The 57,671-nt window shown below is 55.7% G+C and carries 48 protein-coding genes, 5 tRNA genes and 2 pseudogenes (1 of these 55 running past the window's edge); 30 read left to right on the forward strand and 25 right to left on the reverse strand.

Annotation, left to right across the window (positions count from 1 at the left end; all coding sequences use genetic code 11):
- Positions 1–46 precede the first annotated feature (46 nt).
- A tRNA-Asp gene (locus VV869_RS22225) sits at positions 47–123 on the forward strand.
- A gap of 688 nt (positions 124–811) precedes the next feature.
- Here VV869_RS22225 and VV869_RS22230 read toward each other — a convergent pair.
- The 3 genes from VV869_RS22230 to VV869_RS22240 form a co-directional block, all read right to left on the reverse strand.
- Positions 812–1,441 carry a nicotinamidase gene (locus tag VV869_RS22230; protein WP_337737135.1) on the reverse strand — a complete coding sequence of 210 codons (630 nt, stop codon included), beginning with the start codon at positions 1,439–1,441 and terminating at the stop codon, positions 812–814.
- A gap of 11 nt (positions 1,442–1,452) precedes the next feature.
- Entirely contained in the window at positions 1,453–2,802 is a 1,350-nt protein-coding gene (pssA, locus tag VV869_RS22235; RefSeq protein WP_337737136.1) for a CDP-diacylglycerol--serine O-phosphatidyltransferase, read from the reverse strand.
- A 77-nt stretch (positions 2,803–2,879) separates the two neighbouring features.
- Positions 2,880–3,353: a GNAT family N-acetyltransferase gene (locus VV869_RS22240; protein ID WP_337737137.1), complete on the reverse strand. Its 474-nt coding sequence runs from the start codon at positions 3,351–3,353 to the stop codon at positions 2,880–2,882.
- Between the two features lie 75 nt (positions 3,354–3,428).
- Here VV869_RS22240 and murB point away from each other — a divergent pair, with 75 nt between their 5' ends.
- The 16 genes from murB to rpoC all read left to right on the forward strand — a co-directional run bounded on the left by murB (position 3,429) and on the right by rpoC (position 20,100).
- Positions 3,429–4,469: a UDP-N-acetylmuramate dehydrogenase gene (gene murB / locus VV869_RS22245; protein WP_337737138.1), complete on the forward strand. Its 1,041-nt coding sequence runs from the start codon at positions 3,429–3,431 to the stop codon at positions 4,467–4,469.
- Positions 4,466–5,428: a bifunctional biotin--[acetyl-CoA-carboxylase] ligase/biotin operon repressor BirA gene (gene birA, locus VV869_RS22250; RefSeq protein WP_337737139.1), complete on the forward strand. Its 963-nt coding sequence runs from the start codon at positions 4,466–4,468 to the stop codon at positions 5,426–5,428. The genes murB and birA overlap by 4 nt, the downstream gene beginning before the upstream one ends.
- A complete protein-coding gene (locus VV869_RS22255) occupies positions 5,428–6,159 on the forward strand; it encodes a type III pantothenate kinase (protein WP_337737140.1) in 732 nt (243 codons plus the stop codon). Before birA ends, VV869_RS22255 begins: the two co-directional genes overlap by 1 nt.
- Positions 6,160–6,255: 96 nt before the next feature.
- Positions 6,256–6,331: transfer RNA gene (locus VV869_RS22260), tRNA-Thr, on the forward strand.
- Between the two features lie 36 nt (positions 6,332–6,367).
- Positions 6,368–6,452, forward strand: a tRNA-Tyr gene (locus VV869_RS22265).
- A gap of 38 nt (positions 6,453–6,490) precedes the next feature.
- Positions 6,491–6,565, forward strand: a tRNA-Gly gene (locus tag VV869_RS22270).
- A gap of 12 nt (positions 6,566–6,577) precedes the next feature.
- Positions 6,578–6,653: transfer RNA gene (locus VV869_RS22275), tRNA-Thr, on the forward strand.
- 102 nt (positions 6,654–6,755) lie between these two features.
- Positions 6,756–7,940: an elongation factor Tu gene (gene tuf, locus VV869_RS22280; RefSeq protein ID WP_337737141.1), complete on the forward strand. Its 1,185-nt coding sequence runs from the start codon at positions 6,756–6,758 to the stop codon at positions 7,938–7,940.
- Positions 7,941–8,156: 216 nt separating this feature from the next.
- A complete protein-coding gene (gene secE / locus VV869_RS22285; RefSeq protein ID WP_255388827.1) occupies positions 8,157–8,534 on the forward strand; it encodes a preprotein translocase subunit SecE in 378 nt (125 codons plus the stop codon).
- 11 nt (positions 8,535–8,545) lie between these two features.
- On the forward strand, positions 8,546–9,091 hold the full coding sequence (gene nusG / locus VV869_RS22290) for a transcription termination/antitermination protein NusG (protein WP_261601197.1): 546 nt from the start codon (positions 8,546–8,548) through the stop codon (positions 9,089–9,091).
- A gap of 121 nt (positions 9,092–9,212) precedes the next feature.
- The gene (gene rplK / locus VV869_RS22295; protein ID WP_047885295.1) at positions 9,213–9,641 is read left to right on the forward strand and encodes a 50S ribosomal protein L11; all 429 of its coding nucleotides are present in this window, start codon (positions 9,213–9,215) and stop codon (positions 9,639–9,641) included.
- A 4-nt stretch (positions 9,642–9,645) separates the two neighbouring features.
- Positions 9,646–10,350 carry a 50S ribosomal protein L1 gene (gene rplA / locus VV869_RS22300; RefSeq protein WP_337737142.1) on the forward strand — a complete coding sequence of 235 codons (705 nt, stop codon included), beginning with the start codon at positions 9,646–9,648 and terminating at the stop codon, positions 10,348–10,350.
- 258 nt (positions 10,351–10,608) lie between these two features.
- Positions 10,609–11,103 carry a 50S ribosomal protein L10 gene (gene rplJ, locus VV869_RS22305; RefSeq protein ID WP_337737143.1) on the forward strand — a complete coding sequence of 165 codons (495 nt, stop codon included), beginning with the start codon at positions 10,609–10,611 and terminating at the stop codon, positions 11,101–11,103.
- A gap of 61 nt (positions 11,104–11,164) precedes the next feature.
- Positions 11,165–11,533, forward strand: coding sequence for a 50S ribosomal protein L7/L12 (rplL, locus tag VV869_RS22310; RefSeq protein ID WP_337737144.1), 369 nt, complete (start codon positions 11,165–11,167; stop codon positions 11,531–11,533).
- 223 nt (positions 11,534–11,756) lie between these two features.
- The gene (gene rpoB, locus VV869_RS22315; RefSeq protein WP_337737145.1) at positions 11,757–15,782 is read left to right on the forward strand and encodes a DNA-directed RNA polymerase subunit beta; all 4,026 of its coding nucleotides are present in this window, start codon (positions 11,757–11,759) and stop codon (positions 15,780–15,782) included.
- A 100-nt stretch (positions 15,783–15,882) separates the two neighbouring features.
- Positions 15,883–20,100, forward strand: a complete 4,218-nt coding sequence (gene rpoC / locus VV869_RS22320; RefSeq protein ID WP_337737146.1) for a DNA-directed RNA polymerase subunit beta' — start codon at positions 15,883–15,885, stop codon at positions 20,098–20,100.
- Between the two features lie 265 nt (positions 20,101–20,365).
- Here rpoC and rsd read toward each other — a convergent pair whose 3' ends face one another.
- The gene (gene rsd, locus VV869_RS22325; RefSeq protein WP_337737147.1) at positions 20,366–20,848 is read right to left on the reverse strand and encodes a sigma D regulator; all 483 of its coding nucleotides are present in this window, start codon (positions 20,846–20,848) and stop codon (positions 20,366–20,368) included.
- A 149-nt stretch (positions 20,849–20,997) separates the two neighbouring features.
- On the opposite strand from rsd, the gene nudC reads away from it, so the two are divergent.
- The 4 genes from nudC to hemE all read left to right on the forward strand — a co-directional run bounded on the left by nudC (position 20,998) and on the right by hemE (position 24,596).
- Positions 20,998–21,756, forward strand: a complete 759-nt coding sequence (nudC, locus tag VV869_RS22330; protein WP_337737148.1) for an NAD(+) diphosphatase — start codon at positions 20,998–21,000, stop codon at positions 21,754–21,756.
- Positions 21,757–21,895: 139 nt separating this feature from the next.
- A complete protein-coding gene (locus VV869_RS22335; RefSeq protein ID WP_337737149.1) occupies positions 21,896–22,384 on the forward strand; it encodes a hypothetical protein in 489 nt (162 codons plus the stop codon).
- Positions 22,384–23,151 carry a hypothetical protein gene (locus tag VV869_RS22340; protein WP_337737150.1) on the forward strand — a complete coding sequence of 256 codons (768 nt, stop codon included), beginning with the start codon at positions 22,384–22,386 and terminating at the stop codon, positions 23,149–23,151. Before VV869_RS22335 ends, VV869_RS22340 begins: the two co-directional genes overlap by 1 nt.
- Before the next feature lie 377 nt (positions 23,152–23,528).
- Positions 23,529–24,596 (forward strand): uroporphyrinogen decarboxylase, encoded by a 1,068-nt coding sequence (hemE, locus tag VV869_RS22345; protein ID WP_337737151.1) that lies wholly within the window; start codon positions 23,529–23,531, stop codon positions 24,594–24,596.
- A gap of 117 nt (positions 24,597–24,713) precedes the next feature.
- Here the strand turns inward: hemE and VV869_RS22350 are convergent, their stop codons facing one another.
- Positions 24,714–25,310 carry a uracil-DNA glycosylase family protein gene (locus VV869_RS22350; RefSeq protein ID WP_337737152.1) on the reverse strand — a complete coding sequence of 199 codons (597 nt, stop codon included), beginning with the start codon at positions 25,308–25,310 and terminating at the stop codon, positions 24,714–24,716.
- A gap of 29 nt (positions 25,311–25,339) precedes the next feature.
- A complete protein-coding gene (locus tag VV869_RS22355; protein WP_337737153.1) occupies positions 25,340–26,251 on the reverse strand; it encodes a D-2-hydroxyacid dehydrogenase in 912 nt (303 codons plus the stop codon).
- 69 nt (positions 26,252–26,320) lie between these two features.
- Between VV869_RS22355 and VV869_RS22360 the strand changes: the two genes are divergently transcribed.
- Positions 26,321–26,908, forward strand: a complete 588-nt coding sequence (locus VV869_RS22360; protein WP_337737154.1) for a YjaG family protein — start codon at positions 26,321–26,323, stop codon at positions 26,906–26,908.
- A gap of 489 nt (positions 26,909–27,397) precedes the next feature.
- Positions 27,398–28,714 (forward strand): branched-chain amino acid transport system II carrier protein, encoded by a 1,317-nt coding sequence (brnQ, locus tag VV869_RS22365; protein ID WP_337737155.1) that lies wholly within the window; start codon positions 27,398–27,400, stop codon positions 28,712–28,714.
- A 133-nt stretch (positions 28,715–28,847) separates the two neighbouring features.
- On the opposite strand, the gene VV869_RS22370 is transcribed toward brnQ, so the two are convergent.
- Complete coding sequence (locus VV869_RS22370; RefSeq protein ID WP_337737156.1) at positions 28,848–29,906, reverse strand: hemolysin family protein; 1,059 nt, start codon at positions 29,904–29,906, stop codon at positions 28,848–28,850.
- Positions 29,907–30,133: 227 nt separating this feature from the next.
- On the opposite strand from VV869_RS22370, the gene hupA reads away from it, so the two are divergent.
- Together hupA and VV869_RS22380 are read left to right on the forward strand one after the other, a co-directional pair.
- Positions 30,134–30,406 carry a nucleoid-associated protein HU-alpha gene (gene hupA / locus VV869_RS22375; protein WP_261601180.1) on the forward strand — a complete coding sequence of 91 codons (273 nt, stop codon included), beginning with the start codon at positions 30,134–30,136 and terminating at the stop codon, positions 30,404–30,406.
- A 41-nt stretch (positions 30,407–30,447) separates the two neighbouring features.
- On the forward strand, positions 30,448–31,146 hold the full coding sequence (locus VV869_RS22380) for a DUF1481 domain-containing protein (RefSeq protein WP_337737157.1): 699 nt from the start codon (positions 30,448–30,450) through the stop codon (positions 31,144–31,146).
- A gap of 80 nt (positions 31,147–31,226) precedes the next feature.
- Here VV869_RS22380 and purD read toward each other — a convergent pair whose 3' ends face one another.
- Positions 31,227–32,510: a phosphoribosylamine--glycine ligase gene (gene purD, locus VV869_RS22385; RefSeq protein ID WP_337737158.1), complete on the reverse strand. Its 1,284-nt coding sequence runs from the start codon at positions 32,508–32,510 to the stop codon at positions 31,227–31,229.
- A 213-nt stretch (positions 32,511–32,723) separates the two neighbouring features.
- Positions 32,724–34,331 (reverse strand): bifunctional phosphoribosylaminoimidazolecarboxamide formyltransferase/IMP cyclohydrolase, encoded by a 1,608-nt coding sequence (purH, locus tag VV869_RS22390; RefSeq protein ID WP_337737159.1) that lies wholly within the window; start codon positions 34,329–34,331, stop codon positions 32,724–32,726.
- A gap of 234 nt (positions 34,332–34,565) precedes the next feature.
- Between purH and zntR the strand changes: the two genes are divergently transcribed.
- On the forward strand, positions 34,566–34,982 hold the full coding sequence (gene zntR, locus VV869_RS22395) for a Zn(2+)-responsive transcriptional regulator (RefSeq protein WP_337737160.1): 417 nt from the start codon (positions 34,566–34,568) through the stop codon (positions 34,980–34,982).
- Positions 34,983–35,016: 34 nt separating this feature from the next.
- Here zntR and adhP read toward each other — a convergent pair whose 3' ends face one another.
- Positions 35,017–36,030, reverse strand: a complete 1,014-nt coding sequence (gene adhP, locus VV869_RS22400) for an alcohol dehydrogenase AdhP (protein ID WP_337737161.1) — start codon at positions 36,028–36,030, stop codon at positions 35,017–35,019.
- Positions 36,031–36,319: 289 nt separating this feature from the next.
- Here adhP and ppnP point away from each other — a divergent pair, with 289 nt between their 5' ends.
- A complete protein-coding gene (gene ppnP / locus VV869_RS22405; protein ID WP_261601174.1) occupies positions 36,320–36,601 on the forward strand; it encodes a pyrimidine/purine nucleoside phosphorylase in 282 nt (93 codons plus the stop codon).
- A gap of 206 nt (positions 36,602–36,807) precedes the next feature.
- On the opposite strand, the gene fis is transcribed toward ppnP, so the two are convergent.
- The 11 genes from fis to VV869_RS22460 form a co-directional block, all read right to left on the reverse strand.
- On the reverse strand, positions 36,808–37,104 hold the full coding sequence (gene fis, locus VV869_RS22410) for a DNA-binding transcriptional regulator Fis (protein ID WP_005372656.1): 297 nt from the start codon (positions 37,102–37,104) through the stop codon (positions 36,808–36,810).
- A gap of 22 nt (positions 37,105–37,126) precedes the next feature.
- Complete coding sequence (dusB, locus tag VV869_RS22415) at positions 37,127–38,092, reverse strand: tRNA dihydrouridine synthase DusB (RefSeq protein ID WP_337737167.1); 966 nt, start codon at positions 38,090–38,092, stop codon at positions 37,127–37,129.
- Between the two features lie 163 nt (positions 38,093–38,255).
- The gene (gene prmA / locus VV869_RS22420; RefSeq protein ID WP_337737168.1) at positions 38,256–39,140 is read right to left on the reverse strand and encodes a 50S ribosomal protein L11 methyltransferase; all 885 of its coding nucleotides are present in this window, start codon (positions 39,138–39,140) and stop codon (positions 38,256–38,258) included.
- 152 nt (positions 39,141–39,292) lie between these two features.
- On the reverse strand, positions 39,293–40,753 hold the full coding sequence (gene panF, locus VV869_RS22425; RefSeq protein ID WP_337737169.1) for a sodium/pantothenate symporter: 1,461 nt from the start codon (positions 40,751–40,753) through the stop codon (positions 39,293–39,295).
- Positions 40,746–41,027, reverse strand: coding sequence for a YhdT family protein (locus VV869_RS22430; protein ID WP_337737170.1), 282 nt, complete (start codon positions 41,025–41,027; stop codon positions 40,746–40,748). Before VV869_RS22430 ends, panF begins: the two co-directional genes overlap by 8 nt.
- Positions 41,028–41,214: 187 nt before the next feature.
- Positions 41,215–42,558, reverse strand: a complete 1,344-nt coding sequence (accC, locus tag VV869_RS22435; protein ID WP_337737171.1) for an acetyl-CoA carboxylase biotin carboxylase subunit — start codon at positions 42,556–42,558, stop codon at positions 41,215–41,217.
- Between the two features lie 12 nt (positions 42,559–42,570).
- Entirely contained in the window at positions 42,571–43,035 is a 465-nt protein-coding gene (gene accB, locus VV869_RS22440; RefSeq protein ID WP_337737172.1) for an acetyl-CoA carboxylase biotin carboxyl carrier protein, read from the reverse strand.
- Between the two features lie 66 nt (positions 43,036–43,101).
- The gene (gene aroQ / locus VV869_RS22445) at positions 43,102–43,563 is read right to left on the reverse strand and encodes a type II 3-dehydroquinate dehydratase (RefSeq protein ID WP_337737173.1); all 462 of its coding nucleotides are present in this window, start codon (positions 43,561–43,563) and stop codon (positions 43,102–43,104) included.
- A 369-nt stretch (positions 43,564–43,932) separates the two neighbouring features.
- A complete protein-coding gene (gene acs / locus VV869_RS22450) occupies positions 43,933–45,882 on the reverse strand; it encodes an acetate--CoA ligase (RefSeq protein WP_337737174.1) in 1,950 nt (649 codons plus the stop codon).
- Positions 45,883–46,080: 198 nt separating this feature from the next.
- Complete coding sequence (locus VV869_RS22455) at positions 46,081–46,704, reverse strand: 3'-5' exonuclease (protein WP_337737175.1); 624 nt, start codon at positions 46,702–46,704, stop codon at positions 46,081–46,083.
- Between the two features lie 46 nt (positions 46,705–46,750).
- Positions 46,751–48,565, reverse strand: a complete 1,815-nt coding sequence (locus VV869_RS22460) for a DUF294 nucleotidyltransferase-like domain-containing protein (RefSeq protein ID WP_337737176.1) — start codon at positions 48,563–48,565, stop codon at positions 46,751–46,753.
- 313 nt (positions 48,566–48,878) lie between these two features.
- On the opposite strand from VV869_RS22460, the gene VV869_RS22465 reads away from it, so the two are divergent.
- From VV869_RS22465 to VV869_RS22470, 3 genes and pseudogenes are all read left to right on the forward strand, one after another.
- On the forward strand, positions 48,879–50,045 hold the full coding sequence (locus tag VV869_RS22465; protein WP_337737178.1) for a 3-phenylpropionate MFS transporter: 1,167 nt from the start codon (positions 48,879–48,881) through the stop codon (positions 50,043–50,045).
- 235 nt (positions 50,046–50,280) lie between these two features.
- Positions 50,281–50,914, forward strand: a pseudogene (locus tag VV869_RS24450) (hybrid sensor histidine kinase/response regulator); the annotation flags it as partial.
- 71 nt (positions 50,915–50,985) lie between these two features.
- A pseudogene (locus VV869_RS22470) lies at positions 50,986–53,760 on the forward strand (hybrid sensor histidine kinase/response regulator); the annotation flags it as partial.
- Between the two features lie 61 nt (positions 53,761–53,821).
- Here VV869_RS22470 and VV869_RS22475 read toward each other — a convergent pair.
- The 4 genes from VV869_RS22475 to VV869_RS22490 form a co-directional block, all read right to left on the reverse strand.
- Positions 53,822–55,525, reverse strand: coding sequence for a sodium:solute symporter family protein (locus VV869_RS22475; RefSeq protein ID WP_337737180.1), 1,704 nt, complete (start codon positions 55,523–55,525; stop codon positions 53,822–53,824).
- Positions 55,526–55,534: 9 nt separating this feature from the next.
- On the reverse strand, positions 55,535–55,801 hold the full coding sequence (locus VV869_RS22480) for a DUF4212 domain-containing protein (protein WP_261601153.1): 267 nt from the start codon (positions 55,799–55,801) through the stop codon (positions 55,535–55,537).
- A gap of 217 nt (positions 55,802–56,018) precedes the next feature.
- Complete coding sequence (locus VV869_RS22485; RefSeq protein WP_337737181.1) at positions 56,019–56,654, reverse strand: response regulator transcription factor; 636 nt, start codon at positions 56,652–56,654, stop codon at positions 56,019–56,021.
- A gap of 233 nt (positions 56,655–56,887) precedes the next feature.
- Positions 56,888–57,671: the 3' end of a protein-disulfide reductase DsbD gene (locus tag VV869_RS22490; RefSeq protein WP_443147360.1), read on the reverse strand. 1,106 nt of this gene lie beyond the right edge of the window; only the last 784 of its 1,890 coding nucleotides appear in the window; its start codon lies off the right edge, out of view; the stop codon is at positions 56,888–56,890.

Consider the following 57,671-nt stretch of genomic DNA (forward strand, 5'->3'; position numbering starts at 1 on the left):
AACTTGATTGAAGCATCAACAATAAGACTTCGATTAGGTACCGTGTGGAGCGGTAGTTCAGTTGGTTAGAATACCGGCCTGTCACGCCGGGGGTCGCGGGTTCGAGTCCCGTCCGCTCCGCCACTTTTACTAAGCCCGAGTCGAATGATTCGGGCTTTTTTACATTTTACGCTCCCGAAAGTGCTACGCACTTTTTCGCGAGCCGGAATGCCGGACCATCGATTCCCGTCCGCTCCGCCACTTATACTAAGCCCAAGCAGAAATGCTTGGGCTTTTTTACGTTTAAAGATAATGTTCGCCCTGCGGTCGAATGAGTCCCGCCGGAGTGCCGGCCCAGCCGCTCTGCCATTCTTTAATATGTCCTGTTGGAAACAGCAGGGCTTATTGCTATTTGGTTCTTGTGCCCGAGAACTCCACTGCCTTTTGGTTTCAGGACTGGCTGTCAGCTACTGCGCCACGACACCACTTACCCTAAGCTGCCACACGACCGTTTTGCCACTTATTAAGGCCTTAGGCTGCGTGTGCTGGTTCCTTCTATATATAGAGGAGCCTTAAGACTTATATGGTGTGGTTGGTCATACGCTATGAATGCAGGCGGGCCTGCCTGGGCAGCTTAGAAGATAGGGTATATTGCTGAGGATTTATTCGCTTGGGTAGATCACGGGAAGGGCTTTAGCGCGGGTGAATGTGTTGTCGAGTGAGTAAGACAGGCTAAATGCTCAGGTCCGGTATGTTGTGTTCGACTCGGGAAGCCTAGATATAAAAAAAGCAGCCTGAAGAGGCTGCCTTTGATGTGATAGATGATGCTTGTTTACAGATTCGCGCGCAGGGCTTCCTGATTGGGCACCACTGTGATCCCGGCAGCTTGCATTTCGGCGCAGGCCTTATCTGTTGTGTCGGGGTCAATGCCACGGCAAGCCGCGAGGTTCACGATTACTCTAAATTGCTGACAGGCTTGTAGCTGTAAAGCCGTTGTTTTGACACAGTAGTCTGTTGCTAAGCCACCAATAATTACGGTTGATACTTGTTTGGCGATCAGCCATTCGATCAGCCCAGTACTGAGTTTTTCCTGAAGATCATGATAGCAGGCACCGTAAGGGTGGAGATCCGGCTCGATCCCTTTCCAGATAACATGATCATAATCAGTGACAGCCGGCAGTCCCGGGATCGTTTTAAATCCGTCGGTACCGGGAACCGCGTGCGCAACCCAAGTCAGATCTGCATTCGGCAGCGATAAAGGCTTGAGCATCTGGTCATGACTATCAACGACCCAAACGGCATTGGCCGGGTGGGCATCCTTGGTGAGAACTCGCAAGGCCGCAAACTCGGCCTGAGCATTCAGTGCCGCGGCGATTTGATCGCCTTCAGGGACCGGGAGCTCCGCCGGACAGAGCGGACTGAATGTCCGCTGCGGATCGACGTCTATTGCGGCGATAGTCATGATCTTCTTCCTTAAAGGATCTGATTCAAAATATGATCGGCCTTGATGCGGCGGATCCGTTTGATCAGCTTCTTCACAGGAAGCGGATACGAATCCACTTTGTCGATGAATTTATAACTGCCTACCAATTGAGTATGGCGCAAAATACAGTCTAATTCTTTCTGCTTCTCGTCTGCGAGAAGCTGGTTTTTGTCCCGGATCAGGATGGCATTCTCTAGATCCAGTTTCCATGCGCGTGGGTTGAGGTTGCTGCCGGTGATCAGCATGTATTGGCGATCGACCCAGACCCCTTTCAGGTGGAAACTGTTGTCGTCATGCTTCCATAAATGGATAGCCAGCTGACGTCGGGCAATTGCGGCTTCGTTGTGCTTAGCAAAGTTACGCAGGTTGATTTCGTACAGATAAGGCAGCCCCGCAATGGTCCTAAACGGTTCGCTCGGCGGGATGTAGAAATCATTAGCCGTTTTATCACCAACAATAATGGTGACCTTCACGCCGCGTCGCAATGCCCGTTTCACTTCACGGCTGATCATGCGTGGGAAGTTGAAATATGGGGTACAGATGGTCAGTTCTTTCTCGGCGCTGGCGATCAGAGTGCAAATATGCTGGTTTAACTTGTTTCTTCGCTTGCCGAGACCGATGAGGGGCGTCAGGCCGACCTGATTGTCGCCGATCTGCTCTGGCGTAAAACTATAGCTGGCGCGTTGCAGTTGCCCGCGCAGCGTTCGGATTGCGCCTTTCAGTGATTTGGTATCCGGACGGACCGCCTGGCTCAAGCAGTTTACGGCATCGCTTTCAGCCAGGGTTTCAGTGATGAATGACGCCATGCTGTCGGCCAGCTGCGCGTTTCGGATCACATGATAGCGGTCATAGCGGTAGCGATTATGCTGCGCTAAATAGACGTCATTAAGGCTGGCGCCGCTGTAAATCACCTTGTCATCAATGACGAATCCTTTCAGGTGAAGCACACCGAACACTTCGCGGTTTCGAACCGGCACACCTAATATTTCAATCTGGTGCGCGTATTTCTCGGCAAACTCTCGATACAGGGCAGCATTGCCATCGGATTTTTCAGCGCCGATCAATCCTCTTTGTGCGCGGTGCCAGTCTACCAGGACCTTGATATCCAGGTCGGGGTTAGCCTGCTTCGCCTCATAGAGTGCGGTGAGTACGCCTCGTCCGGCTTCATCATCCTGAAGGTAAAGCGCGACGAGATAAATGCGCTGTGTGGCATGGGTAATTTCGTGGTGAAGACGCTCCCGGAACGAGCCCGCATCGAGCAGTGTTTCTAAATCTTCCGGGTTGTGTGCAATACACGGTAATTGATCAATGCGCTGCCTGTGAGCAATAGCTGAATCCATTATCGCCTCGTTTACGCGATCTATTTAAGATAAATCTGTTAGTTTAGAGCGGAATTATATCAGAAAATTCCCCGATCCTATCCATGACGTTCAAGGCTTGCGTCGTGGGGCATGGAATTTATGTAGTGGGGATCAAATTGCATGGCAATGAGATCTTTCCCGCTTTGCCGGTAGCGTCTGATCCGACTGGATAGGGCTTCGGGCAAATCGTGATCGGCGATCAGACGAAATCCGGCATCGCTATAGAGCCCCTCCAGATAACGGAAAGCAAAGCAGTAGCAGGGCAAGTGATGGAGCTGCTTCCGTGCCGCGGCCAATAGCGCCAGTCCCAGACCCTGACCGCGGTGCGCTGGGTGAACCAGCATGCCGGTCAGGAGTTGCTCGTGTTCAAATTGCTTGAACCTGACACAGCAGATCAAACCGTTGGTATCTTCTCCAACCCAGATGGTTTCGTCCTTCTTTGCTTTTCCAGCCGGATAATAGGTTTTATAGAGCCGATTAATCAGGGGAAAACGGAGGGGTTCTATGGGGTGGAATCTAAGGTTATTCATGGGAAAACACTGCGTCGTTGGTATGAATCGGTTAGAATGCGCGTCCAAGTATAAAAGGTATGGTTCGGTATTGGCATGAAAGTTTTGCAAGAAAGATCACTGGCATCTTTTCACACCTTTGGGATTGAGACCCAGGCGCAACAGATTCTGGTGGCAGAATCGACGGCGGATCTGGTGGCGATTTGGCAGGATGAGCAATACCGAACCATGCCCAAGCTGATTGTCGGCCAGGGGAGTAATTTACTGTTCTGTGAAGACTACGCCGGGGTGGTTGTACTAAACCGCATTGTAGGAATCACAGTGACGGAAACGCCATCAGCCTATCATCTGCATGTCGGGGCTGGGGAAGACTGGCACCAGCTGGTGTGCGAGACCATTGCTCGCAATATGCCTGGGCTGGAGAATCTGGCATTGATCCCGGGGTGTGTGGGTTCGTCACCAATTCAGAATATCGGCGCCTATGGGGTAGAGCTCAAAGATATCTGCCAGTATGTCGATATTGTTGAGCTGGCCACCGGTAAGGAAAGCCGCTTAACCGCGGAAGCCTGTCAGTTTGGCTACCGCGACTCTGTTTTCAAACATCAGCTGAAAGAGACCCATGCGATCACTGCGGTCGGCTTTGTGCTCTCGAAAGACTGGCAACCGAATATCAGCTACGGTCCGCTGGCGAAGTTTGATGCCAGTACCGTCAGCGCCAAAGAGATTTTCGAGGAAGTGTGCCGTGTCCGCCGGGAAAAGCTGCCTGATCCTGCTGTGCTGGGGAATGCCGGTAGCTTCTTTAAGAACCCGGTGGTCAGCCGGGAGCTGCGGGATAAGTTACTGACGCAATACCCGACGATGCCCAGTTATGAGATGAGCGATGGTTCATGCAAGCTGGCTGCAGGCTGGTTGATCGATCAGTGCGGCTTGAAAGGGCATCAGATCGGCGGGGCTAAAGTTCATGAGCAGCAAGCCTTGGTGCTGGTGAATGCCGGCGGGGCGTGTGCGGGTGATGTGTTGGCGCTGGCTGCGGAGGTGGTCAGTGTCGTGCAGCAAACCTTTGGCGTGAGGTTAGTCCATGAAGTTCGGTTTATGGCGGCGGCACAAGAGACCGATTTACAGGAGATTCTGCGATGAAAGAGCATGGCACGCGTTTGGCTTTAGTCGCTCAGTTGGCTGATGGCCAATTCCACTCCGGTGAGGCGCTGGGGCAGGAACTGGGGATCTCCCGGGCCGCAATCAGTAAACACATCAAAGTATTGCAGAGCTGGGGGCTTGATATTTTCCGGGTGCAGGGAAAAGGATACAGCCTGGTATCAAAATTGGACTTGCTCAATTGCGATAAGATCCTGGCTCAGGTAAAGTGCCCGAGCCTGGATCTCATCCCCGTGATTGATTCGACCAACCAATATATGCTGGACAGAGTCGGTCAGTTACCCCAGGGCGCTATCTGCCTGGCGGAATATCAGGAGGCCGGTCGCGGTCGCCGCGGCCGTCGGTGGTTATCGCCATTCGGCAGTAATCTGTACCTGTCGATGTACTGGCGGTTAGATGCCGGCATGGCGGCGGCGATGGGGTTGAGCCTCGTAGTTGGCGTGGCTATTGCCGAAGCGCTGCAGTCGCTGGGGGCGGATGAAGTCAAGGTCAAATGGCCCAATGATCTGTATTACCGGGATCAGAAACTGGCGGGTATCTTGATTGAGATGACCGGTCAGACGGGTGAGGCCGCGCACCTGGTGATCGGGATGGGGTTAAATGTGGCCATGCGTGAGCAGGAAGGTACGGCAATCGGCCAGGCCTGGACCACGCTGGAGAAAGCCTGTCCGGCGTTGCCGGAGCGTAATTTGCTGGCTGCCACTTTGATTCAGCGTTTGCACCAGACTCTGGAGCAGTATGAGCAGGTCGGACTGGATGGCTTTGTCGAACGCTGGAATCGTTTGGATAATTTTTTGAATCGCCCTGTCAAATTGTTGATCGGTGAACGCGTGGTAGAAGGAATTGCCCGTGGGATCAATAGTCAGGGCGCGCTATTACTGGAAACCGATCAGGGGATCACGCCTTATATCGGTGGAGAAATCAGCCTCAGAGGTTGTTAATGCAATTACTAATCGAAGCGGGTAACACCTACGTTAAAGTTGCCCAGTTATTTGATAACGGTGACTTTGAGTTATTGGGGCGTTACCCGAGCCGTAAGCTGGAGATGGTGTTAGAGCCACTGTTAGATAAGGGAATTAACAGGATCGTCTTTGCCAGCGTCGGGCCGGTTGAGGTGGATAACTCGATCCAGCGCATCGCGCAGCTGGCGAATATTCCGGTGATGCAGGTTAAGACCCTGCGCAAAGACTTCGGTGTTAAAAATGCCTATGCCGAATATCAGTACCTCGGAGTTGATCGCTGGCTAACGCTGGTGGCTATCCATCAGGAATTCAAAGTGCCGACGGTGATTATCGATATCGGCACTGCGTTGACCTTTGATGTGTTGTCGGAAGACGGCAAGCACTTGGGCGGCTGGATCGCCCCGGGTTACCAGCTGATGATGAAATCGGTATTGGAAAATACCACCAAGGTGTTCTCGGACCATGAGCATGGTGACGAGCTCATTTTTGCCGACAATACCGCCGACGGACTGAAAAACGGCTGTCGGGCAGCCTTGGTCGGGCTGATCGAGTATGGTCTCGGGCAGGCGCGCGAGAAACTGAAAGCCGAGCCGGAAGTGATCCTGTGCGGGGGCGGCGTCCGTCACCTGCCGGTTTCCTGGGCGAAAGCTTACCGTCGCCGCTCGGATCTGGTGCTGGAAGGCCTGGCGTTGTATGCTAAATGTCGCTAACGGCTAAAATTTCACCGCTTGCGATAAAAACTAAAAAAAATCGCCTTGAAGGTATTGCAAGGGTTGCCATCATTCTCTAGAATGCGCAGCACTTACGCCGACTTAGCTCAGTAGGTAGAGCAACTGACTTGTAATCAGTAGGTCACCAGTTCGATTCCGGTAGTCGGCACCACTTTCTCCTAAATGAGTGAAAGTGCAGTAAAAATCTGGAGGGGTTCCCGAGTGGCCAAAGGGAGCAGACTGTAAATCTGCCGGCACTGCCTTCGATGGTTCGAATCCGTCCCCCTCCACCATTTTCAAATGATTGATAGCTTGACGAGTTACGAGTTTAGCGGGCATCGTATAATGGCTATTACCTCAGCCTTCCAAGCTGATGATGCGGGTTCGATTCCCGCTGCCCGCTCCACACTTCTTGTGTGCTGATATAGCTCAGTCGGTAGAGCGCACCCTTGGTAAGGGTGAGGTCGGCGGTTCAAATCCGCCTATCAGCACCACTCTCCTCAAGTCGCTTCAATTCTTTTGATATATACTCTACAAACCCATGATTGGTTGTGTGGTCGTAATGCCACCAAATACCGTGCCTAGAGGGACTATCCATGTCTAAAGAAAAATTTGAACGTACTAAACCGCACGTTAACGTTGGTACTATCGGCCACGTTGACCACGGTAAAACTACTCTGACTGCTGCTATCTGTACTGTACTGGCTAAAGTATACGGCGGTGCTGCGCGTGACTTCGCATCTATCGATAACGCGCCTGAAGAGCGTGAGCGTGGTATCACAATCTCTACTTCTCACGTAGAGTACGATACTCCTACTCGCCACTACGCACACGTAGACTGCCCAGGACACGCCGACTACGTTAAGAACATGATCACCGGTGCTGCTCAGATGGACGGTGGTATTCTGGTTGTTGCTGCTACTGATGGCCCAATGCCACAGACTCGTGAGCACATCCTGCTAGGCCGTCAGGTTGGTATCCCTTACATCATCGTGTTCATGAACAAATGTGACATGGTTGATGACGAAGAGCTGCTGGAGCTGGTTGAGATGGAAGTTCGTGAACTTCTGTCTGAGTACGACTTCCCAGGCGATGACTGCCCAGTAATCATGGGTTCTGCTCTGGGCGCGCTGAATGGCGAAGCTCAGTGGGAAGAGAAAATCGTTGAGCTGGCTGAAGCACTGGATTCTTACATCCCAGAGCCAGAGCGTGCAATCGACAAGCCGTTCATCCTGCCAATCGAAGACGTATTCTCAATCCAAGGCCGTGGTACTGTTGTAACTGGTCGTGTTGAGCAAGGTATCGTTCGCGTAGGTGACGAAGTAGCAATCGTTGGTATCAAAGAGACGATCACGACTACTTGTACTGGCGTTGAGATGTTCCGTAAGCTTCTGGACGAAGGCCGTGCTGGTGAGAACGTTGGTGTTCTTCTGCGTGGTACTAAGCGTGACGAAGTTGAGCGTGGTCAGGTTCTGGCTAAACCAGGTTCAATCACTCCGCACACTACTTTCACTTCAGAAATTTACGTTCTGTCGAAAGACGAAGGTGGCCGTCACACGCCGTTCTTCAAAGGCTACCGTCCACAGTTCTACTTCCGTACTACTGACGTGACCGGTACCATCGAACTGCCAGAAGGCGTAGAGATGGTAATGCCAGGCGACAACGTATCCATGACTGTAACTCTGATCGCGCCAATCGCGATGGACGAAGGTCTGCGCTTCGCAATCCGTGAAGGTGGCCGTACCGTTGGTGCTGGTGTTGTAGCTAAGATCGTTGAATAATATTTGACGACTAGGTACCAAAAAGGGCATCATTTGATGCCCTTTTTCTGCGTTTGAACAATTTCTTGCTTGTTTTTTGGTCTAAATCGCAGAAAAGCAGTTCATTGATATGAAGTTTTCTGATTGTAATTAAAGCTTTAGTGCTTTCCTTCATTTATGGCCTCGCACTTGCGGGGTTATTTTCGTCTATATTGAGACTAGTTACAGGTTGGTTGTATGAAAGCGAATGCCGAAAACCAAAGCAGCTCCAGCAGTATGGATGGCCTGAAATGGGTCGTCGTATTTGCTTTGCTAGCTGCCGCTGTGGTTGGTAATTACCTGTACAGTGATGTTTCCGTAGTGATCCGCGCTGCTGCGGTAGTTGTCCTTGTGGCGGCTGCTGGTGGTATTGCTGCACTTACGGCAAAAGGTAAAACCGCGATTACGTTCGCCCGTGAATCGCGCATGGAAGTCCGCAAGGTAGTATGGCCTACTCGTCAGGAAGCTACGCAGACAACCTTTATCGTTTTAGCTGTCACTGTCATTATGGCGTTAGCCTTGTGGGGTATTGACGGCATCATGGTCCGTCTAGTCCGCCTAGTTACCGGTGTGTGAGGTAAGAGTTCATGAGCGAAGCTCCAAAAAAACGATGGTATGTCGTGCAGGCTTTTTCAGGTTTTGAAGGCCGAGTTGCACAATCACTCCGTGAGCATATCAAAATGCATGGCATGGAAGACTACTTTGATGAGGTGCTGGTACCGACAGAGGAAGTGGTTGAGATGCGTGCTGGCCAGCGCCGCAAAAGTGAACGTAAGTTCTTCCCGGGCTATGTACTGGTCCAGATGGTGATGAACGACGAAACTTGGCACCTGGTGCGTAGCATCCCTCGTGTAATGGGGTTTATCGGCGGTACTTCCGACCGTCCGGCTCCTATCTCTGATAAAGAAGCGGATGCTATTCTGAACCGTCTGCAGCAGGCGAGCGAATCGCCGGTGCATAAAACGGTCTTTGAACCAGGTGAAGTTGTCCGTGTTACTGACGGTCCGTTTGCCGACTTTAATGGCGTGGTTGAAGAAGTTGACTACGATAAGAGCCGCGTGAAAGTGTCGGTTTCTATCTTCGGCCGTGCCACACCTGTCGAACTCGAGTTTGGCCAGGTTGAGAAAGTTTGATCAATAAGTAATCAGATCGGCTTGTCAGGGGCGTGAAATTTGACTATAATTTCGCGCCCTTTCGTTAGACGGGGAGTCTATTTCAAGATAGACGTTTGAACCCAAATTTAGGTAAATAGCAATGGCTAAAAAAGTAGAAGCTTACATCAAGCTGCAAGTTGCAGCTGGTATGGCAAACCCAAGTCCACCAGTTGGTCCAGCTCTGGGTCAGCACGGTGTGAACATCATGGAATTCTGTAAAGCGTTTAACGCTAAGACCGACTCTCTAGAGAAAGGTCTGCCGACTCCAGTTGTTATCACAGTATACAGCGACCGTTCATTCACGTTCATCACTAAGACGCCACCGGCTGCAGTTCTGCTGAAGAAAGCTGCTGGTATCAAGTCTGGTTCTGGCCGTCCGAACACTGAGAAAGTTGGTACTGTAACTGACGCTCAGATCCAAGAGATCGCAGAAACAAAAGCTGCGGACATGACTGGTGCTGACATCGAAGCTCTGAAGCGTTCGATTGCTGGTACTGCACGTTCAATGGGTCTGGTAGTAGAGGGTTAAGACAATGGCAAAACTAACTAAGCGCATGCGCGTAATCCGTGAGAAAGTAGATGCTTCTCGCGAGTACGACATCAACGAAGCTGTTGCTCTGCTGAAAGAACTGGCTACTGCTAAATTCACTGAAAGCGTTGACGTTGCTGTTAACCTAGGCATCGATGCACGTAAATCTGACCAGAACGTTCGTGGCGCAACTGTACTGCCACACGGTACTGGCCGTGACATCCGCGTAGCGGTATTCACTCAGGGTGCAAACGCTGAAGCAGCTAAAGAAGCTGGTGCTGACCTGGTTGGCATGGAAGATCTGGCTGAGCAGGTTAAGAAAGGCGAAATGAACTTCGACGTAGTTATCGCATCTCCAGATGCAATGCGCGTTGTTGGTCAGCTGGGTACGATCCTGGGTCCACGTGGCCTGATGCCAAACCCGAAAGTTGGTACTGTAACGCCTAACGTTGCTGAAGCGGTTAAGAACGCGAAAGCTGGTCAGGTTCGTTACCGTAACGACAAGAACGGCATCATCCACACCACTATCGGTAAAGTGGATTTCGACGCTGCGCAACTGAAAGAGAACCTAGAGTCTCTGCTGGTTGCACTGAAGAAAGCGAAGCCTTCTTCAGCGAAAGGTACTTTCATCAAGAAAGTAAGCATCTCTACCACTATGGGTGCAGGTGTAGCGCTAGACCAGAACTCTCTGGACGCTAACGCACAGTAATTTGCAGAAGCGCGTAATTCGTGTATAATTCGCGCTTCCGAATTCATGGCTGAGGCTGTTGTGTAAATAACGGCCTCCGTCAAAGACCGTAGGCGTCGTGACTGAAAGGTTCGACTTAATAATACCTACGTAGACGGTGCCAGAACATGATTGATGTAAGTCTTTCTTGGATCTGCGCCGTATTAACTCTCCTGTCATCGTGGCAGTGAGTGGTGTACTGTTCGGGGTTAACCCGGCTAAAATCCAGGAGCAAATCCAATGGCATTGAACCTTCAAGACAAAAAAGCAATTGTTGCTGAAGTCAACGAAGCTGCCAATGGTGCCCTGTCTGCAGTTGTTGCTGACTCACGCGGCGTTGCTGTGGGTGCGATGACTTCTCTGCGTAAACAAGCTCGTGAAAACGGCGTTTACCTGAAAGTTGTTCGTAACACCCTGGCACGTCGTGCTGTAGAAGGTACTGACTTTGAGTGTCTGAAAGACACTTTCGTTGGTCCTTCTCTGATCGGTTTCTCTACTGAGCACCCAGGTGCTGCAGCGCGTCTGTTTAAAGACTTCGCGAAAGAGAACAAAGATTTTGAGATCAAAGCAGCTGCATTCGAAGGCGCTGTTGCTGACGTTGAAGTACTAGCGACTCTACCAACATACGACGAAGCGATTGCACGCCTGATGATGTGCATGAAAGAAGCGTCTGCTGGCAAGCTGGTCCGTACTATCGCAGCTATTCGCGATCAGAAAGAAGAAGCTGCGGCTTAATTGCCCTTGCTATCATCTGGTTGCTATTTAAACTAATTGTTGACTTTAAAAGAGAATTGTTATGTCTATCACTAACGAGCAAATCCTAGACGCAGTTGCAGAAATGTCTGTAATGCAAGTTGTTGAGCTGATCGAAGCTATGGAAGAGAAATTCGGTGTTACTGCTGCAGCTGCAGTTGTAGCAGGCGGCGCAGCAGCTGGTGAAGCTGCTGAAGAGCAAACTGAATTCGACGTAATCCTGACTTCTGCTGGCGGTAACAAAGTTGCTGTTATCAAAGCAGTACGTGGCGCAACTGGCCTGGGCCTGAAAGAAGCGAAAGCACTGGTTGACGGCGCTCCAGCTCCTCTGAAAGAAGCTATTTCTAAAGAAGAAGCTGAAGCTCTGAAAGCTCAACTAGAAGAAGCTGGTGCTTCTGTTGAAGTTAAGTAATAATTACTTAATTTCTTAGCCTGGAAAGGCTAACGGCTGGTGGCTAAATAGCCACCGGCCTTTTTGCGCTGTAGGGTAGTGGTGTTTTTCACATTGTTTTGCGACCACGGCCTGTGCAAAAAACAGTATTCAAAAGAGTGCTGAACCTACAATAAACAGTGTTATTAGTCACTGCCTCATAGTCGAGGTAGTTTGGATCACTTATCAGCGATCTGAGGAACCTATGGTTTACTCTTATACCGAGAAAAAGCGTATCCGTAAGGATTTTGGTAAGCGTCCACAAGTATTGGATGTACCTTACTTGCTGTCGATCCAGCTTGAGTCTTTTGACAAGTTCATCGAGCAGGATCCGGAAGGGCATTACGGTCTAGAAGCTGCCTTTCGTTCTGTTTTCCCAATTCAGAGCTATAACGGCAATTCCGAGCTGCAATACGTTAGCTATCGTCTCGGTGAGCCGGTCTTCGATGTTAAAGAATGTCAGATTCGTGGCGTCACTTACTCTGCGCCGCTGCGCGTGAAGCTGCGTCTGGTGATGTACGATAAAGACGCACCTGCTGGCACAGTTAAAGACATCAAAGAACAAGAAGTTTACATGGGCGAAATTCCGCTCATGACAGATAACGGTACATTCGTTATTAACGGTACCGAGAGGGTTATCGTATCCCAGCTGCACCGTAGCCCGGGTGTCTTCTTCGACAGCGATAAGGGTAAAACCCACTCCTCAGGTAAAGTGCTCTACAATGCACGCGTCATCCCTTACCGTGGCTCATGGTTGGATTTCGAATTTGATCCTAAGGATAACGTATTCGTACGTATCGACCGTCGTCGTAAGCTACCAGCATCAATCATTCTGCGTGCACTAGGTTACACCACCGAGCAGATCCTGGACATGTTCTTCGAAAAAGTGAAGTTCGAAGTTCAGGGTAAATCTCTGGTGATGGAACTGATCCCAGAGCGTTTGCGTGGTGAAACTGCCAGCTTTGACATCGAAGCCAACGGCACCGTTTACGTGGAAAAAGGCCGCCGTATTACGGCTCGCCATATTCGCCAGCTGGGCAAAGACGGCATCGATCACATCGAAGTGCCGGTTGAATATATCGTTGGCAAAATCGCTTCTCGTGACTACGTGAACGAAGAGACAGGCGAGCTGATCGCTGCTGCGAACCAGGAACTGAGCCTGGAGACGCTGGCACTGCTGTCACAAGCTGGTCACAAGTCACTGGAAGTGCTGTTTACCAATGACCTGGACTTCGGTCCATACATGTCAGAAACCCTGCGTGTCGACAGCACCACTGACCGTCTGAGCGCACTGGTTGAGATCTACCGCATGATGCGTCCGGGCGAGCCACCGACACGCGAAGCGGCAGAGCAGCTGTTTGAAAGCCTGTTCTTCAGCGAAGATCGTTACGATCTGTCTGCGGTTGGCCGGATGAAGTTCAACAGCTCACTGAACCGTGAAGAAGGCACGGGTGCCGGTACACTGGATCACGACGATATTATCGAAGTGATGCGTAAGCTGATCGACATCCGTAACGGTAAAGGTGAAGTCGATGATATCGACCACCTGGGCAACCGTCGTATCCGCTCTGTGGGCGAGATGGCGGAAAACCAATTCCGTGTTGGCCTGGTCCGTGTTGAGCGTGCGGTGAAAGAGCGTCTGAGCCTGGGCGATCTGGATGCTGTCATGCCTCAGGATCTGATCAATGCCAAGCCGATTTCTGCGGCAGTGAAAGAGTTCTTCGGCTCTTCTCAGCTGTCTCAGTTTATGGATCAGAACAACCCACTGTCAGAAGTGACTCACAAACGTCGTATCTCGGCGCTTGGTCCAGGTGGTCTGACACGTGAGCGTGCTGGCTTTGAGGTTCGAGACGTTCACGCAACCCACTACGGTCGCCTGTGTCCTATCGAAACGCCTGAAGGTCCGAACATCGGTCTGATCAACTCACTGTCTGCGTTTGCACAGTGTAATGCTTACGGTTTCCTGGAAACCCCATACCGTAAAGTGATCGACGGCAAGGTAACTGAAGAAATTGATTACCTGTCTGCCATCGAGGAAGGTCACTACGTTATCGCACAGGCCAACGCCGTGCTGAACGAAGACGGCTCTTTCGCTGACGAACTGATCACGGCTCGCCAGAAAGGTGAATCAGGTCTGCACCCACGTGACCATGTCCAGTACATGGACGTTGCAACCAACCAGGTTGTATCGGTGGCGGCATCTCTGATCCCATTCCTGGAACACGATGATGCGAACCGTGCCCTGATGGGTGCGAACATGCAACGTCAGGCCGTACCAACGCTACGCGCTGACAAGCCGCTGGTCGGTACCGGCATCGAGCGTAACGTAGCGGTTGACTCCGGTGTAACTGCCGTAGCCAAACGTGGCGGTATGGTTCAGTCCGTAGATGCTTCTCGTATCGTTATTAAAGTTAACGAAGACGAGCTGGTACCAGGCGAAGCCGGTATCGACATCTACAACCTGACCAAGTACACCCGTTCGAACCAGAACACCTGTATCAACCAGCGTCCAACTGTGATGCCGGGTGAGCCGGTTGCTCGTGGCGACGTCCTGGCTGACGGCCCGTCAACGGACCTGGGTGAGCTGGCACTGGGCCAGAACATGCGCATCGCGTTCATGCCTTGGAACGGTTACAACTTCGAAGACTCCATCTTGGTTTCTGAGCGCGTGGTCCAGGAAGATCGCCTGACCACAATCCACATTCAAGAGCTGTCTTGTGTGGCGCGTGATACCAAGCTGGGTGCGGAAGAAATCACTGCCGATATCCCGAACGTGGGTGAAGCAGCGCTATCGAAGCTGGATGAGTCAGGTATCGTTTACATCGGTGCTGAAGTCAAAGGCGGCGACATCCTGGTTGGTAAGGTGACACCAAAAGGTGAAACTCAGCTGACGCCGGAAGAGAAGCTACTGCGTGCGATCTTCGGTGAGAAAGCGTCTGATGTAAAAGACTCTTCTCTGCGTGTGCCGAACTCTGTCTCTGGTACGATTATCGACGTTCAAGTCTTTACCCGCGATGGCGTGGAGAAAGACAAGCGTGCGCTTGAAATCGAAGAGATGCAGCTCAAAGAAGCGAAGAAAGACATCACCGAGGAATTCCAAATCCTTGAGGGTGGCCTTCTGGCACGTGTTCGCACCCTGCTGCTGGCAGCCGGTTACAGCGAAGACAAACTGCTGTCGATGGATCGCGAGAAACTGTTCGCACAGACGCTGGACGACGAAGACCAGCAGAACCAGCTGGAGCAGCTGGCCGAGCAGTACGACGAGCTGAAAGCCGAATTCGATAAGAAGTTCGAAACCAAGCGTCGCAAGATCACCCAAGGTGATGATCTGGCGCCGGGCGTTCTGAAGATCGTTAAGGTTTATCTGGCCGTGAAACGTCGCATTCAGCCGGGTGATAAGATGGCCGGTCGTCACGGTAACAAGGGTGTAATCTCGAAGATCAACCCTGTTGAAGACATGCCGTACGACGAGAAGGGCCAGACGGTTGATATCGTTCTGAACCCACTGGGTGTACCGTCTCGTATGAACATCGGTCAGATCCTGGAGACCCACCTGGGTCTGGCAGCGAAAGGTATCGGTGACAAGATCAACGAGATGCTGAAGCAGCAGCAAGAACTACACAAGTTCCGTGAGTTCCTGCAGAAAGTTTACGATCTGGGTGATACACGCCAGAACGTCGATATTGCTGCCCTGTCAGACGATGAAGTTCGCACTCTGGTTGAGAACCTGCGTGGCGGTCTGCCGATCGCGACACCAGTCTTTGATGGTGCGCCTGAGTCCTCGATCAAAGAGCTGCTGAAGCTGGGTGATCTGCCTGAGTCTGGTCAGCTGACGTTGTTTGATGGCCGTACTGGTGACAAGTTTGAGCGTCCGGTAACCGTAGGTTACATGTACATGCTGAAACTGAACCACTTGGTTGATGACAAGATGCACGCCCGTTCTACCGGTTCTTACAGCTTGGTTACTCAGCAGCCGCTGGGTGGTAAAGCACAGTTCGGTGGTCAGCGTTTCGGTGAGATGGAAGTGTGGGCGCTGGAAGCATACGGCGCAGCATACACCCTGCAGGAAATGCTAACTGTTAAGTCGGATGACGTGAACGGCCGTACGAAGATGTATAAGAACATCGTCGATGGCGACCATCGTATGGAACCAGGTATGCCGGAATCGTTCAACGTATTGTTGAAAGAGATCCGCTCGTTGGGTATCAACATCGAGCTGGAAGACGAATAAGCCTAGGTTGGTTACCTATACTTATTAGTTAAACCGGTATAAATATGAAGGCGCCAGCCAACTGGCGCCTTTATGGGTCAACTCCTCACAGGAGCCGAATGTGAAAGACTTACTTAAGTTTCTGAAAGCACAACACAAGACTGAAGAATTTGATGCGATCAAAATCGGTCTTGCGTCACCAGACATGATTCGTTCATGGTCGTTTGGTGAAGTGAAAAAGCCAGAAACCATCAACTACCGTACCTTTAAGCCTGAGCGTGACGGTCTTTTCTGTGCACGTATCTTTGGCCCGGTAAAAGACTACGAGTGTCTTTGTGGTAAATACAAACGCCTGAAGCACCGTGGTGTGATCTGTGAAAAATGTGGTGTAGAAGTTACGCAGACCAAAGTACGCCGTGAGCGTATGGGTCACATCGAGCTGGCTTCTCCGGTTGCCCACATCTGGTTCCTGAAGTCACTGCCGTCCCGTATCGGCCTGCTGATGGACATGCCACTGCGTGATATCGAACGTGTACTGTACTTCGAATCTTACGTCGTGATTGAACCAGGCATGACCAACCTTGAGCGTAGCCAGCTGCTGAGCGAAGAGCAGTACCTGGACGCGCTGGAAGAGTGGGGCGACGAATTCGACGCGAAAATGGGCGCCGAAGCGGTGAAAGCATTGCTGGGCAACATGGACCTGAATGCTGAAATCGAACTGATGCGTGAAGAGCTGGAAGAAACCAACTCTGAAACCAAGCGTAAGAAACTGACCAAGCGTGTGAAGCTGGTCGAAGCATTCCTGCAGTCAGGTAACAACCCTGAGTGGATGATCCTGTCTGTTCTGCCAGTTCTGCCGCCGGATCTACGTCCGCTGGTTCCGCTGGATGGTGGTCGTTTCGCAACGTCAGATCTGAACGATCTGTACCGTCGCGTGATCAACCGTAACAACCGTCTGAAGCGCCTGCTGGATCTGGCTGCTCCTGATATTATCGTACGTAACGAAAAGCGTATGCTTCAGGAGTCTGTTGATGCATTGCTGGATAACGGTCGTCGTGGCCGCGCGATCACAGGTTCGAACAAGCGTCCTCTGAAATCTTTGGCTGACATGATCAAAGGTAAGCAAGGTCGTTTCCGTCAGAACCTGCTGGGTAAGCGTGTTGACTACTCTGGCCGTTCTGTAATCACCGTAGGTCCATACCTGCGTCTGCATCAGTGTGGTCTTCCGAAGAAGATGGCACTGGAGCTGTTTAAGCCATTCATCTACGGCAAGCTGGAAACGCGTGGCCTGGCCACAACCATCAAAGCTGCCAAGAAAATGGTCGAGCGCGAAGAAGCGATTGTTTGGGATATCCTGGACGAAGTGATTCGCGAACACCCGGTGATGCTGAACCGTGCACCAACCCTGCACCGTTTGGGTATCCAGGCATTTGAACCTGTGCTGATCGAAGGTAAAGCGATCCAGCTGCACCCACTGGTGTGTGCGGCCTATAACGCCGACTTCGATGGTGACCAGATGGCGGTACACGTTCCGCTGACCCTGGAAGCACAGCTTGAAGCGCGTGCGCTGATGATGTCGACCAACAACATCCTGTCGCCAGCGTCTGGTGATCCAATCATCGTACCTTCTCAGGACGTTGTACTGGGTCTGTACTACATGACGCGTGAGAAAATCAACGCGAAGGGTGAAGGTATGTACCTGGCGGGTTCGGCAGAAGCTGAAAAAGCCTACCGTACCGGCAACGCTGAACTGCACTCCCGTGTGAAAGTGCGTATCACTGAGCACGTGAAAGACGAGCAGGGTAACCTGGTTGCTAACACTCAGCTGGTTGATACCACGGTTGGTCGTGCGATGCTGTGGCAAATCGTACCGAAAGGTCTGCCGTACAGCCTGGTCAATACCGAAGCGCTGGGTAAGAAGCAAATCTCTAAGTTGCTGAACACCTGTTACCGTGAACTGGGCATGAAAGAGACCGTTATCTTTGCGGACCAAATCATGTACACCGGTTTCGCGTACGCAGCTCTGTCTGGTGTGTCTGTTGGTATCGACGACATGGTTGTACCAGAAGCGAAATACACCAAGATCGCAGAAGCCGAAGCTGAAGTTGCCGAGATCCAAGAGCAGTTCCAGTCTGGTCTGGTGACCGCTGGTGAGCGTTACAACAAAGTGATCGATATCTGGGCCACTGCCAACGAGCAGGTTGCCAAGGCGATGATGGATAACCTGTCTTTCGACACAGTTATCAACCGCGATGGCGAAGAAGAGCAACAGAAATCGTTCAACAGCGTATACATGATGGCCGACTCGGGTGCGCGTGGTTCTGCCGCTCAGATCCGTCAGCTGGCTGGTATGCGTGGTCTGATGGCCAAGCCGGATGGCTCGATCATCGAAACGCCAATCACCGCGAACTTCCGTGAAGGTCTGAACGTACTGCAGTACTTCATCTCAACCCACGGTGCTCGTAAGGGTCTGGCGGATACCGCACTGAAGACTGCGAACTCCGGTTACCTGACTCGTCGTCTGGTAGACGTTGCGCAAGACGTGGTGATCACGTCTGATGACTGTGGTACCCACGAAGGTATCAACATGATGGCGCTGATCGAAGGTGGTGATGTTAAAGAGCCACTGCGTGAGCGTGTACTGGGTCGTGTGGCTGCTGAAGACATACTGAAGCCAGGAACGGAAGAAGTTCTTGCGCCACGTAACACACTGCTGGATGAGAAGTGGTGTGACATCCTGGAAGAAAACTCTGTTGACCAGGTGAAAGTACGTTCTGTTGTTAGCTGTGAAAATGACTTCGGTTGTTGTCGTAACTGTTACGGCCGCGACCTGGCCCGTGGTCACCTGGTGAACCAAGGTGAAGCGGTCGGTGTTGTTGCTGCACAGTCTATCGGTGAACCGGGTACTCAGCTGACGATGCGTACGTTCCACATCGGTGGTGCGGCATCTGCAGCTGCGGCTGAAAACAGCATTCAGGTGAAGAACAACGGTTCTCTGAAACTGCAAAATGCCAAGTTCGTTGTGAACAACGAAGGTAAGCTGGTGATCACCTCTCGTGCGTCTGAAATGACCATCATTGATGAGTTCGGCCGTACGAAAGAGAACTACAAGCTGCCATACGGTTCTCACCTGACTAAAGGTGACGGCGAGCATGTGAATGCCGGTGAAGTGGTTGCCAACTGGGACCCACACACCATGCCAATCATCACTGAAGTGGCAGGTCGTGTTCAGTTCGTTGACCTGATCGACGGTGTGACTGTTTCTCGTCAGACGGATGAGCTGACTGGTCTGTCGATGATCACGGTACTGGATGCTGCAGAGCGTACCGGTGCGGGTAAAGACATGCGTCCGACCATCAAGCTGCTTGACGAGAACGGCAATGGCGTGATGATCGCAGGTACCGAAATGCCTGCACAGTACTTCCTGCCGGGTAAAGCAATTATCCAGCTGGAAGACGGTGCAGAAGTTGGTATCGGTGATACGCTGGCACGTATTCCTCAGGCATCTGGCGGTACAAGAGATATCACCGGTGGTCTGCCACGCGTTGCCGACCTGTTCGAAGCGCGTAAGCCGAAAGAGCCTGCAATCCTGGCTGAAATTACCGGTACGGTATCGTTCGGTAAAGAGACCAAAGGTAAGCGTCGTCTGATCATCACCCCTGCTGAAGGGAACATCTACGAAGAGATGGTACCGAAGTGGCGCCAGCTGAACGTATTCGAAGGTGAGAAGGTCGAGAAAGGTGATGTGATCGCCGATGGTCCAGAGGCACCGCACGATATCCTGCGTCTGCGTGGCGTGAACGCCGTTGCTGACTATATCGTGAACGAGGTTCAGGAAGTTTACCGTCTTCAGGGCGTTAAGATTAACGATAAGCACATTGAGACTATCGTTCGTCAGATGCTGCGTAAGGTTACGATCGTGACTTCTGGTGATTCTGAGTTCCTGCCAGGTGAGCAGCTGGAATACTCTCGCGTGACCATTGCGAACCGTAAGCTGGAAGCTGAAGGTAAACTACCAGCAACTTACGAGCGTGATCTGCTGGGTATCACCAAAGCGTCTCTGGCGACTGAGTCGTTCATCTCTGCGGCGTCGTTCCAGGAAACGACTCGCGTACTGACCGAAGCTGCGGTTTCTGGTAAGCGTGATGAACTGCGTGGTCTGAAAGAGAACGTTATCGTGGGTCGTCTGATCCCTGCCGGTACCGGTTTCGCGTACCATCAGCAGCGTCAGCGCCAACGTGATGCAGAGCTTGAGCCAGTCGCACCTCAGGTTGATGCGGAGCAAGCTTCGCAAGATCTGGCTGCACTGCTGAATGCCGGTCTGAACGACGAGCATTAATCTCTCGTTTATCGCATTGATTGAACATTGATTAAAAAGGGTACCTTCGGGTACCCTTTTTTATTGTCGGTACCCCAGAGGGGCGTTCATCGAAGATGGGGGTCAGCGAAACAGGATAGGGATGGCAGAGGTTTCGTATTGACGTGATTCAGAGAAGGGGCACGTTACGGCGGGATATGCTGATGGCTCGACTGGATTTTTGGCGTCAGACCACCCAGCCCGATATGCGTATCAGGCTGGTGGAGGACAGGTTTTGCTGGGGCGATCAGGCGCCGGGCGGGCAGGCCAGACTTTCGCTAATCAGCTCAATTAACTCGTCTTCCAGTTCAAACCGTGACTCGATCAGCTCACCTGTCACAGACAGATCGGTGTCAAAATCCGGCAGCTCGTCTTCTTCTGCGATGTCGCAGTAGCGGTCGGCAAAATTGAGCAGTGGATCTGTGGTGTGCGTGATTTGCGAGTAGAGTTTTGAAATTTCTTCGGTGGGTGAATAACCGGTGGCATTCCAGCGAGCCATGACCATATCATAAATTTTGAAATGACCTTCGGAGATGTAATCGACCAATTGCTGGCTGAACAGTTGTAGCTGCGCTGCGGTGGGGAGTTGGCGTTGATTTTTCTCGAAGGGGGGAAGCCCGGCAAGCTTGCAATAATCAATCAGGAGTTGTTGCCTGGACATCAGCCAGTGATCAATGACATCGCTGGTGCCGCCCCACTGTTTTTGAACTTGCTCGAATTTACTTAGCATGACCATGCCCTCATGATCGGCCAGTATCAATACTGACAAAACTACAATTGAATCACTTTAAAAAGAGACCCTTGTCTGACGGATCGCATCCGTTGATAAGTTTAGATTGCCAGTAAAAATCAAACCCTGCAAGGATGGATGTAACATTGATGTTAAATACTCAAGATGTCGCGTATTGGTGTGTCGTGAAAGATCGCCAGTTATATTTAGAAAATCAAACACTTCCTCTGTTAACACCTGAACAGTTAGGATTTTCGAGTGATCAGGCCCGCTTGATTGGTCATTATCACGAAAAGCCGGTGTATTGGCTGGAAGTGACGGAAAGCGATTGCGAAGCAAATTTCTACTCCCAGAGGGAATTACTGCATCTCGACGGGGAATTATTTAATCTCGCCGGCAAGGCGACACAGCTGTCGCATATGCTCAGCAGCCAGGCATTTTGTGCGACCTGTGGGGAGCGCTGCCACCTGGCAGTCCACGAGCTGGCGATGGCTTGTCCGGCTTGCCGGACTCATCACTATCCGCGTTTGTCTCCCTGCGTGATTGTCGCGGTCCGAAAAGATGATCAGATTTTGCTGGCGCAGCATCCGCGCCATAAAACCGGTATGTACACAGTGATCGCCGGATTTGTTGAAGCCGGTGAAACCCTGGAGCAGTGCGTTGCACGCGAGGTGAAAGAAGAAACCGGTATTGACGTGACCAATATTCGTTATGTCGCCAGCCAGCCCTGGGCGTTTCCGTCCAACCTGATGATGGGATTTCTGGCCGACTATGCCGGTGGCGAACTCAAACCCGACTATACCGAGCTCAGTGATGCGATTTGGGCCAGGGCGGATAACATGCCCCCTGTGGCGCCTCCCGGCACTATTGCCCGGACGTTGATCGAGGCGACTCTGGAACTCATGTGATGTTAAAACGGTCAATTTCATAACACCTCGAGGTTGCTTCCTATTCTCACTATTAAGCGTGCTTAGCGGTAGATGTGCCCGGCAGAATCATATACAACAGCGACCATAATTTTGTTCGGTGATACGAATTGAGGAAGCTATGAAATACCGTCACATTGCTCTGATTTTATGCTCTATGTCGCTGGTGGGCGGCGCCAACGCTGCCGGGCTCAAGGTAAAAGCCAAGCAACTGGTGTCCCAGGATGTGATTGAAAGCGAGGTCGCCCGGGTCCAGCAAGAGTGCGGGAATGCCGAGCTGAAAGCCAGCATCGACTGGCAAGCCTGGTCCGGGTATGACTACCAGGAAGCGCGCGTGGATCCGGTCAACGTGGCGGGCTGGGTTGGCGGTCAGGTCAACAACATCTATGACGATATGGTGGAGCTGTGTACCAAGATTGATCATGCCGAGCTGTATAAAGCAGAATTCAGCAAACTGAAGAAACTGAATTTCACCGGTCAAAGCAAAATCACCGAGCGTGATACCAGCTTTAGCCTGTCTCCGGATGGGACTGAGTTGAATATCAAACTCAATGGAAACGGGACCTACAATAGTAAGTTTGCGAAGCTACTGCAGGATGCATGGGGCTGATGGGACGCATGACACCTGGTATCCGGGCCGCGGCTATCAGCTTGACGCTTGTGGCGGCCACCGCTCAGGCAGAGCCGCAGGTCTACTCGCTCGATGAGCTCCAGCAACTGGCTCGGCAGCAGGCCTGGACCGAGGTGATCACGCATTTGCAGGATGTTAGTCCGGCAGAGCGGGGAGTGACCTGGCAGGCACTGGTTGATCAGGCCGGGGTGGCATTTCTGAAATCGCTGACGGCCACGGTGAGCCTTGAAGATGTTGTCGGGGTCGGCAAAGGCTTGACGCTGCAGTATCCGCAGTTGGTGAATAATGGCGAGTTTACCGCGATTTACCTGGCGCAGGCTGAGCAATATTACGCGCCGTGTTATCGCTACGGGAATGCGGCCTGTACCCATGAATATGCTCAAACCTTGACGCATTTCTCGGCACCGGCGGATATGCTGTTCCAGCAGGGGCAACGGGCGCTGAAGCAGGTTTCATCGACCGCATCGGTCCCGTTCTTCGCGCCAGCCGTGCAGCGAAATGCCGCTTACTGTCAAGAGGCGGATGTGGCGAAAGGCGTGCTGGAGACCTTGGCGTTGCCCAAACACCAGCACTATCAGGCGGCGTTGGCGGTCGCGACCCAACACTGCCGGGATCATAAACTGACGGGGGCTGATGGATACCTGAAGCATTCCTCCGAAGTGCAGGAAGCCCTGTGTCCCTCTTACCTGGCTCAGGGGTATGTCTCCGGGATCACGAAAAAAGTCTGCGAGCTGATTGCGGGCTAACGCGCGCAAGGCGGTCGACGCCGTTAGGTCAGGACAAAGGAGGCGTGAGCCTCCTTCCTTGATCCTGGGGCTGCGGCATTTTGCCGGCAGGGTGCTTTGCCGAGTGTGGCCATCCTCGGGCCTGTGCCATCATTGGCCCGTTTTGGGCATAAAAAAACCCTCCGTAGGGAGGGGTAAGGTGCAGTTATCGTGCTCTTTGACGAGCAATATCATTGTTATTGTTGCTAGCGCGCAGATTTTGTACCACGGTGACGTGTCGGGCCGCAAACCCGGTGGCCGGATTGTTGTGATAAACATGATCTGCTTAACAATCGGGCTCTTTTGTTGCCGACCCGGAGTGTTACAATACGCCGCAGAATTTACCCAGGGAGTCCCGAATGAGCGAATTAAAGAATGACCGCTACCTACGTGCGCTGCTGAAGCAGCCGGTCGATTGCACACCGGTATGGATGATGCGCCAGGCAGGCCGTTATCTGCCAGAATACCGTGCAACCCGGAGTGTGGCCGGCGACTTTATGTCCCTCTGTAAAAATGCCGAGCTGGCCAGTGAAGTCACGCTACAACCGCTGCGCCGTTTTCCGCTGGATGCTGCCATTCTGTTTTCAGATATCCTGACCATTCCGGATGCCATGGGCCTGGGGCTGTACTTCGAAGCCGGTGAAGGACCGAAATTTGAGCGTCCGATCACCTGCAAGGCGGATGTCGACAAGATTGGCCTGCCGGATCCGGAAGGCGAGCTGCAGTATGTGATGAATGCTGTGCGCCAGATCCGCAAAGATCTGCAAGGCGAAGTACCGTTGATTGGTTTCTCGGGAAGCCCATGGACGCTGGCGACTTACATGGTCGAAGGTGGCAGCTCGAAAGCGTTCACCAAGATCAAGAAGATGATGTACGCCGAGCCGACGACGCTGCATGCCCTGCTGGATAAGCTGGCTGATAGCGTCACCGAGTACCTGAATGCCCAGATCAAGGCTGGTGCCCAGTCGGTCATGGTATTCGATACCTGGGGTGGCGTGCTGACCCCGCGTGATTACAACGAGTTTTCCCTGCGCTACATGCACAAGATTGTCGATGGTCTGATCCGTGAAAACGACGGTCGCCGTGTCCCGGTCACCCTGTTTACCAAGAACGGCGGTATGTGGCTGGAGCAGATCGCAGCGACGGGTTGTGATGCGGTGGGCCTGGACTGGACCATCAATATCGCGGATGCCAAGCGTCGTGTCGGCGACAAAGTGGCGCTGCAGGGCAACATGGATCCATCCATGCTGTACGCCCAGCCAGAGCGCATTCGTCAGGAAGTGGCGACGATCCTGGAAGGTTTCGGCCATGGCGGTACCGGCCATGTGTTCAACCTGGGCCACGGGATCCACCTGGACGTGCCGCCGGAAAATGCCGGGGTCTTTGTTGAGGCGGTCCACGAGTTGTCCAAGCCGTACCACAAATAACATATCGACACTTCACTGCTGGCCTTCATCGCAGCAGGACTGAGTCATCGTGCTCTGATTGACAGAGAAGATTGAAAAGCCCACGCCGTCGCCGGTGTGGGCTTTTTCTTTTCGGGATTATCCCTCGGCAATCCCCAGATGCTGGTGGACGTATTCGCGGATATAGGGCACCACTTCGGCTTCAAACCACGGGTTTTTCTTCAGCCACAGCGTGTTGCGCGGCGAGGGGTGGGGCATCGGGATATAACGCGGCGCCCATTGACGCCAGGATCTGACGGTCTCGGTCAGGGTTTTGGGCTTGTCCGGGAGGTAGCGCTGCTGGGCATACTGGCCGACCAGCAGGGTCATCCCGATTGCCGGCAGCAGCGGCCACACCTGCGGGTGCCACTGCGGCGCGCATTCCGGCCGCGGCGGCAGGTCACCGGATTTTCCCTTGCCCGGATAGCACAGCCCCATCGGCATGATGGCGATTTGCCGGGGATCGTAGAAGGTCTCCCGATCCAGGGCCAGCCAGGTGCGCAGCCGATCACCGCTCGGATCGTTCCAGGGGATCCCGGTGGCATGGACGCGGGTTCCCGGCGCCTGGCCGACAATCATCAGCCTGGCGCTGCTCGCGGCCTGGATCACCGGGCGTGGGCCGAGCGGGAGATGATCCTTGCAGATCTCGCAGCGGCGTATTTGATCCAGCAGGTTATCAAGTTGTTGCGATGCCATGGGGACTCCCTGGTTTGCTCCGGTGGAGGTTAGTAGCCGTGCTCAAAGCTGATCAGATTGCGCAGCGGCTGCTGTTGGGTATAGCGCAGATAGTTGTCCCGGAATGTCTCGAACACCTGCTCGGGGAAGCTTTCGGCGGCAATATGCGGGGTGATGGTGATCTGTGGGTGCTGCCAGAACGGATGTTGTGGTGCCAGCGGCTCCAGGTTGAATACATCCAGAAAAGCATGGGCGACCTGCCCGGCCTCAATTGCGGCCAGTAAGCCGGTTTCGCAGAGGCTATTGCCACGTCCAACGTTAAATACGAGCGTATCACGACAATGGCTCAGGCTGTCACGGTTGAGCAGCAGATCGGTCTGCGGCGTTGCCGGCAGGGTAGAGACCAGGACATCGGCCAGCGCCAGCGCGTCGGTCAGTTGCGTGAGCGGGTAGATCCGGTCAAAGTGCGTCGGTTCGGCACGTCCGCTGCGGTTGACGCCAATCACGCTCATCCCCATGGCTTTCGCGACCCCGGCCAGGTGGGTGCCGATCGAGCCGGTCCCGAGGACGACCAGCGTGCGCGCAGCCAGCGACGTGTAGGGCAGGGGATGCCACTGGCCGCGGCGTTGTTGCCGGCGGTACTGGCTCAGGTGGCGGGTATAGTCCAGGGTATAGCCCAGCACATATTCGGCGATTAGCGGTCCGAAATAGTCGCGGATATTGGTGAGCTGATAGTCCTGGCGCAGGCCGGGTTGCATCAGGGCGTCGATCCCGGCAAAGGTCGACTGCATCCAACACAGCGCAGGTAAATCAGCGAGTGCTGAAGCTGCCAGCGGCGGGTCAGCCAGGACAATCTCGGCCTCATCCGGGACGTCGGTGAAACGGAGCCCGGGCAGCGCTGCCACGCTGAGGAGTTGGTGATAGCGGGGCTGCTGTTTCGAGAGGATTAGTACCTTGTGCATTCCTTTTTCCTTTTTCCGACGCGGCGAATCAAGTAATATCCCAACCAAATCACTACCGCAGATGACTCCATGCTAAAGAATCCTGTTCAGCTTCGTCTAGAAAAATTAGAGCCCTGGCAACACATTACCTTTATGGTTTCCCTGTGCGAGCGGATGTATCCGAATTATGCGTTTTTCTGCCGGGAAACTGAGTTTGCCGATGCTCAGAAATACCGCCTGATCCTCGATAGCATCTGGGAGATCCTGACGGTGAAGTCGGCCAAGATCGACTTTGAAAAGCAGCTGGAGAAACTCGAAGAACTGGTCCCGAGTGCCGAAGACTACGATCTGTATGCGGTGAACCCTGCCATTGATGCCTGTATGGCGCTGGCGGATCTGCTTCATGCGCTGCTGGATCGCGATCTGATGCTGGAGACCCTGGAGAAGTTGAGCTCCCTTTCGGCGGAGACCGTGGCGGATCTGGAATTTGCCCAAACCGGAGAAGCGGTGACAAATGACAACCAGAAAGGCAATGAAGCCGTGTGTGCCGAGTGGGACATGCAGTGGGCGATTTTCCGGGCCCTGAAAGAGGCGGAGAAGCGGGACATTGAGCTGATCAAAGGCCTGCGCAAAGAATTGCGGGAAGATGCGATCAGCAATCTGGGCATTTCGCTGTAAAGACAACACTGTAGTCATTAGTTGACACTTCTGGAAAAAAAGAGCCGCCTAGCTCTTTTTTTATGGCCGGGGCATGAAGGTGTAGCTGAGTATCTTAGTAAATTACTCTGGTATTTTGATTTTAGCCCAGTCAAATTGACCAGGATGCTAGTAATTCGCTGAAGGAATTCACTTATTTCTCGCCATGGCTTGTCAGGGCATCGGCCGGGCGTTTATAACTTTAGGGGTCATCGGGAAGGCTTACCTTCCTGTTTTTTTTACCGTCAGCCGGGATCGGGTATGTCATCAACTGCCTTTACAACTTGCTTGTTGAACCGCAGCCAGCGCGCTGTGGCGGCAAACCTGCTCCTCCTGCTCTCTCTGGAACTTATCCGGGGCTGACAGGCCGTACCATTTTTCTGTCAGCCTGAGCTGTGCTGGCAGAGTCGCTCCTTCATCTTGACGTTCCCTTGCTAGTACCTTTCAGGCTGACTCCGACAGAGGAAGACTATGTTAAGTGCACGCAACATCGCCGCTTTAGGCTTTATGACTTTTGCCATGTACCTGGGTGCAGGCAACCTGATTTTCCCCCCGTTTCTGGGCTACCAGGCCGGAGATCATCTGATCGAAGGCATGATGGGGTTTCTGCTGACCGGGGTCGGCCTGCCGGCGCTTGCCCTGGTGGTGGTCGCGCTGGTCGGTGGTTCGGATAACCTGACCACGGTGTTACCGCGTCCGCTGGCCACCAGCTTCTGGGTGATGGTGTTTATTGTTATTGGTCCGGCGTTTGTGATCCCGCGGGCCATTACGGTCGCCTACCAGTTCAGCTTCGCACCTTTTGTCGGGGAATCCGCCCTGATCCCGTTCTCGCTGATCTTCTGTCTGGCGACGGTGATGTTCGCCCTGTACCCCGGCAAGCTGGTGGATACCCTGGGGAAATGGCTGACGCCAGTGCTGCTGTTGATCCTGGTGGTGATGGCGGGTGTGGCCTGGTGGTCTCCGGCAGGCGCTCTGAGCGCGGCAACCGGACCATATGTCTCCGGTGCCCTGGCGGAAGGCCTGACCCAGGGCTACATGACCATGGACGCGTTGGGCTCGATTGGCTTTGGCTGGATTATCTTCCGGGCGATCCAGAGTATGGGGGTCAGCTGCCCGAAAGCCACGGCCAAATACACCCTGATTGCCGCGCTGATGTATGCTGTCGCCATGGCGTTAGTCTATATTTCCCTGGCCTACATCGGGGCCACCAGTGTTCATGACGGCCAGGCGTACAGCAACGGTGGTGAAATCCTGACGGCCTTTACCACGGCGCGGTTCGGCCTGTTCGGCACTCTGCTGCTGGGCGTGGTGATGGTGCTGGCGTGTCTGACCACAGCGATTGGGGTCACGACGGCGGGCAGTGAGTTTTACAGCCGGACCTTCACCCCAGTGTCGTATCGGGGATGTGTCTGGGTCACTATGGGAGCCTCGGCGCTGGTGGCCAATATTGGGTTGGATCAGTTGCTGGCGATCACCTTGCCGGCTGTGGTTGCGCTGCACCCGGTCGCCATTGCCCTGCTGATGATTGCGCCGCTGCGCCGCTTCCTGTCGCCGGTTAGTGTGGTCGGCACCGTAGCGACGGCGCTGGTCTTTGGCGGACTGGATGCGCTGCATATTCTGGGCAGCATGCCGTCAGAGATGCATGGGGTGCTGAGCCGTGAATTGCCTTTGTATGGCTATTATGCCGGTTGGGTGGTTCCGACGGCTCTGGTTCTGGGGGCTGCCATGGTGGTGAAATCGTTGACAAGCAAAAGGTGGGTGCCTGCGGTTGAGCGGCCGCGGGGCTGAGTCGCCGTCCGAGCAGCCATGAGATCAACGCATCAGATCAAAAAGGGGCCAAATGGCCCCTTTGTTGTGATTTGGGTGGTTGTGATTTGGGTGGTTGCGGATATGGATTGTGATGGATGTCGGCGAGAGCGGATTAGGCCTCGTCGTCCCTGCTTTCAATCACGCCATGGAGTTTCTTCCAGCGTTCCCAGCGCTGGAACGCCAGTTGCTGCATGTCAGTGTTCTTATCGGCCTCATCGACAATCTCCTCGCCGACCAAGTGTTCAAAGATATCCTCCATGGTCACCAAGCCCTGGACTGTGCCGTATTCATCGACGATCAATACCAGTTGCGCGCGCTCTTTCATCAGTTGCTCGAACGCTTTAGGCACACTGACGGTATTGAGCACCACCGGCAGCGGGCGCATCAGGGTACCGAGCTCATTGTTGCCGCGACCGGCCTGGCTTTCGGCGAACAGCTCCAGGCGGTGGACAAAGCCGAGGATATTATCTGTTTGCTCGCTGTAGACCAATGGCCGCGAAAACGGGCTGTCCTTGTGCTGGGAGAGAAATTCGTTGATCGGTTGCTCGGCTGCAACCCGGAACAGCACCGGACGCGGTGTCATGATTTTGGTGATATTCACTTCACGGAACTGGAGCAGGTTGGCCAGGATCTTCGACTCGCCTTCGGCCAGCTCACCGGATTCCTTGGCCAGCATCGCCATCGCAGACAGCTCGTCACGCAGCTTCGGTGGCTGGTGGCCATGCGACAGGCGACGGGTGATTTGCTCGGAGACCCAGACAAACGGGGTCAGTGCCCAGACCATCCAGCGCAGGACACTGGCAGACGCCGGAGCCAGCTGGCGCCAGTAGGTGGCCCCGATGGTTTTTGGGATGATTTCGGAAAACAGCAGGATACCAATCGTTAATACGCCGGAGAACACGCCGAGCCACTGACTGCCGAACACCACGGCGGCTTGCGCACCGGCCGTTGCTGCCCCGATGGTATGGGCGATGGTATTGAGCGTGAGGATCGAGGCCAGTGGGCGATCGATATTATCTTTCAGGGCTGCCAGACGGGCGGCCGACGGGTGGCCTTGCTGACGCAGGGTCCCGATGTAGCTCGGCGAAATGCTGAGCAAAACGGCTTCAAGAACCGAACAAATGAACGAAACACCAATCGCAATCGCGACGTAAATCGTTAGGAGTATCATGCTTACCTTATGAACAAACAACAAAGTGACGGTTATATTAATCGGTGCGACGGGGAATAAATACAACTATTTCCGCCGGCCAGTACGTAACATTTTGTGAACTTGCGCTCAGTTTATGGTTAAAGAGCCCGCACCTAGCCACATCATAGCTGACAAACCTTTGCCACACGGGCTTCTTTTGAATTAGAGTTGATGCGTCTTAAGAAAAACCTTAGAAGGGAAACCTAATGAACAAGACCCAACTGATTGACCTGATCGCTGAAAAAGCAGATCTTTCTAAAGCTCAAGCGAAAATCGCCCTGGAATCGACTCTGGACGGTATTGCTGACGCGCTGAAGGAAGGTGACCAGGTTCAACTAATTGGCTTTGGTACATTTAAAGTAAACCACCGTGCTGCGCGCACTGGCCGTAACCCACAAACGGGTCAGGAAATCCAAATCGCTGCAGCGAACGTTCCTGCATTTGTCGCAGGTAAAGCACTGAAAGACTCAGTGAAATAATCTATACTCCGCCAGATAACGCATCTGGCGGAGTTTTTGTTATGAAACGTCTCATTCCTTTAGTTTTCCTCTCCCTCCTGGCTGGATGTGAAACCACTGCCGTTTCCGATACCGTTATCTCTCCGCTTTCGAAACATGCGACCGGCTATCAGCAAGGCTCCACGACGGCATTGTACTGGTATACCTCGCAACAAAACCAACCGGTAAACCTGGCCGGAGTCGTGACGGCGGAACATGGCGAGCGCTATGAGTCTGAATATCGCTGGCGGGACGGCAAACTGCGTGAAATCAAGCGTCAGGGCACCCGGCTGGGCGATGAGCATCTTCTGGTGCCGTTTACCCTGCACCTGCGCTACGATGCCGAGGGACAAGCGGTCTATCAGCGTTTTACCCAAGATGGCAGCGTGTTGCCGTTGTCTGATGTCGAGCTGTATGCCCCGATCCGTCAGGTAGATGCGGCACTGCGGGTGATCGCGCAGCAGCGCAAAGCCGGATTGAGCTTAGTGCAGGGCTACTGGCAGCAGCAGCATATGATCCTGTGCGGCGAGCAGCGGGCCAAGTCGCTGACGTTTAATACGGTTGCGGCGCAGGCGGCGGCCTCCGGGCATGAACGCGCCACTGGCTATATGGCCCTGACCGGTAAAGTCCGGCGCGACAGCATCGAAGCCAGCCAGGTACTGTTGCTGGCCGATAACAGCCAGCAGTGTCTGGTGCCGCCGGTGTTGTTGGATACCCAATAGTCCCGGAGTGGTCTGACGATCAAAAAACGCGCTGAAATCAGCGCGTTTTTTATGGGGTTCATCCACGAAGGACGGCGGGATTACTGCTCGCGGGCGATCGCACGATAGCCGATATCCTCACGGAAGAACATGCCGTCCCAGCTGATTTGCTGCGCCAGTGCATAGGCACGCTGCTGCGCAGCAGACACACTGTCGGCCATCGCCGTGGCACACAGCACCCGGCCACCGTTGGTCACCACGTTGCCGTCCTGCATGCAGGTGCCTGCATGGAAGACTTTCTCTCCTTCGGTGTTTTGCGTTGGCAGGCCGGAAATCACATCGCCTTTATTGTAGCTGGCCGGGTAGCCGCCAGCTGCCAGCACGATGCCGATTGAAGCGCGCGGATCCCACTTCGACTCCATGGTATCGAGCTTGCCGTCAATCGCAGCCAGGCATAGCTCAACCAGATCCGACTGCATGCGCAGCATGATCGGCTGGGTTTCCGGGTCGCCGAAACGGCAGTTGTATTCGATGACTTTCGGGGTGCCGTCGGCCATGATCATCAGGCCGGCATACAGGAAGCCGGTGTACGGCGCGCCTTCGGCAGCCATACCGCGCACGGTCGGGTAGATTACCTCGTCCATCACGCGCTGGTGGATCTCCGGCGTCACCACCGGGGCCGGGGAGTAGGCGCCCATGCCGCCGGTATTCGGCCCGGTGTCGCCGTTGCCGACCCGCTTGTGGTCTTGGCTGGTGGCCATCGGCAGTACATTTTCACCATCGACCATGACGATAAAGCTCGCCTCTTCGCCGTCGAGGAACTCTTCAATCACCACCCGGTGACCGGCTTCGCCGAAGGCGTTGCCGGCCAGCATGTCGCGCACGGCGTCTTCAGCTTCTTCCAGCGTCATTGCCACAATCACGCCTTTGCCGGCAGCCAGGCCGTCGGCTTTGACCACAATTGGCGCGCCTTTCTTGCGCAGGTACGCCAGCGCAGGCTCAACTTCGGTAAAGTTCTGGTACTCCGCCGTCGGGATCTGGTGACGAGCCAGGAAGTCTTTGGTGAAGGCTTTAGAGCCTTCGAGTTGGGCTGCGGCTTCGGTCGGACCGAAAATCGGCAGCTCAGCGGCACGGAAGGCATCGACCACTCCGATCACCAGCGGCGCTTCCGGGCCGACAATGGTCAGGTCAATCTGGTGCTCCCGGGCAAACTGAACCAGGCCCTGAATGTCTTCCACGCCGATCGCGACGTTTTCCAGCTTCGGCTCCAGCGCGGTCCCGGCATTGCCCGGCGCGACATAGACAGTTTCAACCTGAGGGTTTTGCGCGGCTTTCCAGCCCAGGGCGTGCTCGCGGCCGCCATTACCGATGATCAGAACTTTCATGTTTTCATCCTTATCGCGTCGCCATTTTTCTGATTTCGGTGTCAAGCGTACTCATTTATCGGCATAAACTCCGTGCGCTTTCCTTGAACTCAAAAAAATGGCTTTGCGCTAAATGCTTAAAAGTTGCTAAAGCTAATGCTCACAACAACGTGTGAGCTTAAATTAAATAACACCCAGGCCCCGATGAACGGGGCCTGGGTGTGAATATGGGTTTTAGTGACGGAAGTGGCGCATGCCGGTGAAGACCATCGCCATACCGTGTTCGTTGGCAGCGGCGATGACTTCTTCATCGCGCATCGAGCCACCTGGCTGAATCACGCAGGTGATCCCGGCTTCGGCGGCGGCGTCGATGCCGTCACGGAACGGGAAGAAGGCATCGGAAGCCATCACGCTACCGGCCACTTCCAGGTTCTCGTCCGCGGCTTTGATCCCAGCAATCTTCGCCGAGTAGACGCGGCTCATCTGGCCGGCGCCAACGCCGATGGTCATGTTGCCTTTGGCGTAGACAATCGCGTTGGATTTGACATATTTCGCCACTTTCCAGCAGAACAGGGCGTCACGCAGCTCTTCCTCGCTTGGCTGGCGCTGGGAAACCACTTTCAGGTCGTCCAGACCGACCATGCCCTGATCGCGGTCCTGAACTAGCAGACCGCCGTTGACACGCTTCACATCGAAGCCGGTGGTTTTGGTCGACCACTCACCGCACTCCAGCAGGCGAACGTTTTTCTTCGCCGCCACGACGGCGATGGCTTCTGCGGATACGCTCGGGGCGATGATGACTTCCACAAACTGACGCTCAACAATGGCTGTGGCAGTCGCGGCATCCAGCTCGCGGTTGAAGGCGATGATGCCGCCGAAAGCTGATGTCGGATCGGTTTTGTAAGCGCGATCATAGGCTTCCAGGATATCGCTACCTAGCGCGACACCACACGGGTTGGCGTGTTTGACGATCACACAGGCGGGCTGGTCAAACTCTTTGACACACTCCAGTGCTGCGTCGGTATCGGCAATGTTGTTGTAAGACAGGGCTTTCCCCTGGATCTGACGGGCCGTGGCGACCGAGGCTTCTTCCGGCTGCTTCTCGACGTAGAAGGCGGCGGCCTGGTGGCTGTTCTCGCCGTAGCGCATGTCCTGCTTCTTCTCGAACTGCTGGTTGAAAGTACGCGGGAATTTGCTTTTATTTTCAGGAGAAGGAGCATCGCCCTCTTCGTTCTCGCCGTAAGACGGCACCATGGTGCCGAAATAGTTGGCAATCATCCCGTCGTAGGCCGCCGTGTGTTCAAACGCAGCAATGGCCAGGTCGAAACGGGTGGCCTGGGTCAGTGAGCCGTCGTGGCTTTCCAGCTCAGACAGAATGCGGTCATAGTCGTGGGCGTTGACCACAATGGTCACGTCTTTGTGGTTTTTCGCCGCCGAACGTACCATGGTCGGGCCGCCGATATCGATGTTTTCGACCGCATCTGCCAGGGTACAGTTCGGATTGGCAACGGTCTGGGCAAACGGGTAGAGGTTCACCACTACCATGTCAATCGGGTCAATGCCGTGCTCAGCCATGATCGCATCATCCTGGCCGCGGCGACCCAGCACGCCACCGTGTACTTTCGGGTGCAGAGTTTTCACCCGGCCGTCCATCATTTCAGGAAAGCCGGTATAGTCAGAAACTTCAGTGACTTTGATGCCTTGTTCGGCCAGCAGGCGGGCGGTGCCACCGGTCGACAGGATATCTACACCACGGTTGGCAAGAGCTTGTGCGAATTCAACAATTCCAGTTTTGTCTGATACGCTGATCAGCGCACGGCGAATAGGACGAGCGTTTTCCATTGTGACCATCTCTTTTGTACACGGGGAATATTTGCCAAAAGCCGGCTCGTATCAGCCGGGTTTTGGCAAATACCCTCAGTCAGGTAGAATCGACCCATAGGCGGTATCTCCGGGCAGGGATCCCCTGTGTCGATGGCGCCTATCTTACATCATTTCGCCTGTTGCGCAAACGTTTGCTTTTTGCGGCAGGCAGGATGACTTTCTCAAGGTGCCTCTGGAAAGGAAAAGTCGGCTATGTACATGATTGGGCAACTGGCCAAGCTGTGTGAGGTCAGCAGTGATACTTTGCGGTTCTATGAAAAGAATGGTTTGATAACCCCGGCGGGGCGCAGCGATTCTGGCTATCGTTTGTATAACGAAGCCAGCCTGAAACAGATCAGTTTTATCCTGAAAGCCAAAGAGTTGGGCCTGAGCCTGGACGAGATCCGGGAGTTGCTGGAAATTCGCCTGGAAGCGACCGAGCATAGCTGCGCTGAGGTCAAGGCGATCACCTCAGCCAAGCTGACGCTGATCGACAGCAAAATTGCCGAGCTGACCCGGATTCGCACGGCGCTGAAGAAAATCAATGATGCCTGCTGTGGCCATGATGACGATAATGCCAGCCATTGCTCGATCCTTGAAGCCCTGGCGGCGGAGGATAAAGCCTCGTGAATCCGGCAGGCCTTGCGCCTGCCGGACCGGGCGTTTAGGCAAATTCCATCACAATCCGACCGTTAACCTCCCCTTTTTCCATCTCGGCAAAAATCGCGTTAATGTCTTCTAGCGGTTTGACCTGGGTAATGGCCTTCACCTTGCCCTCGGCGGCAAATTGCAGACACTCCTGCAGATCTTTTCGGGTGCCGACGATGGAGCCGATGATTTTCACCCCGTTCAGCACAGTATCAAAAATCGGGATCGGCATTTCATCCGGTGGCAGGCCAACCAGCACACAGGTACCGCCGCGGCGGATCGACTTGTAGGCCTCTTCGAAGGCAGGCTTCGACACCGCGGTACAGACCACCCCGTGCACGCCGCCGACCAGATGTTGTACCGCCGCTGAGGGCGATTCCTGCATGAAGTCGATGGTATGGGTGGCGCCAAGCTCTCTGGCCAGCGCCAGCTTTTCTGCACCGGTATCGATGGCAATCACATTCATGCCCATGGCCGCCGCATACTGGATGGCCAGGTGGCCCAGCCCGCCGGCACCGACAATTGCCACCCACTGGCCCGGTTTCACCCCAGTGACTTTGAGGGATTTGTAGGTCGTGACCCCGGCGCAGAACAGGGGCGCGGCATCGACATAGCTCAGGCCGTCGGGGATCTTGATGGCGTAATCACCATGCGCCAGGCAATACTCCGCGTAGCCGCCATCAACCGAGTAGCCTGCATTGTGCTGATCCAGGCACAGGGTTTCCTGGCCGTCGAGGCAATAATCGCAGTGGCCGCAGGCGCTGTAGAGCCATGGCACACCGACCCGATCGCCGACGGACAGGTGATGAATTTCGCTGCCGACGGCAACAACTTCGCCCACGCCTTCATGGCCAGGGACCAGCGGCATTTTCGGCTTCACCGGCCAGTCGCCGCGACAGGCGTGCAGATCGGTGTGGCACACGCCGCAGGCATGGATTTTCACGAGTACATCGCGGACTTTGACCACCGGAACCGGGATATCCTTGATCACCAACGGCCCTTTGAACTCACTGACGACAGCAGCTTTCATAATCTCTCCTGAACTAGGTTATTGAATGGGTGTAAGTGATAATTATTATCACTTATTTGTGGCGTTTTGTGTGACCAGGCTCATATTGGTGGGGGGTGTCGAATGTCTGTTGCCGGGGTTGTTTCTGAACGTGCGATCCAGAGCGGACATCGAAGCCAATGGTGACAGGCCCAGAAAGCGTTGCGGCGTATCACTTCCGAATCGTGTCGGTATTTTTTGCTAGGGGCGGACCCGTAAATGTGATAGCGTCGAGAAATGAAGATGTTACGGAACTTAGATAAGGAAAATCATGTTGAACGTGAATGAATATTTTGAAGGCAAGGTCAAATCCATCGGGTTTGAGAGCGGTGGCGAGCGTGCCAGTGTCGGCGTCATGCTGCCGGGCGAATATACGTTTGCGACTGCTGCGCCGGAGCGGATGACTGTGGTCAAAGGGGCCATGACCGTGAAGTTGCCGGGTCATATTGACTGGGAAACTTACTATGCCGGTGATGATTTTGAAGTCCCGGGCGATGCGTCTTTCCATGTCAAAGTCGAGAAAGAAACCGCCTACCTGTGTGACTACCGTTAATTCAAACGGTAAGCGTCTGTGGTGATGCCAAAAGGGTGGGGCAACCCTCTGCCATGTTTCATGTAATCAACAGCACACGCAGTCAACAGCATCAGTGAAGCTGTTCGCTGACGGGGTGAGCCCGGAGCCGGGCCAGAAATGCAAAAGGCAGAAACCGAAGTTTCTGCCTTTATTTATTCTTTGAAAGCTTCCGGGGAAGCCGGCAATCAGTTCATGCCGTATTTTTTCAGCTTCTTACGAAGAGTGCCGCGGTTGATGCCCATCATGGTTGCTGCGCGCGTCTGGTTACCGCGGGTGTACTGCATGATGGTGTCCAGTAGTGGCTGTTCAACTTCAGCCAGAACCAGCTCGTACAGATCATCGACTTCCTGACCGTTTAACTGAGCCAGGTAGTTCTTGAGTGACGCCTTGACAGAGTCACGGAGTGGCTTCTGTGTGATTTGGTCTTGTGAAGTTACAGTCGTCACTGTTAGTGCTTCTGAAGTCAGATTTTGTTCGAACATATTCTGTCAGCTCTTCTCGTATTTATGCAACGTTTTCGAAGTAGCCTTGCAGCGCATCGATTTGCTGTTGGGCATCCTCGATAGCGTTGAAGGTCTGGCGAAAGTCTCCTGCCGGAGCATGTTCTTTCAAGTACCAAGACACGTGTTTACGTGCGATGCGCAACCCGAGATACTCGCCGTAGAAACGGTGAAGTTCCTGAACATGGCCCAGCATGGTATTGCCGACTTCATCAATCGATGGGGCCGGCAAATGTTCGCCAGTTGTTAAGTAGTGATGGATTTCCTGGAAAATCCACGGACGCCCTTGAGCCGGGCGGCCAATCATCAAAGCGTCGGCACCGGTGTAATCCAGTACGAAGCGTGCCTTCTCCGGTGAGTCGATATCACCGTTCGCAATCACCGGGATCGAAATCGCTTCTTTCACCGCTCTGATGTAATCGTATTCTGCCTCGCCTTTGTACATACAGGCTTTGGTCCGGCCGTGCAGGGCCAGAGCCTGAATGCCGCATTGCTCAGCCATTTGGGCAATCTCGACACAGTTTCGGTTGTCCGGATCCCAACCCGTCCGGGTTTTCAGCGTTACCGGAACATCGACCGCGTTCACCACACTGCGCAGGATCTCTTCGACCAGCGCCGGGTATTGCAGCAGGGCCGAGCCCGCCAGCCGCTTGTTGACCTTCTTGGCCGGGCAACCCATGTTGATATCGATGATTTGCGCACCGTTCTCAACGCTGAATTGTGCCGCTTCGGCCATCAGGGCCGGATCGGCACCGGCGATCTGAACCGAGCGGATCCCGGACTCGCCTTCATGGACCATGCGGTTCTGGGACTTAGACGTATTCCACAAATCTGGATTTGAAGACATCATTTCGCTCACCGCCATTCCCGCGCCATAGCGCAGACACAGCTCACGAAATGGCCGATCGGTGACACCCGCCATGGGCGCGACAATCAGCTGGTTTTTTAGTTGATAAGGACCGATCTTCAAACGTCTGTTCCTGACTGTGCCAGTAAGGGCGCGCATTTTACGCATTTTTTCCCTTTCTGAAAAGGCCAATAATTGAGCATTTCGTTTTTGAATTACAAAAGCGTATGAAATTCAATCAATTGGCCATTTTGTGCACAATCAAATCCTGGCCGAGATTGTGCCGTTATGCCTTGTGACCGGAGATTCGGCACCACTCTTCGCGGGCGGTGATCGGGTCCAGGGTCAGGGCGTCGCTGTAGAACGCGGCGACATCTTCCGCTTGGCTTTCCAGCACGCCGGAGATCGCCAGATCGCCACCGTCTTTGACCAGTCCCTTAATCACCGGCGACAGCTCGCGCAGCGGGCCAGCCAGGATGTTGGCGACCACGACATCGGCCTGGATGTCGGCCGGTTGATCTTGCGGCAGGAACAGCTCCAGCTGATCAGCCACGCCGTTACGCTCCGCATTGTCGCGGGAAGCCAGAATAGCTTGCGGGTCGATATCAATCCCGATCACCTTGGCGGCACCCAGCTTGATGGCGGCAATCGCCAGGATGCCTGAGCCACAGCCGAAATCGATCACGGTTTTACCGGTCAGATCCTGGCCGTCCAGCCATTCCAGGCACAGCGAAGTGGTCGGGTGGGTTCCGGTTCCGAAAGCCAGGCCCGGGTCCAGCAGGACGTTGACGGCGTCCGGTTCCGGCGCTTCGCGCCAGCTCGGGCAGATCCACAGGCGGCGGCCGAAACGCATCGGGTGGAAGTTATCCATCCACTCGCGCTCCCAGTCTTTGTCTTCCAGTTGTTCAACTTTATAGGCAAAGTCGTCGGCCAGCAGCGAGCTGTTTTTCAGCAGGGTGAGCACCAGATCCATGTCGGACTCGGCATCATATAAACCGACGACATCGGTATCGCCCCACAGGCGGGTTTCACCAGGGAGCGGCTCAAACACCGGAGTATCCTGGGCGTCAAGGAAGGTGACGGACAGGGCGCCGGTCTCTTCCATCAGCATATCGCCAATGGCTTCGGCATTTTCTGCGGTTGCGTTGAGTTTAATCTGAATCCAGGGCATGGCTCATTTCCAATCAGGCTTCGGTTCAAAGGTGCGGAGTCTAGCATAAAAAGTCAGCAGCTCGCACCTGATTCATGGCGGCGCCGGCTGGGGCCGCCTCTGAAAAAAGATAGCACCGGCAGGTGCTATCTGGTGGGGGAGGTGGACGAGCGTTACGCCTGGGGCTGCGGCTCAGCGACGAAGGTCGGTTTGGCCAGACTGCCGAGGACAAAGCTGATCAGGCCAAGGGCCAGCGTCGGGACGATGGCATGCATGCCGCCGAGATCCGGCTTGAACACCGACAGGCCGATGTAGCAGCCAAGGCCGGTGATCATTGAGGCAAAGGCGCCGGTGGCTGAGGCTTTTTTCCAGTACAGGCCCAGCACCAGCGGCCAGAGGAAGACGGCCTGCATGCCGCCGAAGGCCAGCAGGTTGAGCCAGATAATCATATCCGGCGGGTTGGTGGCGGCAATGAACACCAGCAGCGAGAAAATCCCGGTGACCCACAGCGAGAGTTTCGGTAGTCGGGATTCGGTCTCCGGGGCGCTCGCGGCGGCTGGGTTAATGTAATTGAGGTAAAGATCCTTGAGCAGGGTTGCCGAGGCCTGGATCAGCTGCGAGTCGATGGTCGACATGATCGCGGCCATCGGACCGGCGAGGAAGATTCCGGCCACCACCGGCGGCAGCACTGTCATCATCAGGGTCGGCATGATCTGATCCGGGCTGGCGATATCCGGCACAATGGCGCGGCCCAGGGCACCGGCCAGATGCATGCCCAGCATCAGGAAGGCCACCATGGCGGTGCTGATCACCATGCCGCGGTGAAGCGAGCGGCTGTCTTTGTACGACATGCAGCGCACGGCCGCATGGGGCAGGCCGATCACGCCAAAGCACACCAGGACCCAGAAACTCAACATAAACGGCTGGGAGAGGAAGTTGTCCGGGCCGAACGGGGTGATGAGATCCGGGTCGATCCGGTGCAGATCCGTGATCAGCTCTCCGACGCTGCCCCCGGCATGGATGATCCCGCCGAGCAGCGCCAGCGTGCCGATGATCATCATGATCCCCTGAACCGTGTCGGTCATCACTACTGCGCGGAACCCGCCGATGGTGGTATACAGGCCGACGGTGGCGGCAAACAGCATCAGGCCCTGCTCATAAGAGAGGCCGGTGACGGTTTGCAGCAACCGGGCACCGCCGACGAACTGCACCACCATGGTCCCGAAGAAGGCCAGCAGCAGCGCCAGGGAGGCGAAGATCACCACGCCGCGGTTGCGATAGCGGGCATAGAGCATATCGTTGAGCGTCAGGGCGTTGTGGCGCCGGGCCTCAATGGCAAACTTCTTGCCCAGCACCCCCAGCGTCAGCCAGGCGGCCGGCAGCTGGATCATGGCCAGCAGCACCCAGCCCAGGCCCATCTTATAAGCCGCGCCCGGCCCGCCGATGAATGAGCTGGCACTGGCATAGGTGGCGGCCAGCGTCATCGCCAGGACGAACCCGCCCATACTGCGGCCCCCGACCAGGTATTCGCTGAGAAAGCCGCTGCCGCGTTGCTGGTGGCGGCGGGTGAACCAGGCGAAACCGAACACGGCAGCGAGGTACAGCACCAGAGGGATCAACAGGGAATTAGACATCCGGCGTATCCTCGTCAACAGTCAGCGGCATGTCCTGATAGAGGTATTTCACCATCAGGGCGCACAGCAGGGTAAAGATCACCGGGCCGATAATACAAGCCAGCAGGAACCAGAGCGGGAAGCCCCAGTAAAGCTCCGGGAGCGAGGTCTGGGCCGGATCGGGGGCGAAGGCATACGCCGAGCCGTACCACCAGAAAAAATAAGCGAGCGCTAACCCCAGGGCCCATTTGGCTTCTTTATGGGCCTGGTGATAGCGAGCAGAGAGCGTCTTCATACGGAAGTCTCCAGTCGTTAAGCAGCATTAGTCGCGAACGGTTTGAACGAAAAGGGTGAGTAATGCCGGTACCAAAGCAAGGCGGCTATTGTGGCAAAAGATGGGGAGCGGCGCTAGAAACGGCCGAGGGGTGGCGCAAGAAAAAGGCTGCCCGGAGGCAGCCTTCGTCAGCAATTGTGCAGGGTGCTTAGTGGATACCCAGCTTCTTCTCTAGGTAGTGGATGTTGGCGCCACCGTGCTGGAAGTTTTCGTCGGCCATAATGTCCTGCTGCAGCGGGACGTTGGTTTTGATCCCGTCGATGATCATTTCGCTCAGGGCATTCTTCATGCGGGCAATGGCCACATCACGGTTCTCACCGTAAGTGATCAGTTTGCCGATCATGGAATCGTAGTGCGGTGGTACGCTGTAGCCCGAGTAGATGTGGGACTCCCAACGGACGCCCATACCGCCTGGCGAATGGAAACGGGTGATTTTGCCCGGACATGGCAGGAAGCGGACCGGATCTTCTGCGTTGATCCGGCACTCGATCGCATGGCCGCGCAGCTTGATGTCATCCTGAGTGAACGACAGTGGCTGGCCTGCCGCGATACGCAGCTGCTCTTTGATCAGGTCAATGCCGGTCACCATTTCCGTCACCGGGTGCTCAACCTGAATTCGGGTGTTCATTTCAATGAAGTAGAACTCACCGTTTTCATACAGGAACTCGAATGTCCCGGCACCACGGTAGCCGATTTCAACACAGGCACGGGTACAACGTTCACCGATGTACTTGCGCATCTCTTCGGTGATGCCCGGTGCTGGTGCTTCTTCAACGACTTTCTGGTGGCGACGCTGCATGGAACAGTCACGCTCACCCAGATGGATCGCACCGCCCTGACCGTCAGCCAGCACCTGAACCTCAATGTGACGTGGGTTTTCCAGGAATTTTTCCATGTAAACGACGTCGTTATTGAAGGCTGCCTTGGCTTCGGCGCGGGTCATCGCAATCGATTCGATCAGATCGCTTTCGCTGCGCACGACACGCATCCCACGACCGCCGCCACCACCGGACGCCTTGATGATCACCGGGTAGCCGATGCGCTTGGCACAAGCTTTGTTCTTGGCTTCATCATCGCCCAGCGGGCCGTCAGAGCCCGGCACACACGGTACGCCGGCTTTTTTCATGGAAGTGATCGCAGAAACTTTGTCACCCATCATGCGGATGGTGTCCGCTTTCGGGCCGACAAAGATAAAGCCGCTGCGCTCAACTTGCTCGGCAAAGTCTGCGTTCTCAGACAGGAAGCCATACCCCGGGTGGATGGCAACCGCGCCGGTGATTTCCGCGGCACTGATGATGCGCGGGATGTTCAGGTAACTTTCGCCGCTTGGTGCCGGACCGATACAGATCGCTTCATCTGCCAGCAGCACGTGCTTCAGATCGCGGTCTGCCGTGGAGTGAACGGCAACGGTTTTGATACCCAGCTCTTTACAGGCACGCAAAATACGCAGGGCAATTTCGCCTCGGTTGGCGATAACAATTTTATCTAACATATCGCGCCCCGGTTACTCGATGATAACGAGCGGCTGATCAAACTCAATGGCATCGCCATCTTCTGCAAGGATCGCCACAACCGTACCGGCTTTGTCAGCTTCGATCTGGTTCATCATCTTCATCGCTTCAACGATGCACAGGGTATCGCCGACTTTGACGCTCTGGCCAACTTCAACAAATGGCTTCGCATCCGGGCTTGGCGCGCGGTAGAAAGTCCCGACCATTGGCGACAGCACAGAGTGACCGGCAGGCGTTGACGGCGTGGTGGTCGCTTGCGCTTCAGGCGCTTCAATGGCAACGGCTGGCGCCGGCGCGACTGGTGCTGCAGGTGCGTACATTTGGGCGTGTGCCGGTGCAGCAACAACGGTAGAGTTACGGCTGATGCGTACTGACTCTTCACCTTCAGAGATTTCCAGCTCAGAAATACCAGACTCTTCAACCAGTTCGATCAGTTTTTTAATCTTACGAATATCCATTTATCTTTCTCTGTTTTGTTCGTTTAGCGATGGGAAGGCAGCAATGGGCGGCCTCCACGGCGAATGTTAATTCAGGTCGGCGATGGCCTGCAGGCGGCGAACGGCCGCTTGCAGTGCAAATTCATAACCGTCGGTGCCTAGTCCGCAGATCACCCCAACAGCCTGATCCGACAGGTAAGAATGGTGTCGGAACGGCTCACGGGCATGCACATTGGACAGGTGCACTTCAATAAACGGGATGCTGACCCCCAGCAAGGCATCGCGAATGGCGACGCTGGTATGGGTGTAAGCCGCCGGGTTGATCAGGATGAAATCCACCCGGTCTCGGGCCTGATGGATCGCTTCAATCAGCGCGTGCTCGGCATTGGATTGAAGGTGTTCCAGGGTCGCGCCCAGTGCATGTGCTTTGGCAGACAGGTTGGCCACGATCTCGTCCAGCGTTTGCTGACCGTAGATCCCTGGCTCGCGGGTCCCGAGTAGATTCAGGTTGGGGCCATTGAGTAATAAAATTCGGTAGTTTGTCGACATCTTGAGGCTATTTTACTCGTAATTAGGGGAATGTGTCAGGTTGTCGCATTGAAATGCAAACCAGCTGTTTTTTCTTCCCGTAGTTGCTGCCAAAACACGCTTGCTGAGCAATTATAGAGAATTCACCACAATTAGCAGCAAAATACTGGTCTAATCACCACTTTTGACCTGAACATCTGTACGCTGAAAACTGGATGGCGGCCGGATGACGCCCTATCAGGCTCGGGGGCCGTGGTGGTTTGCGGTTCGGCGCACGTTGGATGCAATGTTGTTCAGTGTAGCTTGCTTATCGCTTCGGTTCGCGATGAGCGCGGGAGTTTTAGGCCTCGATCAAAAAAACCGCCCGCAGGCGGTTTTTATTGGGCCGGATCACAGGACTTTCTGTTTCTCGGCAATCAGCTTCTCGACCACGCTCGGATCGGCCAGGGTCGACGTATCTCCCAGGGTGGCCGTGTCGCCGGTGGCAATCTTGCGCAGAATACGGCGCATGATTTTGCCCGAGCGGGTTTTCGGCAGCGCGTCGGTCCAGTGCAGGAAGTCCGGGGTGGCAATCGGGCCGATTTCCTTGCGGACCCAGTCCTTGACTTCTTTGTGCAGCTCGGCAGTCGGCACTTCACCGTTGTTCAGGGTGATATAGGCATAAATGGCCTGACCCTTGATGTCGTGCGGGACCCCGACAATGGCGGCTTCGGCAATTTTGTCGAAGGCCACCAGCGCGGATTCGATCTCGGCGGTGCCCATCCGGTGACCGGAAATGTTCAGCACGTCATCGACCCGACCGGTGATCCAGTAGTAGCCGTCTTCGTCGCGACGGGCCCCGTCTCCGGTAAAGTACATGCCCTGGAACGTCGAGAAGTAGGTTTGCTCAAAGCGCTCGTGATCGCCCCACAGGGTGCGCATTTGTCCCGGCCAGGAGTCAATCATCACCAGGTTGCCTTCAGTGGCCCCTTCGAGAATGTTGCCCATGTTATCGACCAGTGCCGGCTGTACACCGAAGAACGGACGGGTGGCTGAGCCCGGCTTCAGGGCGGTTGCACCCGGCAGCGGGGTGATCAGGATCCCGCCGGTCTCGGTTTGCCACCAGGTATCGACAATCGGGCAACGGCTGTCGCCGATGGTGCGGTGGTACCACTCCCAGGCTTCCGGGTTGATCGGCTCACCGACCGAGCCCATGATCCGCAGGGAAGTGCGTTTGGTGCCTTCAATAGCGGCGTTGCCTTTGGCCATCAGGGCGCGGATCGCGGTTGGGGCGGTATAGAGAATGTTGACCTGGTGCTTGTCGACCACTTCGCTCATGCGGCTGGTGGACGGATAATTCGGCACCCCTTCAAACAACAGGGTCGTTGCCCCGTTCGCCAGCGGGCCGTAGACCAGGTAGCTGTGACCGGTGATCCAGCCCACATCCGCGGTACACCAGTAGACATCGCCTTCCTGGTAGTCGAACACGTATTTGAAGGTCATAGTGGCATACACCAGGTAGCCGCCGGTGGTGTGCAGGACCCCTTTCGGTTTCCCGGTGGAGCCCGAGGTATAGAGGATGAACAGCGGATCTTCGGCGTTCATCTCTTCCGGCTCGCAATGGGCAGAGGCAACAGCCGTGGCTTCATGCCACCAGACATCGCGCGTGTCATCCCAGGCGATCTCGCCGCCGGTGCGCTTGAACACCACGACTTTTTCGATACTGGTCACGTCGCTGTTGGCCAGGGCAGCGTCGACATTTTGCTTCAATGGCACGGCACGGCCGCCGCGCATCCCTTCATCAGCAGTGACAACGACTTTGGCATTGGAGTCGATGATCCGCCCGGCCAGGGCTTCCGGCGAGAATCCGCCGAAGACGATGGTGTGGACGGCGCCGATGCGGGTACAGGCCAGCATGGCGACGGCAGCTTCGGCCACCATCGGCATGTACAGGCAGACGACATCGCCTTTGCGAACGCCCTGGCTCTTCAGCGCGTTGGCAAATTTACAGACTTGTTCGTGCAGCTCGTTGTAGGTCAGGGTGGCATCATCAGCCGGGTCATCCCCTTCCCAGATGATGGCCGCTTGATCGCCGCGGGTGGCCAGGTGACGGTCGAGACAGTTGGCTGACACATTCAGGGTGCCGTCCTCAAACCATTTAACACTGACGTGGCCGGTGTCAAATGAGGTGTTCTTGACCTGGGTAAAAGGTTTGATCCAGTCAACAATCTGACCGTGCTCGCGCCAGAAGCCGGTTGGGTTAATCACCGACTGCTGGTACATCTCGCGGTACTGCTCGTCGTTGATATGGGCTTTGGCTGCGATGTCCTCGGTTACTGGATACACATGAACCTCACTCATTCTCTTCTCCTTGTGTTCCGTCACTGTCCATACCGGACCGGATAATGCTGGGTAATGCTTTCGGTTGTGTGGATATAACTTCCGACAGAATGCTGCCGGTCACAATTAGACTTTAGGATGAGAGAGGCCCTTCAGGGACGGCAATGGGCTGTTACATTGCCGTTGCAGTGAAAAGCTTGCACCGGGCAGGCGGTCTCGTCAGGCCGAGCGCAGGGTCGGGATGTCGCCGTGCTTGAGCCGGACATAGATCAGCGCGGCGGTAATGGCATCTTGCAGGGCGTCGTGCCGCTCCGGTACCGGCAGATCCAGGTGACGGCTGATGGCCTCCAGACTGAGGTCGTAGTAGGCATTGGGCAGCAGCCGCTCAAGGCGTTCGTGGTAGAGATGGCTCACTTCCACCACTTTGTTCGGGAGCGTAAAGTCGAACAGTCGCCGGTAGTAGCGATCGAGGATCGTCTTGTCGTAGCGGATGTGGTAACCGACTAACGGCCGATTGCCGATGAAATCGAGCAACTGACGCAGGGCCTCGCGCTCCTCCATCCCTTCCTGCAAGTCCTGGTGGCGGATCCGGTGCACGGTGACCGAGTCGGCATCCAGGCTGCCCGGCGCGCGCAGGGTCAGGTGGATCGACTGGCTGGTCATGATCCGGTTGGCTTTAATACGCGTCGCGGCAATCGTCACCAGCTCGGCACTGTGCGGATCCAGGCTGGTGGTTTCGCAGTCGAGCGACACCAGTTCATCCCCTTGGTAGCGCTGAAACAGCGCCTGGTGCGGGGTATCCTTGAATTTATGTTGGTACCACCAACGGCTGAGCATATTCATGACATCTCCTCAACGGGCGGTCCGCAGGCGAACCACCGACACCGGGTTAATCCCGGATCTGATAGTGGTAACCCAACCACTCCTTGAATTTCTTCACCACATGCAGGCTGTGGCGCAGCAGATCCCGCTCGGCCCGGCTCAGAACGCTGATATCCAGGTGCTGTTGCAGCCCCCGGCTCTGCGGATCCTGATGCTGGCTCAGTTGCTGGCGCAGGCGCAGCTTGATAAACAGTTTGAGGGCCTCGCTCAGGTTGGAGGCCGTATCGGATTCCAACACCCGGCGGTGGGTCAGTTGGTCAATCCGGGCAAAGGTGTTGTTGTCGGCGATGGCGTGCTCCAGCGCCAGGGCCCGGATGCCGTGGACAATGGGAAAAATCCCGCCGCGCTTGATATCCAGTCCTTCCTTGCCGGCTTTCAGTTTGCCGAACAGGGTCAGTGGCACACTGAACTTCAGGGCTGGCCGGGTGAAGGTTGCCAGCAGCAATTCCTGATCGGCCAGCCGCTGGTGGAGGTGGTCCTGCAACGGGGTCAGCAACGCCCGGTTGCCGGCCACCGCGTGGCTGTCGGCCAGAATGGCCAGGGACATCATGGTGTTTTCAGTACCGGCCCGGGCAAAATCACTGATGGTATGTAACCACTCACTTTGATGCTTGACCCACTGCGGGTTGTTGACCATGACTTTGCCGGGACATAGCGGATAGCCCAGTTGGTGCAGGGTCTGGGTCAGTTGGGCCATGACCTGCGCGCAGTCCGGCCAGTCAATCCCGTCCTGGATGATCAGGGCATTGTCCTGGTCGGTTTTGAGGATCTGCTCGCCGCGTCCTTCCGAGCCCATCACCATCAGGCAGCAATGGTCGTGCATCTCGGGCGGGACCACCAGCTGGAAGGCTTTCTCGATAATCTGCTCGTTGACGGTGGCAATCAGCTCCATCACGAACAGGGTGTGGATGCCGTTGTTAAACAGGGTTTCCACCAACCGGTGCTGACTACCGGCGGCCAGCGCCAGCTCATCGATGGTCTCGGCCCGGGCAATGCGCAGGGTCAGCACATGGGAGTGGGTGGAAAACAGGCTCAGCACCTGGGTGAGATCCAGCATTCCGGCCACTTCATCGCCGTCGAGTACCTGTACCCGCTTCACTTTATGTCGGGTCATGGCCAGCATGGCATTGAACAGGAAATCCCCCTTGTTCACGCTGATCACCGGGGTTGTGGCGACCTGGCTGACCGGTGTTGAGGGCGGCAGGCCGTCCAGCAGCACGGCATGCAGCAGGTTGGTGCGGGTGACGATGCCGTATTGCGGCGTGGCATTGAGTTTGACCAGCGCGGCATCCATACGGTGATCGCGCATGGCTTGGGTGACGGCGGTGAGATTGGTCTCGTGCGGCACAATCAGGCAGGGCTGGATGTTGTCATCGCTGATTTTGGTCAGGATAAATTCGGCCAGGTTTTGTTGCTGGTGTGCCTCGTCCAGCAGTTGCTGGCGCTGGGCCAGGTTGCCGTCAAAGTAGGCGGCAAACTGCGCGTTGGACTGGTACAGCTCGACAAAATGGGTGCGCGGCAGCAGGTAGCACAAGGTGTCTTCCAGCGCCTGGTAATGGTGGCGGCTGTGCTGATCGAGCTGGGCACGGACATCAAACAAGTCGTCGGCCGTGTAATGGGCGAAAATCTCCTGGCCGTCGGCCGAGCGCTCTTCCACGCTGCCTTTGATAATAATATAGAGCTGCTGGCAGGCTTCGTCGGCTTCGATAATGGTCTCCCCGGCCCGGAAATAGGCAACATCCAGGGCATCACGCAAGCACTGTTGCTGGTTGTCGCTGAGGCGGTCAAAGGGTGGCAACGAGGTATCGAATTTATCTGGCATAACAAGCTTCCGCACAAAGGGCGCATGGCGCACAGAAAAAGGATTGGGTATTTATGCTAGCTAGTGTTGTTCAGGACGGCAGTAAGCTCCAGACGACTTTAGTCTAGGGTCGGACTGGGTGAGTGGGCGCTCATCAGGCGGCGGGGTTTCCGTCTTCTTGCCGGCTGTTGTGTTAGCGGTCGTGATAGCGGTCGGCGGGCTGGCGGGATAAGAAAAGGGGAAAATAAATTGTCTGATAATTTCGTTGGGGCGAGCAGGGGATATTCGGCATAATAGCGGCTGATTATTCTTCATTCTGCATATAGGATTTGGCATGTTGCGAAGCAGCCCGTTCGGGTGGACCTCACAATACCTGATTGGTTTCTTTTTTAATTACGGCGTTTATTTGCCTTTCTGGGCCTTGTGGCTGGCCCATCTCGGGGTCAGCGCTTCCAATATCGGCTTGTTACTCGGGTTGGGGTTTGCGGTCCGCTGTCTGGCGAACCTGGTGATCACGCCGCGGATTCACCGGGCCGAACACCTGATCCCGGCGTTGCGCTGGCTGGCACTGGCCACCTTGCTCAGCTGTATTGCGTATATTTACTGCGGCGGAAGTTTGTGGGCACTAACTATTGTGACGGTTGCCTATAACTTGCTGGTTGGCCCGATCATGCCGCTGTCAGATGCGGTCGCCAACCACTACGCCAAAGACGGCCATTTAGACTATGGTCGAACCCGGCTGTGGGGCTCGATCGCGTTTATCGCCGGCTCGACCGTGGTCGGCATGCTGGCCGCCCGATACGATGCGTCGGTGATCCCCTGGGTGGCCGTTGCCGGGATGGTTGCTGCGCTGTTGTTCTCCCTACGTCAGCCGACGGTGCCGCTGATCTCCGAGGGCGATCAGGCGCAGGCGCGCCCGGCACTGATGCAGATGATGACTGACCATCAGGTGGTACGTTTTCTGGTGATTATTGCCCTGTTGCAGGGCAGCCACGCCGCCTATTACAGCTTCAGCACCATTTACTGGAAGGGCGTCGGTCACAGTGAAGATGTGATTGGCTACCTCTGGAGCTTCAGTGTGGTGGCGGAAGTGGCGGTGTTTGCTTTCAGTAAGTACTTATTCTCCGGCTGGAGTGTGGCCGCGATGTTCCGCCTGGCGGCGGTCGGCGTCATGCTGCGCTGGGGGATCACGGCGACCATGACGGAGCTGCCGGTGCTGGTGGCGGTCCAGGCGCTGCACGGGGTGACGTTTGCTGCGTGTCACCTGGCGACGATTCGTTATATCCAGCATGCCCAGAGCAATCAGGTGGTGGCGTTGCAGGCGCTGTATAATGCCTTGCCGCTGGGGGCGTTCATGGCGCTGATGACGGCGCTCAGCGGCTGGCTGTACGGCATGTGGGGCGCCAACGTGTTCTGGCTGATGGCGGCCATGGGTGCGCCGGTCCTGCTGATGAAAATTGACTCCCAGCCGGATCGCCGGGTGGCCGAAGCCCGCAGCTGATCCCGCGACTTACGCGAACTGAACACCTTGCCTGTGCCGATGCGGATCGGCGCAGGCTCCCCGCTTGTTCATCCGCCTGCCAACGTTCCTCCTCTGCTTACCGCCACTTCTCCTTTGCCCGCGGAACTTCGCCTGCAGCACCTCGCCCGCTGAAGAAGTGTGATCATGCTGATTGAGTGCAACCGCACCGATCCGCTACCATGCGTTTACCTCTTATTTACAATCAGGAAGTATCATGGCACTGGGATGGATCGTTGTGCCGGTTTCGCTGGCCTACCTGGGATTGCTGTTTCTGATCGCCTGGTACGGCGATAAAAAACCGCAATGGATGGCGGGATGGCGGCCGTGGATTTACAGTCTCTCAATTGCAGTTTACTGCACCTCTTGGACCTTTTACGGCACGGTCGGCCAGGCCAGCCAGAATATCTGGTCGTTTATACCGATTTACCTGGCGCCGATCCTGGTGTTCACCGTGGGCTGGCGGATCCTGGCTCGGCTGGTGCTGATCGCCAAACGCGAACATATCACCTCCATCGCCGACTTCATTGCCGCCCGTTATGGCAAATCCCAGGGGCTCGCGGTGGTGGTTACCCTGATTGCGGTGATCGGCATCCTGCCGTATATCGCCCTGCAACTGCGGGGGATCACCATGGGTCTGGCGCAGATTGCCCCGTCGCTCGGTCAGCAAAGCGGGGTTGATGACAGCGATATTGCCTGGATGGTCACTGCCGCGCTGGCGGTGTTCACCGTGCTGTTCGGCACCCGCCATATCGATAGTACCGAGCATCACCGCGGCATGATGATGGCGGTGGCGTTTGAGTCGATCGTCAAGCTGGTGGCATTTTTGATTGTCGGGGTGTTTGCGCTCGGTCTGCTGGCGGATCTGCCGGTAGAGGCGCTGGCCGGAGCACTCGATGCCCCCGCCGTCACCCCGGATTTCGGCAGCCTGCTGATCCATATGCTGCTGACCATGGCGGCGATTATCTGTCTGCCGCGCCAGTTTCATACCATTGTGGTGGAAAACAGCCGGGCGCAGGATTTGCACCTGGCCCGCTGGGTGTTTCCGGGCTACCTGCTGTTGATGGGACTGTTCGTGGTGCCGCTGGCGCTGGCCGGCCAGGCCCTGCTGCCGGGCGTGGTGGCCGACACCTATGTGATTAACCTGCCGTTGTTGCAGGGGGCCGACGAGATTGCCCTGCTGGCATTCCTCGGCGGGACGTCGGCGGCGACCGGGATGGTAATTGTCTCGACGATTGCCCTGACCATCATGGTGTCTAACGATTTGGTGTTGCCGCTGCTGCTGCGGCGGCTGCGGATCTCCGGGCGCAATTTCGCCGAGTTTTCCGGCCTGCTGCTCAATGTGCGCCGGACCCTGATCCTGCTGCTGCTGACGGCCGCCTGGGGCTTTCATCAGGTGCTGGATGAGATTGAGTCGCTGTCGGCGATCGGTTTTCTCTCGTTTGCTGCCATTGCTCAGTTTGCCCCGGCGCTGCTCGGCGGGATTTACTGGCGCGAGGGTAACCGCAAAGGCGTGTACGCCGGGATGCTCGGTGGATTGGCGATCTGGGTCATCACCATGATGAACCAGACCCAGATGCTGGCCGGCAGCGCGGAAACCAACCTGCTGCTGTGGCTGCTGACGCCGCCGCAATGGCCGGTGCTGAAACAGCTGGCACCGGTGGATTGGGGCATGCTGCTGAGCCTGCTGGTGAACCTGGCGTTGTATGTCGCGGTGTCGCTGCTGACCCGCACCTCGCTGACGGAGCGGTTGCAGGCGGCGACCTTCGTCGGTGCGCCGTTGCCGGACTCGGAGAATGCCAGCCTGTACCAGACCCGGGTGACGGTGGCCGAGCTGGAAATGCTGGCGGCGCGCTTCGTCGGCCGCAAGCGGGTGCGTTATGCCTTCTCGCAGTTTGCCGAGCAGCACCACGCCGACTTGCTGCCGCAGCAACAGGCGCCGGCCACGCTGATCCGCCATACCGAGCGGGTGCTGGCGGGGGTCTTCGGGGCCTCCTCGGCACGGCTGGTGCTGACCTCGGCCCTGCAGGGGCGCAACATGCAGCTGGAAGAGGTGGCGACGATTGTCGACGAGGCGTCGGAGCTGTTCGATTTCAGTCGCGGGCTGTTGCAGGGGGCGATTGAACATATCAGTCAGGGCATTGCGGTGGTCGACAAACAGCTGCGGCTGGTGGCTTGGAACCAGCGTTACCTGGAGCTGTTTTCGTTTCCGCCGGGGCTGATCCAGGTCGGGCGGCCGATTGCCGATGTGATCCGCCATAACGCTCAGCAGGGGCTGTGTGGCCCGGGCGATCCGGAGCGGCATGTCGCCAAGCGGGTCGAGCACCTGAAACGGGGCACGGCCCATACCTCGTCGCGGATCCGTCCCGACGGGCAGGTGATTGAAGTGCAGGGCAATCCGATGCCCGGCGGGGGCTTTGTGATGAGCTTTTCCGATATTACGGATTTCCGCCTGGCGGAAGAGGCGCTGAAGGAAGCCAATGAAAACCTGGAAGCCCGGGTGCGGCAGCGGACCCGCGAACTGGAACTGCTTAACCGTCAGCTGGTCTCAGCGACGCAGCAGGCAGAGCACCAGGCCCACTCCAAAAGCCGGTTTCTGGCCGCGGTCAGCCATGATTTGATGCAGCCGCTCAATGCTGCCCGGCTGTTTTCGTCCTCCCTGACCGAGGTGGCCAAGGATCCGCAGGCGGTGGCGGAGGTGGTGAAGCTGGCCCAGCATATCGAAAGTGCCCTGGGGGGCGCGGAAGATCTGATTGGCGATCTGCTGGATGTGTCACGGCTGGAGGCGGGTAAGTTGCAGGTGAATGTGCGTGCGTTCCCGGCCAGTGAAGTGCTCGATACTCTCAGCGCCGAGTTCAGCGCCCTGGCCCGTGAGCAGGGGCTCACCTTTAAGGTGGTCAACAGCCGGGCGGTGATTGTGTCTGATCCCAAGCTGCTGCGTCGGGCCTTGCAGAACTTTCTGACCAACGCTTTTCGTTACAATCCGGGCGGTAAGGTGGTGCTCGGGATCCGGCGCTCGGCAGAGCGGCTGCAAATTCAGGTGTGGGATAACGGCCCGGGGATCCCGGAGGAGAAGCAGGCCCATATCTTTGAAGAGTTTACTCGGATTGAACGCAACGGAGTCGACCATGGCCTGGGGCTGGGACTGGCAATTGCCCGCGGCATCTGCCGGGTGCTCAACCACCCGCTGGCCATGCGTTCCTGGCCGGGGCAGGGCACAGTATTTGAACTGGGGGTTGCGCGCGGTGTGGCGGTGGCGCCGGTTGTCTCGGATCCGGTCGCGCCGGTGTCGGCACCGCTGGCCGGGCTGAAAGTGCTGTGTGTCGATAATGAGCCGGATATTTTGCTGGGGATGGACAGCCTGTTGTCGCGCTGGGGCTGTGAAGTGCGTCTGGCCGAAACGGTGTCGCAGGCGATGCAGCGGCTGGATGACGGCTGGCGGCCGGATTTTGTGTTGAGTGATTACCACCTGACCCATCAGCAAACCGGCTTGCAGGTGCTGCATCAGTGCTGTCTGCGTCTCGGCAAAACCTTCAAGGGGGTGGTGATCAGTGCCGACCGCACCGATGAAATCCAGCAGGCAATCCGGGGACACGGCTTTGGCTTTATCAGCAAACCGGTCAAGCCGCTCAAGCTGCGGGCGTTGCTGAACCAGCATCGGCGCGAAACCGCCCAGGAGCCGGGGCACACGGGTTGATGCATGAAAAAACGGAGCCGAGGCTCCGTTTTGTTTTGAGGTTTGGGTTCGGGGTTTGCGCTTAGTGATCGTGCGCAGCTCCGGCCCCTTTCGGATAGCGAATGGACTCCACCATATCCTGGACTTCGGTCGGGACTTCGGCGGTGAACTTGTTCACGACAATCGAAACCACGAAGTTCAGACACATCCCCAGCGTACCAATCCCTTCCGGGCTGATACCGAACCACCAGTTTTCAGGCGTGCTGGCAGCCGGGTTGATGAACTTGAAGTACACGATGTACGAGGCGGTGAACAGGATCCCGGTCAACATCCCGGCAATCGCGCCTTCCTTGTTCATCTTCTTATAGAAGATCCCCAGGATAATGGCCGGGAAGAAGGATGCCGCTGCCAGACCGAAGGCAAAGGCGACCACCTGAGCCACGAATCCTGGTGGGTTGATCCCCAGGTAACCGGCACCGATGACGGCAGCCGCAGCACCGATCCGGGCGGCGAGCAGTTCCTGTTTGTCCGTCATATTCGGCTTGAAGCCTTTCTTGAGCAGGTCGTGAGAGACCGAGGTGGAAATCACCAGCAGCAGACCGGCAGCGGTCGACAGCGCGGCAGCCAGGCCACCGGCGGCCAGCAGGGCCACAACCCAGTTCGGCAGTTTCGCCAGCTCAGGGCTTGCCAGCACGATGATATCGCGGTTGATGTTCATTTCGTTGCGCTCGTCACCGGAGTAGAACATCCGGCCGTCGCCGTTTTTATCTTCCCATTTCACCAGGCCGGTGGCTTCCCAGTTGGTCACCCAGCTTGGTGCTTCTTCGGCCAGGACGCCCTGGTTCTGCGGACCGTTGATGGTCTCGATCATGTTGACGCGGGCAAAGGCGGCAACGGCAGGGGCTGTGGTGTACAGCAGCGAGATAAACAGCAGGGCCCAGCCCGCAGAGATCCGTGCGTCACGTACACGCGGTACGGTGAAGAAGCGGATGATGACGTGTGGCAGACCGGCGGTCCCGACCATCAGCGCCGCGGTGATGAAGAACACATCGACCATGCTCTTCGAGCCGTCGGTATAGGCGGTAAAGCCGAGCTCCGTGGTTAGTCCGTCCAGCTTATCCATCAGGTAGGTTTCAGTGCCGGTAATGGTTGAGCCCATGCCGATTTGCGGCAGCGGGTTCCCGGTCATCATGATGGAGGTGAAGATCGCCGGCACCAGGAAGGCGAAAATCAGCACGCAGAACTGCGCCACCTGGGTGTAGGTGATCCCTTTCATGCCGCCGAGTACCGCGTAGAAGAACACGATGGCCATCCCGATGATGATTCCCAGGTTGATGTCGACTTCCAGGAAGCGGGCAAAGACCACGCCCACGCCACGCATTTGGCCTGCCACATAGGTAAAGGAAACGAAGATGGCACAGAAGACGGCAACCATACGGGCAGTTCTTGAATAGTAACGCTCGCCAATGAAGTCCGGCACCGTGAACTGACCGAACTTACGCAGGTAAGGGGCCAGACACAGCGCCAGCAGCACGTAGCCACCGGTCCAGCCCATCAGGTACACCCCGCCGTCATAACCGACGAAAGAGATGATCCCGGCCATGGAGATGAAGGAGGCAGCCGACATCCAGTCGGCTGCGGTGGCCATCCCGTTGGCGATTGGGTGGACGCCACCACCGGCGACGTAGAATTCACTGGTGGAGCCGGCACGGGCCCAGATGGCGATCCCGATATACAGGGCAAAGGTGATGCCCACTAAGATAAACGTCCAGGTTTGGATATCCATGAGCACCTCTTAATCTTCTTGAACGTTAAATTTACGGTCGAGCGCATTCATACGGACGACATAAATAAAAATCAGGGCCACAAAGGTGTAGATTGAGCCCTGCTGGGAAAACCAGAACCCCAGCTTGAAGCCGCCGAGGTGGATGGCATTGAGGGCATCGACAAACAACACCCCTGCGCCGTACGACACGAGGAACCAGATCGCCAGTAGGGTGCCCATGGTACTGAGATTTTCTTTCCAATAGGCTTGTGCCTGCTCCTTGGATTCAAACGCCATTGTCATCTCCTTTCACGTCATTGAAATCGCGTTAATGAAATGTTACATGCAGACAATAGCAACGATCGCGTGGGGAAGCTGTGCAACTTTAGTCGAGCCGGAAACGGCAAAACCGCCCCAAATGCGGCGGTTTTGTGAACAAGGCTAAGAATTGGGGGGAGGACGGCGGACGTGGCTTAGCCGAAAGTATAATGCGCGGATCCAAAATGATCCGCGCTTACGGTGTCAGATCCATTTGCTGCAGCAGGATCACCGCCTGGGTTCGGTTCTTGACCCCGAGTTTGCGGAAGATCGCGGTCATATGCGCCTTGATGGTCGCTTCCGATACATTGAGCTCATAGGCGATCTGCTTGTTGAGCAGGCCGTCTGAGAGCATGCACAGCACCTTGTATTGCTGCGGGGTCAGGGTGGCGATCCGCTCGGCCAGCTCATTGGTTTCTTCATCATCTTCTCCCAGGCCTTCGGGGAAAAAGGGCTCTCCGTCCAGCACCTGGTTCAGCGCGCCGATCAGCGCCCGCATATCGCTGGATTTGGGAATAAAGCCGAAGGCGCCGTGGCTGCGGACCTGGCGGATCACGCTGGTTTCCTCGCTGGCGGAAATCACCACAATCGGCAAGTCGGGGTAGCGGCTGCGCAGTTGGATCAGTCCGGACATGCCGTTGGCGCCGGGCATTTTCAAATCCAGCAAAATCAGGTCGATGTCGGGCTCTTTGTCGAGCAGGGCGAGTAGGGTATCGAGGGAATCTGCTTCCAGCAGGTTAGCGCCACTGATCGCCATGTGCACTGACTGAAACAGGGCATTGCGAAACAGCGGGTGATCATCGGCAATCACAATCGTGTACTGAGCGTCCATGGCAGTTGTTTCTCATTGTTTTTCATCAAGCTATCACTGCTTATAGCGTAGATCAATTTGTTAACACACAAGATCGGAGCTGGATCAGCCCCGGGCGAGACAGGATGTAATCGGCGGCAGCCCTGGTGATGCACCGGCATGGGGGAGGGTTTCCGGGACAGGCTGCGGTTGAAAGGTTGGTCTGAGAAACACACTGCGCACCCGGGGGTGCGCAGTAAGGGGTCGCGAGAGGGTTATTTCGGGCTCACCAGCTGGTGGTTTTGCAGGTGGGTCAGGAACGGATCGGCTTCCATAAACCCGGTCAGCCGGGCTTGGCTGAGCTTGTTGCCCCGGGCATCCCAGAAATCCAGGGTCGGCAGCCCCAGCACATTCATCTGTTGCAGCAAGTCAAAATCAGCCGGGGTGTTGCGGGTGACATCCGCCTGCAGCAGCACAAACCGACCGAGCTGCGGGGCCACCGCCGGGTCGTGGAAGGTGTACTTTTCAAACTCTTTGCAGGCCACACACCAGTCGGCGTAAAAATCCAGCATCACCGGTTTTCCTTCGGCCTTGGCCGCAGCCAGGGCCTGGTTCAGCTCGGCGACACTGGCCACTTGCTTGAACTCGACCGCCGGAGCCGCCGGCTCGCTCATGGGCTGGCCGAGCAGGGCGCTGAGCAGCGGCTGCGCGGCACCCAGCAGGCCGACAATCGCGACCACCGCCAGGGCACTGCTGCGCCAGGAGACGGCGAGCGTGCTTTTGACATGGTAGAGCCAGCCGAAGGCCGCCAGTCCCAGCAGCGACCACAGGTAAGGCACCACGGCGTGCGGCAGGATGCGCTCGAGCAGGAAGATTGGCACCGCGAGCAGGATGAAGCCGAAGAAGACTTTGACATGGTTCATCCACAGGCCGGCTTTCGGCAGCAGTTTATTGCCGAACATCGCCGCCAGGATCAGCGGGATCCCCATCCCGATGGCCAGTGCATACAGGGCGATGGCTCCGGTGAGTAAGTCCCCGCTCTGGGCAACGTAAATCAGC

The sequence above is a fragment of the Photobacterium sp. MCCC 1A19761 genome, from assembly GCF_037389125.1.
Classification (GTDB): Bacteria; Pseudomonadota; Gammaproteobacteria; order Enterobacterales; family Vibrionaceae; genus Photobacterium.

Bases quoted from the DNA above. Each gene is read 5' to 3' on its own strand.
- purH (WP_337737159.1), bottom strand. From the start codon at position 34,331: ATGGAAAACGCTCGTCCTATTCGCCGTGCGCTGATCAGCGTATCAGAC.
- VV869_RS22335 (WP_337737149.1), top strand. From the start codon at position 21,896: ATGAAATACCGTCACATTGCTCTGATTTTATGCTCTATGTCGCTGGTG.
- VV869_RS22460 (WP_337737176.1), bottom strand. From the start codon at position 48,565: ATGCCAGATAAATTCGATACCTCGTTGCCACCCTTTGACCGCCTCAGC.
- hemE (WP_337737151.1), top strand. From the start codon at position 23,529: ATGAGCGAATTAAAGAATGACCGCTACCTACGTGCGCTGCTGAAGCAG.
- prmA (WP_337737168.1), bottom strand. From the start codon at position 39,140: ATGCCCTGGATTCAGATTAAACTCAACGCAACCGCAGAAAATGCCGAA.
- birA (WP_337737139.1), top strand. From the start codon at position 4,466: ATGAAAGAGCATGGCACGCGTTTGGCTTTAGTCGCTCAGTTGGCTGAT.
- brnQ (WP_337737155.1), top strand. From the start codon at position 27,398: ATGTTAAGTGCACGCAACATCGCCGCTTTAGGCTTTATGACTTTTGCC.
- murB (WP_337737138.1), top strand. From the start codon at position 3,429: ATGAAAGTTTTGCAAGAAAGATCACTGGCATCTTTTCACACCTTTGGG.
- pssA (WP_337737136.1), bottom strand. From the start codon at position 2,802: ATGGATTCAGCTATTGCTCACAGGCAGCGCATTGATCAATTACCGTGT.
- tuf (WP_337737141.1), top strand. From the start codon at position 6,756: ATGTCTAAAGAAAAATTTGAACGTACTAAACCGCACGTTAACGTTGGT.
- VV869_RS22370 (WP_337737156.1), bottom strand. From the start codon at position 29,906: ATGATACTCCTAACGATTTACGTCGCGATTGCGATTGGTGTTTCGTTC.
- accC (WP_337737171.1), bottom strand. From the start codon at position 42,558: ATGTTAGATAAAATTGTTATCGCCAACCGAGGCGAAATTGCCCTGCGT.
- ppnP (WP_261601174.1), top strand. From the start codon at position 36,320: ATGTTGAACGTGAATGAATATTTTGAAGGCAAGGTCAAATCCATCGGG.
- VV869_RS22475 (WP_337737180.1), bottom strand. From the start codon at position 55,525: ATGGATATCCAAACCTGGACGTTTATCTTAGTGGGCATCACCTTTGCC.
- purD (WP_337737158.1), bottom strand. From the start codon at position 32,510: ATGAAAGTTCTGATCATCGGTAATGGCGGCCGCGAGCACGCCCTGGGC.
- acs (WP_337737174.1), bottom strand. From the start codon at position 45,882: ATGAGTGAGGTTCATGTGTATCCAGTAACCGAGGACATCGCAGCCAAA.
- VV869_RS22355 (WP_337737153.1), bottom strand. From the start codon at position 26,251: ATGCACAAGGTACTAATCCTCTCGAAACAGCAGCCCCGCTATCACCAA.
- rplK (WP_047885295.1), top strand. From the start codon at position 9,213: ATGGCTAAAAAAGTAGAAGCTTACATCAAGCTGCAAGTTGCAGCTGGT.
- VV869_RS22430 (WP_337737170.1), bottom strand. From the start codon at position 41,027: ATGAAGACGCTCTCTGCTCGCTATCACCAGGCCCATAAAGAAGCCAAA.
- VV869_RS22455 (WP_337737175.1), bottom strand. From the start codon at position 46,704: ATGAATATGCTCAGCCGTTGGTGGTACCAACATAAATTCAAGGATACC.
- VV869_RS22480 (WP_261601153.1), bottom strand. From the start codon at position 55,801: ATGGCGTTTGAATCCAAGGAGCAGGCACAAGCCTATTGGAAAGAAAAT.
- VV869_RS22350 (WP_337737152.1), bottom strand. From the start codon at position 25,310: ATGGCATCGCAACAACTTGATAACCTGCTGGATCAAATACGCCGCTGC.
- rsd (WP_337737147.1), bottom strand. From the start codon at position 20,848: ATGCTAAGTAAATTCGAGCAAGTTCAAAAACAGTGGGGCGGCACCAGC.
- VV869_RS22485 (WP_337737181.1), bottom strand. From the start codon at position 56,654: ATGGACGCTCAGTACACGATTGTGATTGCCGATGATCACCCGCTGTTT.
- adhP (WP_337737161.1), bottom strand. From the start codon at position 36,030: ATGAAAGCTGCTGTCGTCAGTGAGTTCAAAGGGCCGTTGGTGATCAAG.
- rplJ (WP_337737143.1), top strand. From the start codon at position 10,609: ATGGCATTGAACCTTCAAGACAAAAAAGCAATTGTTGCTGAAGTCAAC.
- VV869_RS22465 (WP_337737178.1), top strand. From the start codon at position 48,879: ATGTTGCGAAGCAGCCCGTTCGGGTGGACCTCACAATACCTGATTGGT.
- rpoB (WP_337737145.1), top strand. From the start codon at position 11,757: ATGGTTTACTCTTATACCGAGAAAAAGCGTATCCGTAAGGATTTTGGT.
- hupA (WP_261601180.1), top strand. From the start codon at position 30,134: ATGAACAAGACCCAACTGATTGACCTGATCGCTGAAAAAGCAGATCTT.
- nudC (WP_337737148.1), top strand. From the start codon at position 20,998: ATGTTAAATACTCAAGATGTCGCGTATTGGTGTGTCGTGAAAGATCGC.
- VV869_RS22360 (WP_337737154.1), top strand. From the start codon at position 26,321: ATGCTAAAGAATCCTGTTCAGCTTCGTCTAGAAAAATTAGAGCCCTGG.
- nusG (WP_261601197.1), top strand. From the start codon at position 8,546: ATGAGCGAAGCTCCAAAAAAACGATGGTATGTCGTGCAGGCTTTTTCA.
- rplA (WP_337737142.1), top strand. From the start codon at position 9,646: ATGGCAAAACTAACTAAGCGCATGCGCGTAATCCGTGAGAAAGTAGAT.
- VV869_RS22230 (WP_337737135.1), bottom strand. From the start codon at position 1,441: ATGACTATCGCCGCAATAGACGTCGATCCGCAGCGGACATTCAGTCCG.
- zntR (WP_337737160.1), top strand. From the start codon at position 34,566: ATGTACATGATTGGGCAACTGGCCAAGCTGTGTGAGGTCAGCAGTGAT.
- VV869_RS22340 (WP_337737150.1), top strand. From the start codon at position 22,384: ATGGGACGCATGACACCTGGTATCCGGGCCGCGGCTATCAGCTTGACG.
- VV869_RS22240 (WP_337737137.1), bottom strand. From the start codon at position 3,353: ATGAATAACCTTAGATTCCACCCCATAGAACCCCTCCGTTTTCCCCTG.
- fis (WP_005372656.1), bottom strand. From the start codon at position 37,104: ATGTTCGAACAAAATCTGACTTCAGAAGCACTAACAGTGACGACTGTA.
- accB (WP_337737172.1), bottom strand. From the start codon at position 43,035: ATGGATATTCGTAAGATTAAAAAACTGATCGAACTGGTTGAAGAGTCT.
- rplL (WP_337737144.1), top strand. From the start codon at position 11,165: ATGTCTATCACTAACGAGCAAATCCTAGACGCAGTTGCAGAAATGTCT.
- aroQ (WP_337737173.1), bottom strand. From the start codon at position 43,563: ATGTCGACAAACTACCGAATTTTATTACTCAATGGCCCCAACCTGAAT.
- secE (WP_255388827.1), top strand. From the start codon at position 8,157: ATGAAAGCGAATGCCGAAAACCAAAGCAGCTCCAGCAGTATGGATGGC.
- VV869_RS22380 (WP_337737157.1), top strand. From the start codon at position 30,448: ATGAAACGTCTCATTCCTTTAGTTTTCCTCTCCCTCCTGGCTGGATGT.
- panF (WP_337737169.1), bottom strand. From the start codon at position 40,753: ATGTCTAATTCCCTGTTGATCCCTCTGGTGCTGTACCTCGCTGCCGTG.
- VV869_RS22255 (WP_337737140.1), top strand. From the start codon at position 5,428: ATGCAATTACTAATCGAAGCGGGTAACACCTACGTTAAAGTTGCCCAG.